A 55,873-nucleotide genomic window follows, 5' to 3' on the forward strand; every position below is an offset into this window, starting at 1 on the left:
TTTGAGAAAGTCGACGAAACGGAAAAAGCCGGCAAGGTCGCCGGCGTGTTCCATTCGGTGGCGAGCAAGTATGACGTCATGAACGACCTGATGTCGGGCGGCATGCACCGGCTGTGGAAGATGTTTACCATCGCCCAGGCCAATGTGCGGCCCGGCCACAAGGTGCTGGATATCGCCGGTGGCACCGGCGACCTGGCCAAGGCGTTCGCGAAGCAGGCCGGCCCGACCGGCCAGGTCTGGCTGACCGACATCAACGAGTCGATGCTGCGCGTCGGGCGCGACCGGCTGCTGAACAAGGGCATCATCACGCCGGTGGCGCTGTGCGACGCCGAGAAGATCCCGTTCCCCGACAACTACTTCGACCTGGTCACGGTGGCCTTCGGCCTGCGCAACATGACGCACAAGGAGGCCGCGCTGGCCGAGATGCGCCGCGTGGTCAAGCCGGGCGGCAAGGTCATGGTGCTGGAGTTCTCCAAGGTGTGGAAACCCCTGGAGAAGGCGTACGACGTCTATTCTTTCAAGGTACTGCCCTGGCTGGGCGAGCGCGTGGCAGGGGACGCTCCCAGCTATCGCTATCTCGCGGAATCGATCAGAATGCATCCAGACCAGGTTTCACTTGTACGCTTAATGGAACATGCGGGCCTGGAGAATGTCGAATACTTCAATCTGACGGCCGGAGTGGTGGCGCTCCACGTCGGGCGGAAGTATTAAGAATACTTGAAATTGCCATGCTCGCCCAAATATGGGTGAATCTGACAGGGGATAACAGCATATGTCGTCAATTCGTGGAAAATTCCTGGTGGGGTCGCTGGTCACGGCGCTGGCCGTCGGGATGGCGTTCGACGCCGAGGCCAAGCGCATGGGCGGCTCGCGCAGCGTTGGCAAGCAGTCTGAATCGGTGACGCAGCGCCAGCAGACCCAGCCCACCTCGCCCACGCAGCAAGCGCAGCAACCTGCACAGCAGGCGGCACCGGCCACGGCCGGGGCGGCCGGCGCGGCAGCGGCCGCGGCCGCGGCGCCCAAGCGTAACTGGGGCGGCATCCTGGGCGGCATCGCCGCCGGCCTGGGTATCGGCTGGCTGCTGTCGCACTTGGGCCTGGGCGGCGCGGCGCTGAGCTTCCTGTCCAACCTGATCCTGATCGCGATCGTCGCCTTCGCGGTGATCTGGCTGATCCGCAAGTTCCGCGGTGGCAGCCAGCGCAGCCAGCAGCCGGCGTATGCAGGCGCGGCAGGTGCCGGCAATGCCGGCGGCATGGGCCGCAGCGCCGAGCCGATGCTGCGCCAGCCGCTGAGCACGCCGGAGAGCACGCCGGCAGCCACCCCGATGATGCAGGGCGCCGCAGCCGCGCCGGTCGCGGCGGGTGCCGTGGCCCAGCAGCCCTGGGGCGTGCCGGCCGATTTCGATACCGAAAACTTCCTGCGCAACGCCAAGGTCCACTTTGTGCGCCTGCAGGCAGCCTGGGACGCCGGCAACCTCGACGACATCCGCGAATTCACCACGCCGGAAATGTTCGCCGAGATCAAGATGGACCTGTCCGAGCGCGGCGCCGAGGTCAACAAGACCGACGTGGTCACGCTGGAAGGCCAGTTGCTCGGCATCGAGTCGACGCCGGCCCAGCATATCGCCAGCGTTCGCTTCTCCGGCATGATCCGAGAGAAGGCCGGCGAGGCGGCGCAGCCGTTCGCCGAGGTCTGGAACCTGGCCAAGCCGGCGACCGGCACCGGCGGCTGGCTGCTCGCCGGCATCCAGCAGGAGTCGTGATGCCGCGCCTCCGTGGCGAGTGATGCGCCCGGGGGAGTAGCTTAGAATGGAGGCCCACGTGAAAACGTGGGCCTTTTTTGTTTTTGGGCGCCCGGCGTGCAACCTCGCCGGATGCCTCACCGCCAGCCAACCCGCGCTGCCATGAACACTCTGCCTTCCGCCCTGGCCACTCCCGCGATCTCGGCTCTGAACCACCTGCTCGAGCAGGAGCCATGGGCCCGTAACCAGCTCGCGCCATTTGCCGGGCGCGTGATCCGTTTCGATGCCGCCGCCTTCGTCCTGTCGCTGAAGGTGACCGAACACGGAGGCACCGAGCAGGCGCCGGAAGCGGAGGATCCCGCGGTGACGCTGCGCGTGCCGCTGCAGCAGTGGCCCCTGGTTGCCGCCGATGTCGCCGAAGGCGGCCAGGACGCGGCCATGCGCCATGTGCGCATCGAGGGCGATGCCGAGCTGGCCAACACCGTCTCGGCGCTGGCGCGCAACCTGCGCTGGGATGCCGAGGAAGACCTGTCCCTCGCGCTGCGCGGCATCCTGGGCGGGCCGCTCAGCGACAGCGTGGCGCAGCGCGTGGTCGGCGGCGCGCGCCAGGTCCACGAACAGGCTACGCGCATCGGCCGTGCGCTGGTCGACAACTTCACCGATTACCTGCTGGACGAGCAGCCGACGCTGGTGCGCCACGCGGCGCTGGACGCCTTCGGCGCCGACGTGGGCCAACTGCGCGACAGCCTCGCCCGGCTGGAGAAGCGGCTGGAAAAGCTCGAGCGCGTCAACGCGGCCGCCAGCGCCGCCGCGCCCGGCCAGCTGCCGTCGCCGCACCGCTGAGTCCGGGCCCCCGCGTCCACCCCATGCCAACCGCTACCCTGACTGCCTGCCCCGGCCACGAAAAGACTCCCGAATGACCCGCCTCCTGCGCCTTGGCAAGATCCTCTTCGTCATCCTTTACTACGGCCTGGACGAGCTGGTGCTGTCCGGCTTCAGCAACCGCAAGATCCGTTTCCTGGTGCGCGTCATCACCATCGGGCGCAAGCTCGACATGCCGCGCGGCGAGCGCCTGCGGCTGGCACTGACGGCGCTGGGACCGATCTTCGTCAAGTTCGGCCAGGTCCTGTCGACGCGGCGCGACCTGATGCCGCCCGACATCGCCGACGAGCTGGCGAAGCTGCAGGACCAGGTGCCGCCGTTCGACTCGGCGGTGGCGGTCAGGATCATCGAGCGCTCGCTGGGGCGGCCGATTGCCCAGCTGTTCGAGACCTTCGAGCACCAGCCGGTGGCCAGCGCCTCGATCGCGCAGGTCCACTTCGCCACGCTCAAGGGCGGCCCCAACCACGGCCGCGAGGTCGCGGTGAAGGTGCTGCGCCCGGGCATGCTGCCGGTGATCGACAGCGACCTGGCGCTGATGCGCGACATGGCCACCTGGATGGAGCGCTTCTGGGCCGACGGCAAGCGCCTGAAGCCGCGCGAGGTGGTGGCCGAGTTTGACAAATACCTGCACGACGAACTCGACCTGATGATCGAGGCGGCCAACGCCAGCCAGCTGCGCCGCAACTTTGCCGACACCAGCCTGCTGCTGGTGCCCGAGGTGTTCTGGGACTGGTGCAGCAGCTCGGTGTTCGTGATGGAGCGCATGCACGGCATCCCGATCTCGCGCACCGAATCGCTGAAGGCCGCGGGCGTGGACATGCACCAGCTGGCGGAGGAGGGCGTCGAGATCTTCTTCACCCAGGTGTTCCGCGATGGCTTCTTCCATGCCGACATGCACCCGGGCAACATCCTGGTGTCGGTGCAGCCGGGGTCCTTCGGCCGCTATATCGCGCTGGACTTCGGCATCGTCGGCGCGCTGTCGGAGTTCGACAAGAATTATCTGGCGCAGAACTTTATCGCCTTCTTCCGGCGCGACTACCACCGCGTGGCGCTGCTGCACGTGGAATCCGGCTGGGTGCCGCCCGAGACCCGCGTGGAAGAGCTGGAAAGTGCGGTGCGCGCGTGCTGCGAGCCGTACTTCGACAAGCCGCTGAAGGAAATCTCGCTGGGCATGGTGCTGATGCGCCTGTTCCAGACCTCGCGCCGCTTCAATGTCGAGATCCAGCCGCAGCTGGTGCTGCTGCAGAAGACGCTGCTCAATATCGAAGGGCTGGGCCGCCAGCTCGATCCGGACCTGGACCTCTGGAAGACCGCCAAGCCGTTCCTGGAGCGCTGGATGTACGAGCAGGTCGGCTGGAAGGGCGCCTGGGAGCGGGTCAAGGTCGAAGCGCCGCAGTGGGCCAAGATGCTGCCGGACTTCCCGCGGCTGGCGCACCAGTTCCTGGAGCGGCGCGCGCTGGCCGGCAACGGCGGGCAGGACAAGCTGCTGGCGCAGCTGGTGGCCGAGCAGCGCCGCACCAACCGGCTGCTGGGCACGGCGCTGCTGCTGGCCGGCGGCTTTATCGCCGGCATCGTGCTGACGCACGTGCTGGCGTGGGGCGGCTACTGACAAGCGACCCGCTATATAAGTAAGCAAGCAAGCGAGGAGACAGACCCCATGGCCGACGTGCCCAAGCCCACTCCGGCGTTCAGCACGCGCAACGCCGCCGACCCCTCGTTCTGGGACGAGCGCTTCGCGCAGGATTACACGCCCTGGGACGCGGGCGGCGTGCCGGACGAGTTCAGCCAGTTCATCGCCGGCCGCGCGCCTTGCCCGACGCTGGTGCCGGGCTGTGGCAACGGCTGGGAGGCAGCCTGGCTGTTCGAGCAGGGCTGGCCGGTGACGGCGATCGATTTTTCGGCCCAGGCGGTGGCGTCGGCCAAGCGCGCGCTGGGCCCGGCCGGGGTAGTGGTGCAGCAGGCCGATTTCTTTACCTTTACGCCCCAGCCGCAGTGCCAGCTGGTCTACGAGCGCGCCTTCCTGTGCGCGCTGCCGCCGGCGATGCGGGCGGCCTATGGCGCCCGCGTGGCCGAGCTGCTGCCGCCGGGCGGCCTGCTGGCCGGTTACTTCTACCTGGGCGAGAACCGCGGCGGACCGCCGTTCGCGATGCCAGACGCCGAGCTCGATGCCGTGCTTGGGCCAGCCTTCGAGCGCATCGAAGACCGCCCCTCGGCCGCGCCGCTACCGGTGTTCCAGGGGCAGGAGCGCTGGCAGGTGTGGCGACGGCTGGGCCGCTGAGCGCACGCTTCCAGCCGTTGCGGCGCCCCCGGATGCACCCGCGTGGCGCTTTTGCCCCACCCGGGAATTTTTTTCGCCCGCGCTGGTCTGCGTCGCTATAATCCGCGTTTTGATTCGGCTACGACCGCAGGCCCTGCCGCGCGCTCCCGACCTGGGAACTCGCCAAGAAGCTCCACACGCGGCCCCGACCGATGAATTGGACTCCGGGCAGGTGCGCACCTGACGTATCACGCAAGCCGCCCGGCATTCGGTTTTTCGCCACAAGGGCACTTTCTGCATAGGGCAGCGGCATGCTGATCTGGTTCGTCATCATCTACTGGGTAATCTCGGTCGGCATCGGCCTGTGGGCGGCGCTGCGCGTGCGCAACACCACTGATTTCGCCGTTGCCGGGCGCAGCCTGCCGTTCCATATCGTCACCGCCACCGTTTTTGCCACCTGGTTCGGTTCCGAGACCGTGCTCGGTATCCCGGCCGTGTTCCTCAAGGAAGGGCTGTCGGGAGTGGTGTCCGATCCGTTCGGCTCGTCGCTGTGCCTGATCCTGGTGGGCCTGTTCTTCGCCCGGCCGCTGTACCGGATGAACCTGCTGACCATCGGCGATTACTACCACAACCGCTATGGCCGGCTGGCCGAGGTGCTGACCACGCTGTGTATCGTGGTCTCGTACCTGGGCTGGGTCGCGGCGCAGATCAAGGCGCTGGGGCTGGTGTTCTATACCGTGTCGGACGGCGCGCTGTCGCAGGAGGCCGGGATGATGATCGGCGCTGCCAGCGTGCTGGTCTATACGCTGTTCGGCGGCATGTGGTCGGTGGCGATCACCGACTTCATCCAGATGATCATCATCGTGATCGGCATGATGTATATCGGCTATGAGGTCAGCGGCCAGGCCGGCGGCGTCACGGCGGTGGTGTCGCACGCGGCAGCGGCGGGCAAGTTCGAATTCCTGCCGTCGCTAGATTTCGTGCAGATCATCGGGTTTGCCGCGGCACTGTTTACCATGATGCTGGGCTCGATCCCGCAGCAGGACGTGTTCCAGCGGGTGACCTCGTCGCGCACCGAGCGGATCGCCGGGAGCGCTTCGGTGCTGGGCGGCGTGCTGTATTTCTGCTTCGCCTTCATCCCGATGTTCCTGGCTTATTCGGCCACACTGATCGATCCGGGCATGGTGGCCAAGTACATCGACACCGATTCGCAGCTGATCCTGCCGCACCTGATCCTGCAGCACGCCCCGATGTTCGCCCAGGTGATGTTCTTCGGTGCGCTGCTGTCGGCGATCAAGAGCTGCGCCTCGGCGACGCTGCTGGCGCCGTCGGTGACCTTTGCCGAAAACATCCTGCGCCCTTACTTCCACCATCTCGACGACAGACAGTTCCTGCGCGTGATGCAGACCGTGGTGCTGGTGTTCACCACGCTGGTGACGCTGTTCGCGCTGAACTCGCACCTGTCGATCTTCCATATGGTCGAAAATGCCTACAAGGTCACGCTGGTGTCGTCCTTCGTGCCGCTGGCCTTCGGCATGTTCTGGAAGCACGCCACCCGTCAGGGCGGCCTGGCCGCGATCCTGCTGGGCCTGAGCTCGTGGCTGACCTGCGAGGTGGCCTTCGCCGATGCGGTGGTGCCCCCGCAGATGATCGGCCTGCTGTTCTCGATCAGCGGCATGGTGGTCGGTTCGCTGCTGCCGCAGTGGATCGCGGATCACGCGCCGGTCAAGGAAGTGCATATCGCCTGACCCGGCGGGACCGCCACCCCAGGCAGGGCCCGATAGGCCTCCATTTCCGGCCATCAGCCAGCCACAGAACGGTTTATAATTCAAGGCTTTGCATCGCCAAGCGGGTCGGCCTGCGCGGGTTTCCGCGCTCCCCGGCACGGCGGCGATGCCCGCCTTGTACCGATTTCCGTAGTTTTCTCGCGAAAAGACACCATGCCGATCTATGCCTACCGTTGCGACGCCTGCGGCCACGGGCGCGATGTGCTGCAAAAAATGAGCGATGCCCCGCTGACGGACTGCCCGTCGTGCGGCACCGCCGGTTCGTTCAAGAAGCAGCTGACCGCGGCCGGCTTCCAGCTCAAGGGCTCGGGCTGGTACGTGACCGACTTCCGCGGCGGCAGCGGCGGCACCAGCGCGCCGGCTGCTGGCGGTGCGGCGGCCGGCGCGGCTGCGGCCAGCGCCCCGGCCGCCGCGGCCGAATCCGCTTCGGCCAGCGCCACCACCGCCGCGCCTGCCGCCGGCGGTTGCGGCAGCGCCTGCGCCTGCCACTGATCCGGATCGCCACGTGGTCGCCAAGAAGACTTCCGCCCTCAAGACCTGGTTCCTGACCGGTCTGCTGGTGCTGGTGCCGCTGGGCATCACGCTGTGGGTGCTCAGCCTGATCATCGGTACGATGGACCAGAGCCTGGCGCTGCTGCCCGAGGCCTGGCGCCCGGACCGGCTCATGTTCGGCAAGCGCGTCACCGGCCTCGGCGCCATCCTGACGCTGCTGTTCATCCTGCTGGTCGGCCTGCTGGCGCATAACTTTATCGGCCAGCGCCTGGTGCGCTGGTGGGAAGCGTTGCTGGGCCATATCCCCGTGGTCGGCCCGATCTACACCAGCGTCAAGCAGGTGTCGGACACGCTGCTGTCCTCGTCGGGCAATGCTTTCCGCAAGGCGCTGCTGGTGCAGTATCCGCGCGAGGGCTCGTGGACCATCGCCTTCCTGACCGGCCGCCCCGGTGGCGACGTGCAGAACCACCTGCAGGGCGAGTACGTCAGCGTCTACGTGCCGACCACGCCGAACCCGACTTCGGGCTTCTTCCTGATGATGCCCAAGGCCGACACCATCGAACTCGACATGACCGTCGACGCCGCGCTCAAGTACATCGTCTCGATGGGCGTGGTGGCGCCGGCCGAACTGCCCCGCAAGAGCGACAGCGGGCCAGTGCCGCAGCGGCCGCCGGCCAGCCGCGCCAGCAGCGGCGAAGCGGTCGAGACGACCGATCCTTAAGCCATTCAAACAGATACGAGCCGCCCGATCTGCTGCGGGCGGCAGCGATTTACCGGGAATCTCCTTATGTCCTCCATGCGTACTCACTACTGCGGTCTGGTGACCGAACAACTCTCGGGCCAGGAAGTGGCCCTGACCGGCTGGGTCCAGCGCCGCCGCGACCATGGCGGCGTGATCTTCATCGACCTGCGCGACCGCGAAGGCCTGGTGCAGGTGGTGTGCGACCCGGACCGCCCCGAGATGTTCAAGGCCGCGGAAGAGATCCGCAATGAGTTCTGCATCCGCGTCACCGGCAAGGTGCGTCCGCGCCCGGCCGGCACCGAGAACGCCAACCTGACCTCGGGCAAGATCGAAGTGCTGTGCCACGAGCTGACCGTGCTGAACCCGTCGGTCACGCCCCCGTTCCAGCTCGACGACGACAACCTGTCGGAAACCACGCGCCTGACGCACCGCGTGCTCGACCTGCGCCGCCCGCAGATGCAGTACAACCTGCGCCTGCGCTACAAGGTGGCGATGGAAGTGCGCAAGTACCTGGACGCCCAGGGCTTCATCGACATCGAGACCCCGATGCTGGGCAAGAGCACGCCCGAAGGCGCACGCGACTACCTGGTGCCGTCGCGCGTGAACCCCGGCCACTTCTTCGCGCTGCCGCAGTCGCCGCAGATCTTCAAGCAGATGCTGATGGTCTCGGGCTTCGACCGCTACTACCAGATCACCAAGTGCTTCCGCGACGAAGACCTGCGCGCCGACCGCCAGCCCGAGTTCACGCAGATCGACTGCGAGACCTCGTTCCTGACCGAGCAGGAGATTCGCGACCTGTTCGAGGGCATGATGCGCACGGTGTTCAAGAACGCGATCGATGTCGACCTGGACGCCAAGTTCACGGTGATGGAGTTCCGCGAAGCCATGGCCCGCTTCGGCTCTGACAAGCCTGACCTGCGCGTCAAGCTGGAATTCACCGAGCTGACGGAAGTGATGAAGGACGTCGACTTCAAGGTGTTCTCGGGTCCGGCCAACAGCGACAACGGCCGCGTGGTCGGCCTGCGCGTGCCGGGCGGCGGTGCCATCTCGCGTGGCGAGATCGACGCCTACACCCAGTTCGTCGGCATCTACGGCGCCAAGGGCCTGGCCTGGATCAAGGTCAACGAAGTGGCCAAGGGCCGCGACGGCCTGCAATCGCCGATCGTCAAGAACCTGCACGACGCTGCCATTGCCGAGATCCTGAAGCGCACCGGCGCCCAGGACGGCGACATCATTTTCTTCGGCGCCGACAAGGCCAAGGTGGTCAACGACTCGATCGGCGCGCTGCGCCTGAAGATCGGCCACTCTGACTTCGGCAAGGCCAACGGCCTGTTCGAGGACGCCTGGAAGCCGCTGTGGGTGGTGGACTTCCCGATGTTCGAGTACGACGAGGACGACGCCCGCTGGGTCGCCATGCACCACCCGTTCACCAGCCCCAAGGACGAGCACCTGGAATACCTGGAGACCGACCCGGGCAAGTGCCTGGCCAAGGCCTACGACATGGTGCTGAACGGCTGGGAAATGGGCGGCGGCTCGGTCCGTATCTTCCGCTCCGACATCCAGAGCAAGGTGTTCCGCGCACTCAACATCAACGACGATGAAGCCCGCGCCAAGTTCGGCTACCTGCTGGACGCGCTGCAGTACGGCGCGCCCCCGCACGGCGGCCTGGCCTTCGGCCTGGATCGTATCGTGACGATGATGGCCGGTGCCGACTCGATCCGCGACGTGATCGCCTTCCCCAAGACCCAGCGCGCCCAGGACCTGCTGACCCAGGCCCCGAGCTCGGTCGACGAGAAGCAGCTGCGCGAGCTGCATATCCGCCTGCGCGCTGCCGAGCCGAAGCCGAACGCCTGAGCTGCTCAAGCTTTTGGGTAAAAGAAAGCCGCGCCAATGCGCGGCTTTTTTGCATTCTGCGCAATACTGGTCCCGCGGTGCCGCCAGCAGCGCTTTGGTTTCGATTTGTTACTGGTAGGAACGAAGCCCGCGGCGGCCGTGTCTCCTTTCCTTGACACGTAATTTGCCGAGGGGCCTCCGCGATGAAGGCTTCCGGCGCTCGGGAGGAAATTCGTGAACCTGAACCTGGATACCGAACTGATCCGCCAGTTCCTGCTGGCCCACCAGGAAACCATCGTGACCTGGCTGGTGGCGGGGCTGGTCATGCTGCTGCTGGCCCGCTTCGAGTTGCGCCGCGCCCAGCGCCGCGCCGCGGCGACCATGTCCGAAGCGGTGGCGACCACCGTGGCCGCGTGCGTGCCCGATATCGCCCACGCCGTGCAGGCGGCGTCGCCGCAGCCGCTGGCCGAGCCGGTCGAGATGCAGCGTGCCGAAGCGCTGCGGCGGCTGGCGCTGGACACCGTCGGCGCGGTCATGACGCGCGGGCGCTGGCTCGATGAGCTGGGCAATCTGCGCCTGGCCGACGACGCGCTGCTGGACGGCCAGCGTGCCGGCGGCGCCGACCCGCTGCTGGTGGTCGCGCCGCAGCCGGCGGTGCAGGCCTACCTGGCGGCCCAGCGCGTGTTCGAGGACGAGGCCGCGCAGGTGCAGGCGCTGCGCCGCGATGCCCAGCGCCATCAGGAAGCGCTGCAGGCGCTGGACGCCGAGGCCGCGCATATCGAGCAGGAAACCGGCAGCATCGTGCTGCGCTTTGAGCAGGTCAATGCGCAGGCCGCCCAGGGCGTCGATGGCGGCGATTACCAGCGCTTCCTGATCCAGAAGTACAACGCTCTCGGCCAGCGTGAGAAGGAAATCGCGCAGGAGCGCGTACACCTGCAGGCCCAGGCGAGGCTGAGCGCCGACGTACTGGCCGAGCGCGCCCATACTGCCGCCCGGCGCTATCGCGAGTCACTGGCGCCGCTGATGGAACAGCTGCGTGCCGCCTGGGGCCATGGCGATTCGCCGCAGGTGTTCGATACCTGGCAGCATAAAGTCACCGGGCAGGGCACCGAGCCATACCTGGCGCCCCACGCCCCCGCGCGCAACGCGGCCTGAGGCAGGGCCATCGGTCCTGGGGAACTGCGCTTTCGCGTGGCAAGCGCGCGCGGCTGCGCTATCCTTGGGTTTGTCCTTTCGCCCAGTCCCATGCCCTACAAGATTCCGGAATCCGTGCTGGTCGTGATCTACACGCCAGATCTTCAAGTCTTGCTGCTGGAACGCGCCGATCGCCCAGGATTCTGGCAGTCCGTGACCGGCAGCCTCGATACCCTGGACGAACCCCTGGCACTGACCGCCGCGCGCGAGGTGGCGGAGGAAACCGGCATCATCGCCGGCGAGCATCTGCTGGCCGACTGGGGCCATTCGATCCAGTACGAGATCTACCCGCAATGGCGGCACCGCTATGCCGAAGGCGTCACGCGCAATACCGAGCACTGGTTCGGCCTGCGCGTGCATGAAGCGCTGCCGGTGACGCTGGCGCCACGCGAGCACCTGCAATACAAGTGGCTGCCGTGGGAACAGGCCGCCGCGCAGTGCTTTTCCAGCAGCAACGCCGAGGCCATCCGGCAACTGGCCTGGCGCGCCACCGCGGCGGCCGGGAAGCAGGCACTATGCGGAGCGCAGCCATGAAACTGCGCGTGGTCACTTACAACATCCACAAGGGGGTGACCGGCCTGTCGCGGCGCCCGCGCATCCAGAACGTGCGGGCCGGCCTGCATGCCATGGATGCGGACATCGTCTTCCTGCAGGAAGTGCAGGACCGCAACGACCGCCTGGTGGCGGCGGCCCTGTTCGATCCCGACCATACCCAGCTCAACTACCTGGCGACGGATGCGTACCCGCACTCGGTCTACGGGCGTAATGCGGTCTATGACTACGGCCATCACGGCAACGCGATCCTGTCGCGCCATCCGATCCTCATGTCCGAAAACCTCGACATTTCCGACCACCGTTTCGAGCAGCGTGGGCTGCTGCACGCGGTGGCGGACATCCACGGCATCGAGACCCACCTGATCTGCGTGCATTTCGGCCTGTTCGCCCGCAGCCGCGCCCGCCAGGCCGAGGCGCTGGTCGAACGCGTGCGCAATGTGGTGCCCGAGGGGGTGCCGCTGGTGATCGCCGGCGACTTCAACGACTGGAACCACCGGCTCGACGCGCAGATCTGCAATACGCTGCATGCGGTCGAGGCGTCGCACGCGCGCGGCGCGCGGCTGCATACGTTCCCAAGCCATATGCCGTGGTGGCAGCTTGACCGCATCTACGTGCGCGGCTTCGAGATCGAGCGCGCGCACGCGCTGACCGGGCGGGATTGGGCGCAGCGGTCGGACCATGTGCCGCTGGTGGCGGAGCTGGGGCGTCCGCTAGCGGAGGCGGTGGAAGCGGCGGAGCAGCGGGACAAGGCTGCCTGAAACCGCCCTGCATGGCACTCTGCTTTCTCCCGTCTCCCGCAAGGCGACGGGGGGAGCACATCCCCCGGTCAGCGGCTCGAATAGTCGCGGATAAAGGCAAAGACGGAGTCGGCGTCGTTCAGGTCCAGCACCGGCAACGACGTCATCGCCGCGGCGGCGGCCACGTCGTCGCTCGCTACCGCGATCACGCCGGGTACCTCGTCCCACAGCGGCGTACGCCCCAGTCCGGGCCGGAACACTTCCAGCTTGGGAAAATCGCTGCGCTTGTAGCCCTCCACCAGCACCAGGTCGGTGTCGGCCGGCAGCACCGCCAGCGCGTCGTCCAGTTCGGGTGATGCCACTGCCTCGGGGTAATGCCGCATCAGCGTCAGGTGGCGCGCGCCGACCAGTACGACGTTGGCGCAGCCGGCCTCGCGCATGCGCCAGGAGTCCTTGCCCGGCGTGTCGGGATCGAAGCCGTGGTGGGTGTGCTTGACGCCGGCCACGCGCAGGCCGGCGGCGACGAAACGGGGGATCAGCTGGTCGAGCAGCGTGGTCTTGCCGCTGCCGGACGAGCCGGTGATGCCGAATACCTTCACGATCGGTTCCGTGGGGGGGCGCGTCGATGATGGCGACGACGATAGCAGAGATCCGCGCGCATGTGCAGGCGGCGCCTTGCAGGCAGCATTCTGTCCGATAATCTCGGCATGTCACGGATATCCCACTCCGAGCGGCCGGATACGACCGCCGCTGGCACTGCCGAAAACACTGCCGAGGGGCAACGCCATCGCATGCTGCGCTGGAACTGGCGCCGAGGCAAGCCGACCGCCGGCAACACTGTGCGCCTGCTGCACGGCGGACAGGACTTCTTTCCCGCGCTGATCGCCGCGATCGACCAGGCCGTGTTCCAGGTGGTCCTGGAAACCTACATCTATGCCGACGACGATATCGGCCGCGCCGTCAGCGACGCGCTGATCCGCGCCGCCGCGCGAGGCGTCTCGGTGCGCGTCACCGTCGACGGCTTCGGCGCCGGCGACATGCCCGCCGCAATGGCCGAACGCCTGGGCGCGGGCGGCGTGCAGCTGCGCGTCTACCGCAAGCTGCGCGGCTTCCGGCTGGCCCGGCGCCACCTGCGCCGGCTGCACCGCAAGCTGGCGGTGATCGACGGCCAGGTGGCCTTCGTCGGCGGCATCAACATCATCGACGACCTCAACCACGGCCCGTTCGAAGGCGCCAGCCTGGGACCGCGCTACGACTTCGCGGTGCAGGTCAGCGGGCCGCTGGTGGACCGCATCGCGCTGACCGCCGAACGGCTCTGGTGGCGCCTGGCGCTGCGCGACACGCACGGCAGCGGCCGCGCCGCCGCGGTGGCGGACTACCCGCTGCTGACCGACCTGCCACCGCGTGCCGAGCCCACCGGCGGCGTGCGCGCCGCGCTGCTGCTGCGCGACAACCTGCGCAATCGCCGCACCATCGAGCGCGAGTACCTGCGCGCGCTCGGTGCCGCGCGCCAGGAGGTGATCCTGGCCAACGCCTATTTCCTGCCCGGCCACAAGATGCGGCGCGCGCTGCTGGCCTGCCGCCAGCGCGGCGTGCGCGTGCGGCTGCTGCTGCAGGGTATGGTCGAATACCGGCTGCAGCACTATGCCACGCACGCGCTCTATGCCTCTTTGCTGGAGGCGGGCGTCGAGATCTACGAGTACGCAGAGAGCTTCCTGCACGCCAAGGTCGGCGTGGTCGACGAAGCGTGGGCCACCGTGGGCTCGAGCAATATGGACCCGTTCAGCCTGCTGCTGGCGCGCGAAGCCAACGTGGCCGTTTATGATGCTGCCTTTGCCGCGGAACTGCGCACCGCGCTGGAACGCGCCATTGCGCACCGCAGCGTGCGCGTCATGCCTGAAGTCCATGCACGGCGCTCGCCGCTGCACCGGTTGGCGAACTGGACCGCTTACATGCTGCTGCGGCTCGGCGTGATCATCGCCGGCGTCACGGGGCGCTACTGAAACGGTTCCCCACTGTGCGTTTGCTGCCATGCGGCAACGCGCGGCTTGCACGCCTTTGCGCCGCCTGGCGTGACGGGCATGCTGCATTGCGGCCCGTTTAGAAACACGGGTCTAATTAAAAGCTTGAAGGTCGACTGCTGCACCAGAATAATCTGAACGACCGTTCTTTTTTGGCTTAGACTGCGTGCATTCGTGGTATGCAGCGGCAAATTCGCCGGCTGCCCGCAAACAAATGCAACGTCAGGGTCATACGCACAGGCCGCAGCAGGGCCTTTGCAGAACGGAGAAATAACATGCGACACCAGTCAGCCCGTCTCGAATCCGCCGCCGCTTCCCCCGCGCCCATGCGCAAGGGGGAGATGACGCGCGTGGCGATTCTGGATGCCGCACTGGAGCTGTCGTCCCGCGACGGGCTTGAAGGTCTGACCATCGGCCTGCTCGCGGAACGCATGCAGATGAGCAAGAGCGGTGTCTTTGCGCACTTCGGTTCGCGCGAGGACCTGCAGGTGGAGGTGGTGCGGGAGTATCACCGCCGGTTCGAGCAGGAGGTGTTCTACCCCTCCTTGCAGGAGCCGCGCGGTTTGCCCCGGCTGTGGTCGATGGTGCGGCGCTGGATGGAGAAGCGCATCCAGGAAGTGACGACTGGGTGCATCTACATCAGCGGCGCCGTGGAGTATGACGACCGCACCGGCAGCCTGGTGCGTGACGAGCTGGTCAAGAGCGTCACCATCTGGCGGGCAGCGCTGAATCGCGCCATCAACCAGGCCAAGGAGGAGGGGCACCTGCGTGCGGATTGCGATCCGCGCCTGATGCTGTTCGAGATGTACAGCCTTGAACTAGGCTTGCATCATGACGCCCGTTTCCTGCGCCTGCCTGACAGTGCCGAGCTTGCCATGGTCGCGCTCAACAAACTGATTCAGTCTTACCGCACCTGAGGCCGTCGGGTCGGACCGGATCGCGTGAAGCGAGGCGGGCGGCGTGGCGGCATCGTATAACTCCAAGGAGTCTCTGATGGGCCAGTACACCGCACCGTTGCGCGACATGCAGTTCGTGCTCCATGAACTGCTCGGCGCCGAAGCCGAACTCAAGGCGATGCCGCCGCACGCGGACATCGACGCGGACACCATCAACCAGGTCATCGAGGAAGCCGGCAAGTTCTGCTCGGACGTGGTGTTCCCGCTCAACCAGGTGGGCGACCGCGAGGGCTGCACCTATGTCGGCGACGGCGTGGTCAAGGCTCCCACCGGCTTCAAGGAAGCCTACCAGCAGTACGTCGAGGCCGGCTGGCCGGCGCTGGCGTGCGACCCGGCCTTCGGCGGCCAGGGCCTGCCGATCGTGGTCAACAACGTGGTCTACGAGATGCTCAACTCGGCGAACCAGGCGTGGACCATGTACCCGGGCCTGTCGCACGGAGCGTATGAGGCGCTGCATGCGCACGGCACGCCCGAGCTGCAGCAGGCCTACCTGCCCAAGCTGGTGTCCGGCGTCTGGACCGGCACCATGTGCCTGACCGAGCCGCACTGCGGCACCGACCTGGGCATCCTGCGCACCAAAGCCGAACCGCAGGCCGACGGCTCCTACCTGATCACCGGCACCAAGATCTTCATCTCCGCCGGCGAGCACGACCTCGCCGAGAACATCATCCACCTGGTGCTGGCGCGCCTGCCGGACGCGCCGCAAGGCACCAAGGGCATCTCGCTGTTCGTGGTGCCGAAGTTCATCCCCGATGCCAGCGGCAACCCGGGCGAGCGCAACGGCATCCAGTGCGGCTCGATCGAGCACAAGATGGGCATCCACGGCAACGCCACCTGCGTGATGAACCTGGACGGCGCGCGCGGCTGGCTGGTGGGCGAGGCCAACAAGGGCCTGAACGCCATGTTCGTGATGATGAACGCCGCGCGCCTGGGCGTGGGCGCGCAGGGCCTGGGCCTGACCGAGGTGGCGTACCAGAACTCGGTCGCCTACGCGAGGGACCGCCTGCAGATGCGCGCGCTGACCGGCCCGAAGGCGCCGGAAAAGGCCGCCGACCCGATCATCGTGCACCCCGACGTGCGCCGCATGCTGCTGACCCAGCGCGCCTACGCCGAAGGCGGCCGCGCCTTCAGCTACTGGACCGCGCTGCAGATCGACCGCGAGCTGTCGCACCCGGACGAAGCCGTGCGCAAGCAGGCCGGCGACCTGGTCGCGCTGCTGACGCCGGTGATCAAGGCCTTCCTGACCGACAACGCCTTCACCTCGACCAACGAAGGCATGCAGGTGTTCGGCGGCCACGGCTACATCTCCGAATGGGGCATGGAGCAATACGTGCGCGACGCCCGCATCAACATGATCTACGAAGGCACCAACACGATCCAGTCGCTGGACCTGCTGGGCCGCAAGATCCTGGGCGACATGGGCGCCAAGATGAAGGCCTTCGGCAAGATCGTGCAGGACTTCGTGGAAGAAGAGGGCACCAACGAGGCCATGCAGGAGTTCGTCAACCCGCTGGCCGACCTGGGCGACAAGGTGCAGAAGCTGACCATGGAAATCGGCATGAAGGCCATGGGCAACGCGGATGAGGTAGGCGCCGCCGCGGTGCCGTACCTGCGCGTGGTGGGCCATCTGGTGTTCTCGTACTTCTGGGCCCGCATGGCCAAGATCGCGCTGGAGAAGGAAGCCAGCGGCGATAAGTTCTACACCGCCAAGCTGGCCACGGCGCGCTTCTACTTTGCCAAGCTGCTGCCGGAAACCGCGGCGGAAATCCGCAAGGCGCGGGCTGGTTCGGCTTCGCTGATGGCGCTGGACGCGGATTTGTTCTGATTCGGCAAGGCGGCTTTCCATGCCGCCGGTTTGCTCCCCTCCCCCTCTCCCAGAGGGGGAGGGGAGCAAACCTACCGCCAACGGAAGCGCCTGCAAAAACTCTCACCTCAACGCTCACTGACCTAGGAGCGCGCATGTCCAATTTCATCGTCAAGAAAGTCGCCGTGCTGGGTGCCGGCGTCATGGGCGCGCAGATCGCCGCCCATCTGATCAACGCGCGCGTGCCCGTGGTGCTGTTCGACCTGCCTGCAAAAGAAGGCCCGAAGAACGGCATCGCGCTGCGCGCCATCGAGAACCTGAAGAAGCTGTCGCCCGCGCCGCTGGGCCTCAAGGACGAGGCCGGGCTAATCCAGGCCGCCAATTACGAAGACGATATCGCCCTGCTCAAGGAATGCGACCTGGTGATCGAGGCGATCGCTGAGCGCATGGACTGGAAGCACGACCTGTACAAGAAGGTTGCGCCGCACCTGGCCTCGCACGCGATCTTCGCCACCAACACCTCGGGCCTGTCGATCACCGCGCTGTCGGACGGGTTAGGTGGGGAAAATGCGGACAGCCTGAAGTCGCGCTTCTGCGGCGTCCACTTCTTCAACCCGCCGCGCTACATGCACCTGGTCGAACTGATCCCGACCGCGACCACGCAGCCGGACATCCTCGACAAGCTGGAAGCCTTCCTGACCACCACGCTCGGCAAGGGCGTGGTGCGCGCCAAGGATACGCCCAACTTCATCGCCAACCGCGTTGGCATCTTCTCGATCCTGGCGGTGTTCGCCGAGGCCGAGAAATTCGGCATCCCGTTCGACGTGGTCGACGACCTGACCGGCTCCAAGCTGGGCCGCGCCAAGTCCGCCACCTTCCGCACCGCGGACGTGGTCGGCCTGGACACCATGGCGCACGTGATCAAGACCATGCAGGACAACCTGCACGACGACCCCTTTGCGCCGGTGTACAAGACCCCGGCCGTGCTCAAGGGCCTGGTCGACGCGGGCGCGCTGGGCCAGAAGACCGGCGCCGGCTTCTACAAGAAGGAAGGCAAGGCCATCAAGGTGCTGGATGCCAAGGCCGGCCAGTACGTCGATGCAGGCAAGAAGGCCGACGAGATCGTGGTGCGCATGCTGAAGAAGGAACCGGCCGAGCGCATCAGGCTGCTGCGCGAGTCGACCAACCCGCAGGCCCAGTTCCTGTGGGCGGTGTTCCGCGACGTGTTCCACTACATCGCCGTGTACCTGGAGCAGATCGCAGGTTCCGCCGCCGATATCGACCTGGCGATCCGCTGGGGCTTCGGCTGGAACTCGGGCCCGTTCGAGGACTGGCAGTCGGCCGGCTGGAAGCAGGTGGCCGAGTGGGTGAAGGAAGACGTGGTCGCGGGCAAGGCACTGTCGGCCGCGCCGCTGCCGGCATGGGTCTTTGACGGCCCCGTCGCCGAGCGCCAGGGCGTGCATGCCCCCGAAGGTTCGTGGTCGCCGGCGACGCAGTCGTTCGTCGCGCGCAGCACGCTGCCGGTGTACCGGCGCCAGGTGTTCCGTGCCGCGCTCCAGGGCAGCGCAGCGGTCGACCCGCGCAAGGCCGGCCGCACCGTCGAGGAAAACGATGCCGTGCGCATCTGGGTGAGCGAAGGCCAGGACGACGTGCTGGTGGTTTCGTTCAAGAGCAAGATGAATACCATCGGGCCGGACGTGATCGACGGCTTGACCCGTGCCATCGACCTTGCCGAAGCGCAGTACAAGGGCCTGGTGGTGTGGCAGCCGACCTCCCTGCAACTCGGCGCGCCGGGCGGCCCGTTCTCCGCGGGCGCGAACCTGGAAGCGGCGATGCCGGCCTTCATGATGGGCGGGGCCAAGGGTATCGAGCCATTCGTGAAGAAGTTCCAGGACGGCATGATGCGCGTGAAGTATGCGTCGGTGCCGGTGGTGTCGGCGGCGTCCGGCATCGCGCTGGGCGGGGGCTGCGAACTGATGCTGCATTCGGCTGCACGCGTGGCTGCGCTCGAAACGTATGTCGGCCTGGTGGAAGTCGGCGTGGGCCTGGTCCCGGCCGGCGGCGGGTTGAAGGAAGCCGCGTTGGCCGCCGCACGCGCCGCGCAGGCGGCAGGCAGCACCAACTACCTGCAATTCCTGACCAGCCGCTTCCAGAGCGCGGCGATGGCCAAGGTATCCGCATCGGCGCTGGAAGCGCGCCAGATGGGCTACCTGCAGCCGTCCGACAAGATCGTCTTCAACGTGCATGAGCTGCTGCACGTGGCGCAGAACGAAGTGCGCGCGCTGGCCGATGCCGGCTACCGTGCGCCGCTGCCGGCGCTGATCCCGGTGGCTGGCCGCTCGGGCATCGCCACCATCAAGGCATCGCTGGTCAATATGCGCGACGGTGGCTTTATCTCCGCGCATGACTTCCTGATCGCCGCCCGCATCGCCGAGGTGGTGTGCGGCGGCGACGTCGAGGCCGGCTCGCTGGTCAGCGAAGACTGGCTGCTGACGCTGGAGCGCAAGGCCTTCGTCGACCTGCTGGGAACCGGCAAGACGCAGGAGCGCATCATGGGCATGCTGCAGACCGGCAAGCCGGTGCGTAACTAACAGGGCAAGCGAGGAACCGACATCATGAAACAACTGCAAGACGCATACATCGTTGCGGCCACCCGCTCGCCGATCGGCAAGGCCCCCAAGGGCGCGTTCAGGAACACGCGCCCGGACGACCTGTTGGCAACCATCCTGAAGGCCGCGGTGGCGCAGGTGCCGGACCTGGACCCGAAGCTGATCGAGGACGCCATCGTCGGCTGCGCCATTCCTGAAGCGCAGCAGGGCCTGAACGTGGCCCGAATCGGCGCGCTGCTGTCGGGCCTGCCCAATACCGTGGGCGGCATCACTGTCAATCGCTTCTGCGCCTCGGGCGTCAGCGCGGTGGCAATGGCGGCCGACCGTATCCGCGTGGGCGAGTCCGACGTGATGATCGCCGCCGGCATCGAGTCGATGAGCATGGTGCCGATGATGGGCAACTCGCCGTCGATGTCGCCGTCGATCTTCGAGCGCGACGAGAACGTGGGCATTGCCTACGGCATGGGCCTGACCGCCGAGAAGGTGGCGCAGCAATGGAAGGTCAGCCGCGAGGACCAGGACGCGTTCTCGCTGGCCTCGCACCAGAAGGCCATTGCTGCGCAACAGGCCGGCGAGTTCAAGGACGAGATCACGCCGATCGGGATCGTCGAGCGCTTCCCCGACCTCGCCAGCGGCCAGGTCAGCGTGAAGACCCGCACCATCTCGCTGGACGAAGGCCCGCGTCCTGAAACCTCGCTGGAAGGCCTCGGCAAGCTGCGCCCGGTGTTCGCCAACAAGGGCAGCGTCACCGCCGGCAACAGCTCGCAGACCTCGGACGGCGCCGGCGCGCTGATCCTGGTTTCGGAAAAGATCCTCAAGCAGTTCAACCTGGTGCCGCTGGCGCGCTTCGTCTCGTTCGCGGTGCGCGGCGTGCCGCCGGAGATCATGGGCATCGGCCCGAAGGAAGCGATCCCGGCCGCGCTGAAGGCAGCGGGCCTGACCCAGGACCAGATCGACTGGATCGAGCTGAACGAAGCATTCGCCGCGCAGTCGCTGGCCGTGATGCGCGACCTGGATCTCGATCCCGCCAGGGTCAACCGCATGGGCGGCGCGATCGCGCTGGGCCACCCGCTCGGCGCTACCGGTGCGATCCGGTCGGCCACGGTGGTGCATGCGCTGCGCCGCCACAACCTGAAGTACGGCATGGTGACCATGTGCGTCGGCACGGGCATGGGCGCTGCAGGGATCTTCGAGCGCGTCTGATCGCCCAGCCACCAAAGAGGAGGAGATCATGAGCATCCTTACCCGCATCGAGCAAGGCATCCTGACGCTCGAGTTCGACCGCATCGACAAGAAGAACGCCATCACCGCGGCGATGTACCAGGCACTGGCCGACGCACTGCGCGCGGCCGAGACCGATCGCAACGTGCGCGCAATCCTGCTGCGCGGCAAGCCTGAGATCTTCACCGCCGGCAACGACCTGGAAGACTTCATGCAGCGCCCGCCGACTGCAGGCGAAGGCGCCGGGCAGGCGCCGGTGTTCCAGTTCCTGTACCAGATCAGCCATGCCAGCAAGCCGGTCGTCGCGGCGGTCAGTGGCGCGGCGGTCGGCGTGGGCACCACCATGCTGCTGCATTGCGACCTGGTCTACGCGTCGGACACGGCCAGGCTGTCGCTGCCGTTCGTGCAGCTGGGGCTGTGCCCCGAGGCGGCGTCGAGCCTGTTGCTGCCGCGCCTGGTCGGCTACCAGCGCGCCGCCGAGAAGCTGATGCTGGGCGAGGCGTTCAGCGCGCAGGAAGCGCTGGAGATCGGCCTGGTGACGCGTGTGTTGCCCGTGGCGGAACTGCACGACTTCGCGCTGCAGCAGGCGCGCAAGCTGGCGGCGCTGCCGGCTTCGTCGCTGCGCGAGACCAAGCGGCTGATGAAATCGGGTGGGGTGGCCGAAGTGGAAAAGCAGATGGCCGACGAGGGTGCGGTGTTCCGGCGCATGCTGGTGGCGCCGGAGGCGAAGGAGGCGTTCAGCGCGTTCTTTGAGAAGCGGAAGCCGGATTTTTCGAAGTTCGAGTGAGGGGCCGGGAGACTTCGCTCTACCACTTGTTTGCTCCCCTCTCCCGCTTGCGGGAGAGGGGTTGGGGGAGAGGGCCGGCGCTCGGCAAGCACGCTTACGCCTCACTACGTAGAGACTCCCGCCCTCACCCCAACCCTCTCCCGCACGCGGGAGAGGGAGCACACCGATCGATGAGCGATAGCCTCTGGGCCCTCAGGCCGTCGGCAACTCCCGCGGCTGCCGCGACTCATCCGTCGCCACGTACGTCAAGGTCGCCTCGGTCACCTTGACGATCTCATTGCTGTGCCGCATCCGCTGCGCATAAACCTCCACCTCGACCGTGATCGAGGTGCGCCCGGTCTTGACGATCTCGGCATAGAAGCTCACCAGGTCGCCGACAAATACCGGATGCTTGAACAGGAAGGAATTGACTGCCACGGTCGCGACGCGGCCCTGCGCGCGCTCGACCGCGGGGATCGAGCCGGCAATATCCACCTGCGCCATGATCCAGCCGCCGAACACGTCGCCGTGCACGTTGGCGTCGGCAGGCATCGGCACCACGCGCAGCGCGGGATTCTTGCCGGCGGGCAGGGCGGGGACGGTATGGGGAGTGTTCATGACAATATGCGGGTGGACTTCCGAAGGGGGCGCAGGCCGCGACGAAAAACCCTTCGCCTGCCGCGCAATGCGATTCCTGCGACAATCTCGCATTGGCCCGGATTCTAACGTATGCGCCGCTATTCCACGACCGCCGAGCAGGCCCCCGACCCCGCCTCGGTCAAGCTCTTCCCCGGCCAGCGCGCCCCCCGCAGCGACTGGCAGACCGTCCGCAACCTGCTGCCCTATGTCTGGCACTACAAGTGGCGCGTGATGCTGGCACTGGCGTGCCTGGTCGCGGCCAAGGTGGCCAACCTGGGCGTGCCGGTGCTGATGAAGCGCCTGATCGACAGCATGAACCTCGCCGCCGGCGATCCGCGCGCATTGCTGGTGGTGCCGGTGGGGCTGATTGTCGCCTACGGCATGTTGCGGCTGTCGGCGACGCTATTCACCGAGTTGCGGGAAATCCTCTTTTCCAAGGTCACGCAGAGCGCCGTGCGCGAGATCGCGCTGCAGGTGTTCCGCCACCTGCATGCGCTGTCGCTGCGTTTCCACCTGGACCGGCAGACCGGCGGCATGAGCCGCGACATCGAGCGCGGCACGCGCGGCATCCAGTCGCTGATCTCGTATTCGCTGTACAGCATCCTGCCCACGCTGGTGGAGATGGGGCTGGTGATCGGCTTCTTCATCCTGCACTACGACGTCTGGTTCGCCGCGATCACCGGCTGCGCGCTGGTGAGCTATATCGTCTTCACCATCGTCGTGACGGAATGGCGCACGCACTTCCGCCGCAAGATGAACGAGCTGGATTCGCGCGCCAACCAGAAGGCGATCGATTCGCTGCTGAACTTCGAAACGGTCAAGTACTTCGGCAATGAGGAATACGAAGCCCGGCGCTACGACGAGAACCTGCTCAATTACCGCGCCGCGGCGATCCGCTCGCAGAGTTCGCTGTCGTTCCTGAACTTCGGCCAGCAGGTCATCATCGCCGTGGGGCTAATCCTGATCCTGTGGCGCGCCACCGTGGGCGTGGTGGACGGCAAGCTGACGCTGGGCGACCTGGTGCTGGTCAACACGCTGATGATCCAGCTCTATATCCCGCTGAACTTCCTCGGCGTGATCTACCGCGAGATCAAGCAGGCGACCACCGACATGGACCGGATGTTCGTGCTGCTGGGCACGCACCAGGAAGTGGCCGACACGCCCGGCGCGCAGCCGCTCAGGGTCAACGGCGCGCAGGTGCGGTTCCGCGACGTGCGCTTCGGCTACGAGCCGGACCGCACGATCCTGGATGGCGTCGATTTCAATATCGCGGCCGGCACCACGACCGCCGTGGTCGGCCACAGCGGCTCGGGCAAGTCCACGCTGGCGCGGCTGCTGTTCCGCTTCTACGACGTCAACAGCGGCGCGATCGAGATCGACGGGCAGGATATCCGCGCGATCACGCAGGACAGCCTGCGCCGCGCCATCGGCATCGTGCCGCAGGACACGGTGCTGTTCAACGACAGCATCTACTACAACATCGCCTACGGCCGCCCCGACGCCACGCGCGAGGAAGTCATCGCCGCGGCGCGGGCGGCGCAGATCGACGCCTTTATCCGCGAGCTGCCGCAGGGCTACGACACGCCGGTGGGCGAGCGCGGCCTGAAGCTGTCCGGCGGCGAGAAGCAGCGCGTGGCGATCGCGCGCACGCTGCTGAAGAACCCGCCGGTGCTCGTCTTTGACGAAGCCACCTCCGCGCTCGACTCGCGCACCGAGCAGGCGATCCAGGCCGAACTGATGCGGCTGGCGCAAAACCGCACCACGCTGCTGATCGCGCATCGACTGTCCACCGTGGTGCATGCCGACCAGATCCTGGTGATGGACCATGGCCGCGTGGTCGAGCGGGGCACGCATGCCGAACTGATGCGCGCGCGCGGCCGCTATGCGGAGATGTGGGACATCCAGGCCCGCGCCGCCGCGCAGGGCGGCGAGGCCGAACGCAGCGCCGACGCGCTCGCCGTCGACGTGGGGGACGCCACGCAGGACGCGTAACAGCGCGCGCGCACCAAAGCGCGGCAGCCATTGGGCAGGTGACGCGCCCCGGCGCGCGGTGGATAATCCGGCGTCATGGAAATCAAATGGCTTGAAGACTTTGTCAGCCTGGCCGAGACGCACAGCTTCTCGCGCTCGGCCGAGCTGCGCCACGTGACGCAGCCCGCTTTCTCCCGGCGCATCCAGTCGCTGGAGGCGTGGGTCGGCACCGAGCTGATCGACCGCTCCAGCTACCCCACCAGCCTGACGGCGGCCGGCAAGGTGTTCTACGAGCAGGCACTGGCGATGCTGGCGCAGGTCAGCGAGACCCGCGCGCTGATGCGCGGGCAGCGCTCGGCCAACGCGCAGGTGCTGGAGTTCGCGGTGCCGCATACGCTGTCGCTGACGTTCTTCCCGGAATGGCTCAAGGCGCTGGAACGCAAGATCGGCACGCTGCCGTGCCGGCTGCGCGCGCTCAACGTCCACGATGCGGTGCTGATGCTGGTTGAGGGCGGCTGCGACTTGGTGATGGTCTACCACCACGCGCGCCAGGCCATCCAGCTCGATCCGGCGCGGTACGACATGCTGGTGCTCGGTACCGAGCGGCTGTCGCCGTACAGCGTGCCGGACGCCGCCGGCAAGCCGCAGTTCCGGCTGCCCGGCACCGACAAGAAGCCGGTGCCGTTCCTGAGCTACACCCCCAATGCCTTCCTCGGCCGCATGGTCGACCTGCTGCTGTCGGATACCGCCGAAGCGCTCAAGCTCGACAAATGCTACGAGACGGACATGGCCGAGGCGCTCAAGGTGATGGCGTTGTCCGGCCATGGCATGGCGTTCCTGCCCGAGAGCGCGGTGCGGGAGGAGGTGGCCCAGGGCAAGCTGGTGCGGGCGGAGTCGGCGCGCGGGCTGCCGTTGTCGATCGACATGGAGATCCGGCTGTATCGGGAGAAGCCGGGGGAGAACGGCGGGGAGCGGCGCGGTGCGGGCGCGCGGCGCAAGCGGCAGCTGGTGGACCAGGTATGGTCGACCTTGTCGGAAACCTGACGCGCACCAAACACATCGTTGACAAGTCACCCTCAAACGTTATGCGCATCTTGCATAACCGGATGAGCAAACGGCATTGGATTCCGGCAGGCCGCCAAGCCTAAGCTTGCGGCCATCCTCCACCCCGGAACCAACCGATGTCCTCCGCAGCACCGACCAACATTGCTGGCCAAAAGCACGCACTCCCGTCCTACCTCAACGCCGACAACCTCGGCCCCTGGGGCATCTACCTGCAGCAAGTCGATCGTGTCACGCCCTACCTGGGCTCGCTGGCACGCTGGGTTGAAACCCTGAAGCGCCCCAAGCGCGCGCTGGTCGTCGACGTTCCCATCGAGCTGGACAACGGCACCATCGCCCACTTCGAGGGCTACCGCGTGCAGCACAACCTGTCGCGCGGCCCGGGCAAGGGCGGCGTGCGTTTCCACCAGGACGTGACGCTGTCGGAAGTGATGGCGCTGTCGGCATGGATGTCGGTGAAGAACGCCGCGGTGAACGTGCCCTACGGCGGTGCCAAGGGCGGCATCCGCGTCGACCCGCGCACGCTGTCGCACGCCGAGCTGGAGCGCCTGACGCGCCGCTACACCAGCGAAATCAACATCATCATCGGACCGAGCAAGGACATCCCGGCGCCGGACGTCAACACCAACGCCCAGGTGATGGCATGGATGATGGACACCTACTCGATGAATTCGGGCAGCACCTCCACCGGCGTGGTGACCGGCAAGCCGATCTCGCTGGGCGGCTCGCTGGGGCGCCACGAGGCGACCGGCCGCGGCGTGTTCGTGGTGGGTTCGGAGGCTGCGCGCAATATCGGCCTGGAAATCAAGGGCGCGAGCGTCGCCGTGCAGGGCTTCGGCAACGTGGGCGCCGTGGCCGCCAAGCTGTTCCATGAGGCCGGCGCCAAGGTGGTGGCGGTGCAGGACCACCGCACCACCCTGTTCGACCCGGCCGGCCTGGACGTGCCGGCGATGATGGAATACGCCGCGCACAACGGCACCATCGAAGGCTACCGCGGCGAAGTCCTGCGCACCGAGCAGTTCTGGGAAGTCGACTGCGACATCCTGATTCCGGCCGCGCTGGAAGGCCAGATCACCGCCAAGAACGCGCCGCTGATCAAGGCCCGCCTGGTAATCGAGGGCGCCAATGGCCCGACCACCCCGGAAGCCGACGATATCCTGCGCGAGCGCAATATCCTGGTGGCGCCGGACGTGATCGCCAACGCTGGCGGCGTAACCGTTTCCTACTTCGAATGGGTGCAGGATTTCTCCTCGTTCTTCTGGACCGAAGAGGAAATCAACCAGCGTCTGGTACGGATCATGCAAGAGGCGTTCCGCGCAATCTGGCAGGTGGCGCAGGACAACAAGGTGACGCTGCGCACCGCGGCGTTTATCGTGGCCTGCTCGCGGATCCTGCAGGCGCGCGAAATGCGCGGCCTGTATCCCTGATCGCAGGGTGCGGGTGAACCGGAACGAGGCGCGAAGCACTGGCATGGTGCGATGCAGCAGCCGATCCGGTTCCCAGCTTCATGACCGCCAGACGCGGTCTCCGGCTAGCGCCGGAGACCGCGTTGTCGTATCCGGACGACGTGCGCACCGATTGCCCTGAATAAGGGTTCTAGGAGAAAACCCAGTTGTATTGCGGCGGATGCTGCGCAATACTGTTTCACCAGAGGGGGTTTTATCTCAAGAATCCCGCTTTCTCTTCTATGGTCAAGGAGATGTTATGAATTTTGCCAAGTTGGCTTCCCTGATGATTGCCGCCGGGGTGATGTGCGGAACGGCTCAGGCAGCTGAACAACTGACGGGCACGCTGAAGAAGATCAAGGACACCGGCGTGATTACGCTGGGCGTGCGCGAGTCGTCGATTCCGTTCAATTACAACCTGGGCGGCGTGCGCCAGGTCGGCTATTCCTACGATATCAACATGAAGATCGTGGAAGCCATCAAGGACCAGCTGAAGCTGCCGAACCTGCAGGTCAAGGAAATCCCGATCACCTCGCAGAACCGCATCCCCCTGCTGCAGAACGGCACCATCGACATGGAGTGCGGTTCGACCACCAATAACCTGGAACGCCAGAAGCAGGTCGCCTTCACCAACTCCATCTTCATCATCGGCACGCGCATCATGGTGAAGAAGGATGCCGCCATCAAGGACTGGGCCGACCTGAAGGGCAAGAACGTCGTCACCACCGCCGGCACCACGTCGGAGCGCCTGCTGCGCAAGATGAACGACGAGCAGAAGCTGGGCCTGAACATCATCAGCACCAAGGATCACGGCCAGTCGTTCCTGACGCTGGAATCGGGCCGCGCGGTGGCCTTCATGATGGACGATGCGCTGCTGTACGGCGAGCGCGCCAAGGCCAAGAACCCGGCCGACTGGATCGTGGTGGGCAAGGCCCAGTCGCGCGAGTCGTATGGCTGCATGATCCGCAAGGACGACCCGCAGTTCAAGAAGCTGTCCGACACCGTGATCTCCGGCATGATGAAGGACGGTTCGGTCAACACGCTGTACACCAAGTGGTTCATGCAACCGGTTCCGCCCAAGGGCCTGAACCTGGACTTCCCGCTGTCCGAAGACATGAAGGCCCTGATCAAGGCGCCGAACGACAAGGCGCTGGACTGATCTGACCGGGACAGCAGTGCGAAACGGAAGGCATGTCCTTCCGTTTCTTTTTGAGGACGCAACATGAACTACAACTGGCATTGGGGAGTCTTCCTCGAACAGGCCGCCCAGAACGAGACCTACCTGGACTGGATGATCTCCGGCCTGAAGGTCACGATCGCGCTGGGGCTTTCGTCCTGGGTCATTGCCCTGGTCATCGGCTCGGTGCTCGGCGTGCTGCGCACCGCGCCCAACAAGTGGCTGGCCGGTTTCGCCGCCACCTACGTCGAGATCTTCCGCAACATCCCGCTGCTGGTGCAGCTGTTCATCTGGTATTTCGTCATGCCCGAGCTGCTGCCCGGCGGCGAGGCGATCAAGCAGATGAACCCGTTCGCGCAGCAGTTCCTGGCCGCCATGCTGTGCCTGGGCACCTTCACGGCCGCGCGCGTCTGCGAGCAGGTGCGCTCGGGCATCAACTCGCTGGCGCGCGGGCAGAAGAACGCGGGCCTGGCGATGGGCTTCACGCTGCCGCAGACGTACCGCCACGTACTGCTGCCGATGGCGTTCCGCGTGATCGTGCCGCCGCTGACTTCCGAATTCCTGAACATCTTCAAGAACTCGGCAGTGGCGTCGACCATCGGCCTGCTGGAGCTGGCCGCGCAGGGCCGCCAGCTGGTGGACTACACCGCGCGCCCATATGAATCGTTCATCGCGGTCACGCTGATGTACGCGCTGATCAACATCACGGTGATGCTGCTGATGCGCTGGGTCGAGGCCCGCACGCGCGTGCCGGGCTTCATCGGCGGCAAGTAAGGGGGCGCCATGGCTTATTCCTTCGATTTCACCTCGATCAACCCGAGCACGTTGCACGTGCTGGGCGAGGGCATGATGGTCTCGCTCAAGATTACCGTCACCGCGGTGGTGGTCGGCATCATCTGGGGCACCATCCTGGCGATGATGCGGCTGTCGTCGTTCAAGCTGCTGAACTGGTTCGCGCAGGGGTACGTGACTATCTTCCGCTCCATCCCGCTGGTGATGGTGCTGTTGTGGTTCTTCCTGATCATTCCGCAGGTGCTGCAGGGGATCTTCAACCTGTCGCCCGCGACCGATCTGCGCATGACCTCGGCGCTGGTGGCGTTCGCGTTGTTCGAGGCGGCGTACTATTCCGAGATCATCCGCGCGGGGATCCAGAGCGTGTCGCGCGGGCAGATGTTCGCGGCGCAGGCGCTGGGCATGACCTACGGGCAGTCGATGCGGCTGGTAATCCTGCCGCAGGCGTTCCGCAACATGGTGCCGCTGTTGCTGACCCAGGGCATCATCCTGTTCCAGGATACGTCGCTGGTGTACGTGAGCGCGCTGGCTGACTTCTTCGGCCAGGCCTACGGCATCGGCGAGCGCGACGGGCGTATCGTCGAGTTGCTGCTGTTCGCCGGCCTGGTGTACTTCATCATTTGTTTCTCCGCTTCGCTGCTGGTCAAGCGTTACCAGAAAAAGGTGGCTGTATGATCGAAATCAACAATGTTTCCAAGTGGTACGGCTCCTTCCAGGTGCTGACCGACTGCACCACCAAGGTTGCCAAGGGTGAAGTGGTGGTGGTGTGCGGCCCGTCGGGTTCGGGCAAGTCCACGCTGATCAAGACTGTCAACGCACTGGAGCCGTTCCAGAAGGGCGACATCCTGGTCGACGGCACCTCGGTGGGCAATCCCAAGACCAACCTGCCCAAGCTGCGTTCGCGCGTGGGCATGGTGTTCCAGAACTTCGAGCTGTTCCCGCACCTCTCGATCACCGAGAACCTGACCATCGCGCAGATGAAGGTGCTTGGCCGTTCGAAGGACGAGGCAATGGCCAAGGGCCTGAAGTACCTCGAACGCGTGGGCCTGAAGAGCCAGGCCGAGAAGTACCCCGGCCAGCTGTCGGGCGGCCAGCAGCAGCGCGTGGCAATCGCGCGCGCGCTGTCGATGGACCCGATCTGCATGCTGTTCGACGAGCCGACCTCCGCGCTGGACCCGGAAATGGTCAACGAAGTGCTGGACGTGATGGTGCAGCTGGCGCAGGAAGGCATGACCATGATGTGCGTGACGCACGAAATGGGCTTTGCGCGCAAGGTGGCCAACCGCGTGATCTTCATGGACCAGGGCAAGATCGTCGAAGACGCCGACAAGGAAGAGTTCTTCGGCAATATCGAAGCCCGTTCGGAGCGCGCGCGGCAGTTCCTGTCGAAGATCCTGCACCACTGAACGGACTGCCAGCCATATGAAAAAGGGACGCCGCGGCGTCCCTTTTTCATATGGCCGGGCGGCTCAGGTACAAGCCGTATTGGCGGCGTTCTTGGCCTGGACTTCGGGCGGGATCGGCACGGTCAGCGTCATCACCGGACGCCCGTGCTCGAACATGATCAGCTCGCCCGGGGCGAACTGGGTCCAGGTCTCGTTGTCGGTCAGCGGGGCGGTGGCGATCACCGCAACGCGGTCGTCCGGCGTGGTCACCTGGGCGAAGTCGATCGACAAGTCCGCATCAATCAGGTGCGCGGTCGAGAATGGCCACTCCCGCACGATGTAGTACAGGCGGGTAGAGCAGTGGGCAAACAATGCCTGGCCATTGCTCAGCAGGTAATTGAACACGCCATGCAGCGTGATATCGCGAGTGATATCGGCCAGCGCATGGCCGAGTTCATTCAGCGGCGGTTGCGAGCCCGGGAAGCGCTTGCGCAGGCCTTGCATCAGCGTGCAGAAGGCCAGTTCGCTGTCGGTATCGCCCACCGGCTGGTACACGCCCGACAGGAACGGCGAAAAATTCAGCAGGTCGCCGTTGTGGGCAAAGATCCAGTGCCGGCCCCACAGCTCGCGCATGAACGGGTGGCAGTTCTCCAGCAGCACCGTTCCCTGCGTCGCCTTGCGGATATGCGAGATGACGTTCTTCGACTTGATCGGGTAGCGCTTGATCAGGTCAGCCACCGGCGACGTGCCGGCGGACTGGTTGTCGATAAACAGGCGGCAGGCCTTGTCTTCAAAGAAGGCGACACCGAAGCCGTCGGCGTGGTGATCGGTCACGCCGCCGCGGGCGGCGAAGCCGGTAAAGGAGAACGTCACGTCGGTCGGCGTGGCGCAGTTCATGCCTAGCAACTGGCACATATCGGGGCACCGGTCGGCAGCGGGCTGCCGCTTTGCAATAGAATGCAGACATTATCCCGCGCGCCCGGGCCGCTGCCAAGCAACCCGCGGGCGCTCCAGTGCGGTGCCAACGGCGCCACCATACCTGCTAGCAATCCCGAGAACGATGAGCCAATACAAGATTGCCGTGATTCCCGGAGACGGAATCGGCACGGAAGTCATGCCCGAAGGCATACGCGTGATGGACGCCGCGGCGCGCCGCTTCGGCATCGGCTTCCAGTGGGATCACTTCGATTTTTCCAGCTGCGACTATTACGCCCGTCACGGCAAGATGCTGCCCGACGACTGGTTCGACACGCTGGTCAGGTACGACGCCATCTACTTCGGCGCGGTCGGCTGGCCGGATACGGTGCCCGACCACGTCTCCCTGTGGGGCTCGCTGCTGCAGTTCCGCCGTTCCTTCGACCAGTACGTCAACCTGCGCCCGGTGCGGCTGATGCCCGGTATCCGGAGCCCGCTGGCGGGCCGCGAGCCTGGCGACATCGATTTCTACGTGGTGCGCGAGAACACCGAGGGCGAATACTCCAGCATCGGCGGCCGCATGTTCCCCGGCACCGACCGCGAGATCGTGGTGCAGGAAACGGTGATGAGCCGCACCGGCGTCGACCGCATCCTGAAGTTTGCCTTCGAGCTGGCGCATAAGCGCCCGAAGAAGCACCTGACGTCGGCCACCAAGTCAAACGGCATCTCGATCACAATGCCGTACTGGGACGAACGGGTCGAGGCAATGGCCGCGAATTATCTCGGCCTGAAGGTTGACAAGTACCACATCGACATCCTGACCGCCCATTTCGTCCAGCACCCGGACTGGTTCGACGTGGTGGTTGCCAGCAACCTGTTCGGCGACATCCTGTCCGACCTGGGGCCGGCCTGCACCGGCACCATCGGCATTGCCCCGTCGGGCAATATCAACCCGGACCGGACCTTCCCCAGCCTGTTCGAGCCGGTGCACGGCTCGGCCCCGGACATCGCCGGGCGCGGCGTGGCCAACCCGATCGGCCAGATCTGGTGCGGCGCCATGATGCTGGAACACCTGGGCCATGACGAGGCCGGCGCCGCCGTGCTGGGCGCGATCGAAAAGGTGCTGGCCGCCGGGCCGGAGCATGCGCCGCTGACGCGCGATATCGGCGGCAAGGCCGGTACCGCAGACCTGGGCCGCGCCATCGCGGAGGCGCTGTGAGCGCCGCGTTCGCGGGGAACGCCCGCGCACTGCTGCTCGAGACTTTCCACGCCGCCGTGGCGGCGGCCGATCCGCTGCAGATCGTCGCGCAGCACCTGCCACCGCCGCACGCCGGTGGCCGCACGCTGGTGGTGGGCGCGGGCAAGGCCGCCGCGTCGATGGCCGCCGCGGTCGAGCGTGCCTATGCCGGCAAGGCTACGCTCGAAGGGCTGGTGGTCACGCGCTACGCGCACGGCATGCCGACCGACCATATCCGAGTGATCGAGGCCGGCCACCCGGTGCCGGACGAATCGGGCGAGCAGGCCGCGGCGGAGATCCTTGCGGCTGTGCAATCGCTGACGCCGCAGGACCGGCTGCTGGTGCTGGTTTCGGGCGGCGGTTCGAGCCTGCTGTCGCTGCCGGCCGAGGGCATTCCGATGGCCGACCTGAAGGCGACCACCAGGGAATTGCTGCGCTGTGGCGCGCCGATCACCGACATGAACATCGTGCGGAAGCACATCTCGCGCATCCAGGGCGGCCGGCTGGCGCAGGCGAGCCAGGCGCCGGTGACCACGCTGATTGTCTCGGACGTGGCCGGCGACGATCCCAGCGCGATCGCCTCGGGCCCGACCGTGGCCGACCCCAGCACCTTCGTCGACGCGCTGGAGATCCTGCGCCGCTACGGCGCGCAGGTGCCGGCCAGCGTGCAGTCGCACCTGGAACGCGGCGCGCGCGGCGAGGTGGCCGAGACGCCCAAGCCTGGCGATCCCTTGTTCGATCGGGTCGACAACATCATGATCGCGACCGCCCACGGCAGCCTGGAAGCCGCCGCGGCGCTGTTCCGCGCACGCGGCATCACGCCAGTGGTACTGGGTGACACGGTGACGGGCGAGGCACGCGAAGTGGCGCGGGTCTATGCCGCGCTGGTGCGCGAGATTCGCGCGTACAATGCGCCGTTCGCCACGCCCGTGGCGCTGATTTCCGGAGGTGAGTGCACGGTCACTTTGCCAGCCGGCGGCGGCGCGGGCAAGGCGCGCGGCGGGCGCTGCTCGGAGTTTCTGCTGTCGCTGGCGGTCGAACTGGCAGGCATGCCCGGGGTGCACGCGATCGCGGCCGACACCGACGGCATCGATGGCTCGGAAGACAACGCCGGCGCGCTGGCCGACCCGACCACGCTGGCGCGTGCCGAAGCCGCCGGCCGGCCGGGGCAGCGCCAGCTCGACGCGCACGACGCCTGGGGCCTGTTCGATGCCATCGGCGACCTGGTTGTCACCGGACCCACGCGCACCAACGTGAACGATTACCGCGCCATCCTGATTCTCTGATTCTGAAAAAAGCGCCCGCCGCCGTTCCCCGCGGCGGGCCCAAGCAAGCCATGACCCAGAAGCTCACCATCACCCGCCCGGACGACTGGCACCTGCACCTGCGCGACGGCGCGGCCCTGGCGGCTGTACTGCCCGACACCGCCCGCCAGTTCGCCCGCGCGATCATCATGCCGAACCTGAAGCCTCCCGTGACCACGGTGGAGCAGGCGCAGGCCTACCGTGCCCGCATCCTGGCGGCGCTGCCGGCCGGCATGCAGTTCGAGCCGCTGATGACGCTGTACCTGACGGACAACACCAGCCCCGAGGAAATCGTCGCGGCCAAGGCCAGCGGCTTCGTGCACGGTGTCAAGCTGTACCCGGCGGGCGCCACCACCAACAGCGACGCCGGCGTGACCGACATCCGCCGCTGCTACGCCGCGCTGGAAGCGATGCAGCGTGAAGGCCTGCCACTGCAGGTGCACGGCGAAGTCACCGATCCGGCCATCGATATCTTCGACCGCGAGGCCGTGTTCATCGATCAGGTGATGACCCCGCTGCGCCGCGACATGCCCGAGCTGAAAGTGGTGTTCGAGCACATCACCACCAAGGATGCCGCCCAGTACGTGCTCGAAGCCAGCGGCCCGGTCGGCGCCACCATTACCGCCCACCATCTGCTGTACAACCGCAATGCGATCTTTACCGGCGGCATCCGCCCGCACTACTACTGCCTGCCGGTGCTCAAGCGCGAAACCCACCGCGAGGCGCTGGTCGCGGCCGCTACCTCGGGCAACCCGCGCTTCTTCCTGGGCACCGACAGCGCGCCGCACGCGCGCGGCCTGAAGGAACACGCCTGCGGCTGCGCCGGCTGCTACACCGCGCTGCATGCGATGGAGTTGTACGCCGAGGCCTTCGATGCCGCCGGCGCGCTGGACAAGCTGGAAGCCTTCGCCAGCTTCAACGGCCCGGCCTTCTATGGCCTGCCGCGCAACACCGGCACGCTGACGCTGGAGCGTGAAGACTGGCAGCTGCCGGCCGAACTGCCGTATGGCGACACCACGCTGGTGCCGCTGCGCGGCGGCGAAACGCTGCGCTGGAAGGCGCGCTGATCGCTGCGGCGTTGCAAGCCGGAGCAATTGCGGCGGGCGAATCCTTCACCGCCGCGCTGGCCGGGATCGACTGGTCCCGGCCATGGTTCCAACCCTTTACCCCGCGCGGTGCAGCGCTCGCCGCGGCAGTGCAGGGCGGCGCCGACCTGCGCGCGCTGCTCGATGCCCAGGCTGACGCACTGGGCTTGCAAAATGCGCGCGGGCTGCCGCTGCGCTTTATCCCCCAGCAGGACTTGCCCGAGGGCAGCGCCTATGAAGCGCATATCCTCGCCACAGGCGAAGTCCCGACGCGCGACAACCTCCACGATTTCTTCAATGCGCTGGTCTGGCTGCATTTCCCCCAAGCCAAGCGCGTACTCAACCAGATCCAGGCCACGGTGATCGCGCGCGAAGGCGTGCGGACCACGCGCGGCGGCGTACGCGACGCGGCCACGCTCTTCGACGAGAACGCAGTGCTGTTCCTGAGCGAGGGCGACGAATACGCCGAAGCGCTGCGCGGGTTTGCCTGGCGGCAACTCTTTGTCGCGCAGCGCGACGCGTGGGGTACCGCGTGCAGGGTGGTGCCGTTCGGCCATGCACTGCTGGAAAAGCTGGTGCAGCCGTACAAGGCCGTGACCGCCCATGCCTGGACGCTGCCGCTGATGCCGGGTGGAGCGCTGGACAAGGCGGTGGCATTGTCGCTGGAACAGGCGGCTGAAACTGGCACGCTGCGCGGCGGCCGCTGCTTTGCGCCATTGCCGGTAATGGGCATTCCGGCGTGGTGTGACGATAACGCCTCGCCTGATTTCTATGCCGACACCACGGTATTCCGGCCCGGGCGCATGCGGGATTTACCCCGGCAACCCGATTGAATCGGTGTTAGACTGCGGCCCGCAAAGCAGGCCAGGCAACCGCTGCCTGCACCGCAAGGTGCAGGGGGAGGAAAGTCCGGACTCCACAGGGCAGGGTGTTGGCTAACAGCCATCCACGGCAACGTGCGGAATAGGGCCACAGAGACGAGTCTTGCCGCCGGGTCCGCCCGGCGGGAAGGGTGAAACGCGGTAACCTCCACCTGGAGCAATCCCAAATAGGCAGGCGATGAAGCGGCCCGCTGAGTCTGCGGGTAGGGAGCTGGAGCCGGCTGGTAACAGCCGGCCTAGAGGAATGGTTGTCACGCGCCGCTGGCCGCAAGGCGGGCGGTGCGCACAGAATCCGGCTTATCGGCCTGCTTTGCTTCAGTCTTCGGCATGACCCGGCGCCCGCGCGGCACACCGGGCCGGCCACCTTTCATCAGCCTTCGACGATTTCCAGCGTGTGCGTGATCTCGGCCGTCTTGGCCAGCATGATCGACGCCGAGCAGTATTTCTCGTGCGACAGCTTGATCGCGCGCTCGACCGTAGCGGGGTTGAGATTCTTGCCGGTCACCACAAAATGGAAGTTGATGCGGGTGAAGACCTTGGGGTCTTCGCTGGCGCGCTCGGCCTGCAGCTGCACGCTGCAGCCGCGCACGTCCTGGCGGCCGCGCTTGAGGATCAGCACCACGTCATAGGCAGTGCAGCCGCCCGTGCCGACCAGCACCATTTCCATCGGCCGCGGCGCCAGGTTATGGCCACCACCCTCGGGCGCGCCGTCCATCGCAACGATATGGCCGCTGCCGGTCTGGGCCACGAAGCTCATGCCGTCGGCGCCCATCCATGTTACTTTGCATTCCATTCTGTTCGTTCCTGTCGCTTATGTTGTGGGATTGCGATCACTATCGCGTGATCTCGCATCTTGCAATTCCCAGTATATGGCATCGTCAAGTTCGGGCGCGGGCTGCCGATAACCCTATAAAATCCGAGGGTTTCCTCTAATGTGACGGCTCTGTGACAACGGTCTTTCGCGCATAACCAATTGTTTTAAAAGGAAATTATGATGTTGGTGGGGTGGGGATGGTCATCCCGCCATGCGAAACTCCATTTCGCACTACAAATTTCCCTTGCATCAGGGAAAACCCCATGTATAATTCCAATCATTGAACGACGGCGCTGACAGCGCGCCAGAGTGCGAAAGCGAAGCCTCCCGGATACGCCAGCCGCACCGCCCGCAGGTCCCCCGTCGATCTCCAAGTGTCTCCTCCACCCTCCTCCTTTGGTGGATTCAAACCCAAGCTAAACCAGCTTGGGTTTTTTTTTCGCCCTGCGCGGATGCGATGCGGTTCCTGCGGCCAGAGTGGTGCTCGCTGCCCAGGCAAGCGATCTGTTGCAACGATCTTGACGAAAACCACAGTCTTTGCTTGTGCCAGCCCGACCGCCGCCATTATAATCGTGGGCTTTTCCGTCATGCCCGCGGGAAAGATGAGCAGCATCCGGCCAGTCCCCAGGACGGGCCACAAGACTTGCAGGGGCGAGCACAAGCCTTCGCGAGTCGGATTCGGGCACGAACTAATAGTCAGGAAAAATCATGAAGACCTTTTCCGCCAAGCCTCATGAGGTAAAGCGCGACTGGTACGTGATTGACGCGACGGACAAAGTCCTCGGCCGTGTCGCCAGCGAAGTGGCACGCCGTCTGCGCGGCAAGCACAAGCCGGAATTCACTCCGCACGTCGACACGGGTGATTACATCATCATCGTCAATGCAGCCAAGCTGCGTGTCACGGGTACCAAGGAAACGGACAAGAAGTACTATCGCCATTCGGGTTACCCGGGCGGTATCTACGAAACGACGTTCGGCAAGATGCAACAGCGTTTCCCGGGCCGTGCCCTGGAAAAAGCTGTGAAGGGCATGCTGCCGAAGGGTCCGCTGGGCTACGCGATGATCAAGAAGCTGAAGGTTTACGCCGAAGCCGAGCATCCGCACGAAGCGCAGCAGCCCAAGGCGCTGGAAATCTAAGGAGGCCAATCCATGATCGGTAACTGGAATTACGGTACTGGCCGCCGCAAGAGCGCTGTGGCTCGTGTCTTCATCAAGTCGGGCAAGGGCGACATCGTCGTCAACGGCAAGCCCATCAAAGAGTATTTCGCTCGCGAAACCTCGCTGATGATCGTGCGCCAGCCCCTGGAACTGACCGCCCACGGCGAAACGTTCGACATCAAGGTCAACGTGACCGGCGGTGGCGAAACCGGCCAGGCCGGCGCAGTGCGCCACGGCATCACCCGCGCCCTGATCGACTACGATGCGACCCTGAAGCCGGCCCTGTCGAAGGCTGGCTACGTCACGCGCGATGCACGTGAAGTCGAACGTAAGAAGGTCGGCTTCCACAAGGCGCGTCGTCGCAAGCAGTTCTCGAAGCGCTGATGCGTTTTCGCGGTTCCGGTCCTGCCGGATGCCGCGAAATCCAAAGAAACCGCACGCTGGCCGTGCGGTTTTTTTTCGACTGCGTCCTGCGGATTCGCATCCGGCCGTTGAAAATAGCGGTGGGCCCCCAGACTTTTGTGGGGTATGCGCCGCACGCGGCTACAATCACGCCCTGTCGCCATCGGCAAGCCGTCTGCCATGGCGATGCGCCCCGGGCCGTCGGGCCTGGTACGAACGAGAGAGGAGTGAGCGATGCTGTTTTCTAAGAAGAAGGGCCTTTCGATCGATACGCTGATCGGCGCAGACACCGCCATCGACGGCGACCTGGTGTTTGCCGGTGGCCTGCGGCTGGACGGGCGTGTGCGCGGCAACGTCACCGCCGCGCCGGGCAAGGCAAGCATGCTGGTAATCAGCGAGAAGGGCATGGTCGAGGGCGAGATCAGCGTCGGCCACCTGGTGCTGAACGGCACGGTGAAGGGGCCGGTGCATGCGACCGACCTGCTGGAACTGCAGCCACAAGCCCGCGTGCTGGGCGACGTGCGTTATGCGGCGCTGGAGATGCACCAGGGTGCGCTGGTCGAAGGAAGGCTGGTACCGCTGGCACAGGGCACAGCCGGTGAAATCAAGGCGTTGCCAAACGTGGTCGATGCCGGACCGGTCACGGAAGTGACGGGAGAGGCGGCTGATGCCGATGCCGCGGATGAGGAAACTCCGCCAGTCGTAGCCAGTCCCACGGAAAAGGCCGCGTGAGCAGCCTGCTGCACGTCCGGAAACCCTTGAAAACAAAGGGGTTCGGCACGATCTTTCAGTAGCGCTTAGAATACAGGCGTATCTAAACAGGAGAACCCCCCATGAACGCAGTCGCAGAGGCACCCGTTACCGAGGACGTGCCGGCACCGTTCGTCTTTACCGACAGCGCCGCCGACAAGGTCAAGCAGTTGATCGAGGAAGAGGGCAATGCCGAGCTGAAACTGCGCGTGTTCGTGCAGGGCGGCGGCTGCTCGGGCTTCCAGTACGGCTTCACCTTCGACGAGGAAGTCAACGAAGACGACACCACCATGGTCAAGAATGGCGTCACCCTGCTGATCGACTCGATGAGCTACCAGTACCTGGTGGGCGCCGAGATCGACTACAAGGAAGACATCAACGGCGCCCAGTTCGTGATCAAGAACCCGAATGCCTCGACCACCTGTGGTTGCGGCTCGTCGTTCTCGGTCTGAGCGGTTCCGGCCCCCAAAAAACGCACCTTCGGGTGCGTTTTTGTTTTGTGGGCATGGTTACTTGCAGGCGCGCCAGACCACCGGAAACCAGTCCTCGCGCAAGCGCTCTCCGGTCTGCTGGCCGATGCCGGGAAACGGCGGCGAGGTACGTCCCGGCCGCTGCATGAAGCGCACGTCGTCGCCCAGGAAACGCGCGGAGAATGCGCGCCGGCGGCCGGCGCCACTATTGCCCGCGGCACCGTGCACGGTGCGGAAGTCGAACACCACCGCATCGCCAGGCTCGAGTTCCGGCGCGAGCAGCGTGTGGCTGCCGTCCTCGACATCCGGCATGTCCATGAATGCACTGTCATCGTCGTCCTGGCTGCCATAGAAGCTTTCGTTGCTGGCCCAGCGCTTGGGCCGCACCAGCTTCGGCCAGCGATGCGAGCCGGCCACCACGCGCAGCGTATTGGCCTGCGTGACGGGATCCAGCGGGATCCAGTAGCTCGCGGTCTGGGCGCCGTCGACGCAGTAATAGGGCAGGTCCTGGTGCCAAGGCGTGGGCTTGGCCGTGCCGGGCTCCTTGACCAGGATGTGTTCGTGGAACACCTGCACGGCCTGCGATTGCATGATGCGGCCGGCGATGGACGCCGCCGGGGACCGCCGGATAAATGCATCGAACGGCGCGATTCGCTGCCAGTTGCAGTAGTCCTCGAAAAAGCGCCCGCCTTCGCCGGGCCGTACATTCTCGATGGCGAACGGCCCGGGTTCGGCCAGGTTCTGCGCGAAACCTTCGCGCAGCGGCTCGACCCAGTCAGCGAACGCGCCGCGCAGCACCAGCACGCCGTCACGCTGGTAGGTATCGATCTGTTCCTGGGTGATTTCCATGGCGGGGGCTCCGTTTGGCGATGCTCGCAGTATCGGCATTTGCCATGGATAGGAAAAGCATATATTTCCTATGGTGTGATATAGGAAAACATGATCCCTTTCTCTTTCCGCCAGCTCGAGTACTTTGTCGCCGCCGCCGAGCACGGCAGCATCAGCGCGGCGGCACGCGCACGCCACGTGTCGCAGCCGTCTGTGTCGACCGCGATCGCACAGTTGGAAGACACGCTGGGAGAGCCGCTGTTCCGGCGCCAGGTCAGTCGTGGCCTGGCGCTGACGCCGGCCGGCCAGCGCCTGCTTGGCCGTGCGCGCGACATACTGGCGCTGGCGGCGGGCCTGACTGCCGACGAAGCGGGCGAGCGCGGCCTGAGCGGCCAGTTGTCGCTGACGTGTTTCCAGGACCTGGGGCCGTATTTCGTGCCGCGCCTGCTGGCCGGCTTCCGCGAGCGGCACCCCCGCGTCTCGGTGACCCTGTTCGAGGCTGACCTCTTCACCGTGCACCGCGCGCTGCAGGCCGGCAAGGCGGAACTGGCGCTGACCTACGACCTGGGCCTGGATGCCCGCACCGAGCGCTGCACGCTTGCGCAACTGCCGCCATACGCGCTGCTGCCTGCGGGGCACGCGCTGGCGCGCAGCGCGGACGTGAGCCTGGCCGACCTTGCCGGCGAACGTCTGATCCTCGAGGACATCCCGCAGACACGGGAATACTTCCTGTCGCTGTTCTGGGCGCATGGCCTGCATCCGGCGCCGCACCAGTACACCCAGACCTTCGAGATGCAGCGCGGGCTGGTCGCTCACGGCTATGGCGTGGCGCTGTCGTGCACGCGGCCAGCCGGCGACCACAGCTACGACGGCATGCCGATCGCCTGCCTGCCGCTACGCGAGCCGGTGACGCCGCAGCGCGTGGTGCTGGCGCGCTCGCCGGCCATGCGCGCGTCGCCGCTGGCACAGGCATTCATGTTGTATGTGGAGGAGGGCGCCGCCCAGGCGAAAGCCGTTCAGCGCGGATAGATCGCGCCCAGCACGCGCTGCCCGGCAGCGCCGGTTACGGCAGGCACGTTGCCAGGCAGTCGCAGCGTGCACTGGCGAGCCAGCCAGGCAAAGGCGATGGCCTCCACCTGCGAGACCGGCACCCCGTACTGTTCCGAGGTTTCGATGGCCACGGCAGGCAGCGCCTGCGCCAGCCGCGCCATCACGAAGGCATTACGGGCGCCGCCACCGCAAACCACAAGGCGCCTTGCGTCGCGCGCGTGGGTACGCACGTCGCGCGCGATGGCTTCGGCGGTCAGCGCCGCCAGCGTCGCCTGCACGTCGTCAGGCGCGAGGTGCCCGAAGGCCTGCAGTTGGCTATCCAGCCAGCCGGGATGGAACAGGTCGCGGCCGGTGCTCTTAGGCGGCGGCGCGCTGAAATAGGGATCCGCCAGACACCGCGCCAGCAGTGCATCGTCGACGCGCCCGCTGGCCGCCCAGTCGCCATTGCTGTCGAACGGCAGCCCGCGGTGGCGGTGGATCCAATAGTCGAGCAGCGCATTGCCCGGGCCGCAATCGAAACCGCTGACGGCGCCGGTGGCAGGCAGGATGCTGATATTGGAAATGCCGCCGATATTGCAGGCGACGCGGGTCTCGGCGTCGCTGCCAAACAGCGCGTGATGCAGGGCTGGCACCAGCGGTGCGCCCTGGCCGCCGGCGGCGACGTCGCGGCTGCGGAAGTCCGCAACCACGTCGATGCCGGCCAGTTCTGCCAGCCGGGCCGGATGCTGGCTTTGCCGCGTGTAGCCGATACCGTCGTACAGGCCCGGCCGGTGACGGATGGTCTGGCCATGCGCGCCGATGGCGGCGACCGAGGCGGCAGGCACGCCGGCCTCGCGCAGCAGCGCGGCCACGCAAGCGGCGTAGACCTCGGCCAGCGCATTGGCCGCCAGTGCCTCGCGGTGGATCTCGTCCTCGCCCGGCTGCTGCAGGGCGCCATATGCCGCGCGCAGCGACTCGGGGAAGGGTTCGCTGGCGGCGGCCAGTACCTCCGGCCGCGCGCCGCTGAAATCGACCAGCACCGCATCGGCACCATCCATGCTGGTGCCGGACATGATGCCGATATAGCGTTCGCTGCCTGGCACGGGCTGGGTCACGGTCCGCGTCAGTTGGAAGCGGTCAGCACGTTGTAGGCGCGCAGCGCATTGATGCGGCTCAGCAGCCCGCTGGTGTAGGTCTGGAATTCCTGGCGCGACTTGCCGCTCAGTGGCGGGGATTCCATCAGCGTGATGGTCAGCGGGTTCTGCGGCACGTCATTGAAGCGGAACTCATAGTGCAGGTGCGGGCCGGTGGCCCAGCCGGTCGAGCCGACATAGCCGATCAGCTGGCCCTGCCGCACCGGCTGGCCCTGGCGCATGCCGGCAAAGCCGGACAGGTGCGCGTAGTAGGTCGAGTAGCCGTTGGCATGGCTCAGGATGACGATGTTGCCGTAGCCGTTCTGCTGGCCGACGAATTCGACCACGCCGTCGCCGGTGGCCAGCACCTTGGTGCCGGTCGGGGCGGCGAAGTCCACGCCCTTGTGCTGGGCCCAGTCGTGGTGCAGCGGATGCTCGCGGCCGCCGAAGCCCGACGACACGCGCGAGAACTCCACCGGCGAGCGCAGGAACGGCCGCTTCATGCTGCGTCCGTCGAACGTGTAATAGGCGCCGGCGCCATCCTTGCTGTCTTCCGGCGAGAACCACAGCGCCTGGTGCAGCTGGTTGCGGTTGATCAGCTCGATCGCGATCACGCGGCCGTTGCGCACGAAAGTGCCGTCGCGGAAGCCCGCTTCATAGATGATGCGGAAGCGGTCGCCACTGGCGATATCGTGGTGGAAGTCGATCACGCCGGAGAAGATCGACAGCATCTGCTGCACGACCTCGTCGGGCACGTTGGCCGCATCCATGGCCTTGAAGAAGCCGGCGCCGGAAATTGCGCCCGATGCCATCTCGTAGTGCACGTCGTTGTCAACGCGCTGGACCTTGGCCTTGTAGGTGGCGCTGCCATTGCCGGCTGCCGCGCGCACACGCTCGATCACCAGCTCGCGCGAGGCCGCGGCGTCGCCGCCGAGGTTGGCCTGCAGCGACACCAGCATGTTGCTTTCATCGATTTCCGCCTGCACCGCCTGGCCGGGGTTCAGGCCGAACAGGCCGCGCGCGGTGGGGTTCTTGACGATAAAGGCTTGCGCATCGGGATCGTCCACGCCGAGACGGCGCAGCAGGCTGCCGATGGTGTCGCCACGCTGCATGCGCTCTTCGCGCACGTACACGGCCTGGCTGTCGGTCAGCAGGTCTAGCTGCTCGCGCACGTCGGGCATGCGCAGGGACTGCTCGGTGCGCGGCGCGAGCGGATCATCGAAGGCGCTGCGCGGTGCAACGCCCATCGCCGCGGCCATGCCGAGCGTGAAGATCGCGCCCACCGAGGCAGTGAGTTGCTTGCGCCGGCGCGCATGCTGGGGGTTGGTTGGGTCAACGAGAACCACCAGCTCGCGCGCGAAAACATCGCGGAGTCTTGACCACATCACGTAAAATTCAACCTTGGTCTGAGCACCGCTGCCGGAACGATGTGTCTCGTCTGCCTTCCTCCCCCGAGGTGCGGCGCGTGCTGTTCACTTTATCGGGCCACCTGCATCGGATCGCGGCCTCGATTCGGATCGAGGGCTGCGGCAAGTGACGGGTGGCGCACAGGAAAGGGTCCTGATGGCGCCCGGAAAGGCGGATTATACCAAAATCCGCTGCTCGCGGCTGTCGGAATCTTTCCTAAAATTTCATGTATTTCAAAGACTTACGTCATGACTGAAGTTTCCACGGGCCCCGCGGCCAAATACCCCCTGACGCCGTCGGTGATGCACGCCCTGGAGGTCTCCAAGCGTGGCTGCGACGAACTGCTGATCGAATCCGAGTGGACGCAGAAGCTGGCGCGCAGCGAGGCCACCGGCGTGCCGCTGCGCATCAAGCTGGGCCTGGATCCGACCGCGCCCGACATCCATATCGGCCACACCGTGGTGCTGAACAAGCTGCGCCAGCTGCAGGACCTCGGCCACCAGGTGATCTTCCTGATCGGCGATTTCACCTCGACCATCGGCGATCCGTCGGGCCGCAACAGCACGCGCCCGCCGCTGACGCGCGAGCAGATCGAGGCCAACGCCCAGACCTACTACCGCCAGGCCAGCCTGGTGCTGGACCCGGCGCGTACCGAGATCCGCTACAACAGCGAGTGGTGCGACCCGCTGGGCGCGCGCGGCATGATCCAGCTGGCCGCCAAGTACACCGTGGCCCGGATGATGGAGCGCGACGACTTCACCAAGCGGTTCCGGTCTGGGATTCCGATCTCGGTGCATGAGTTCCTCTACCCGCTGATGCAGGGCTATGACTCGGTCGCGCTCAAGTCCGACCTGGAGCTCGGCGGCACCGACCAGAAGTTCAACCTGCTGGTCGGCCGCGAGCTGCAGAAGGAATACGGCCAGGAGCCGCAGTGCATCCTGACCATGCCGCTGCTGGTCGGCCTGGACGGGGTCGAGAAGATGTCCAAGTCCAAGGGCAACTACGTCGGCGTGACCGAGGCGCCCAACGACATGTTCGGCAAGCTGATGAGCATCTCGGACGACCTGATGTGGCAGTACTTCACGCTGCTCTCGTTCCGCCCGATGGCCGAGATCGACCTGATGAAGCAGGAAATCGCCGCGGGCCGCAACCCGCGCGACTGCAAGGTGCTGCTGGCGCAGGAGATCGTGGCGCGCTTCCACAGCCAGGCCGATGCCGAGAAGGCGCTGGATGACTTCAACCACCGCGCGCGCGGCGGCGTGCCCGACGACATCCCCGCGGTCAGCCTGGAAGGTGCTCCGCTGGGCATCGCGCAGCTGCTCAAGCAGGCCAACCTGGTGCCGTCGACTTCGGAAGCCAACCGCAATATCGAGCAGGGCGGCGTCAAGATCGACGGGGCCACGGTCAGCGACAAGGCGACCAGGGTTGCCGCCGGCACCTACGTCGTGCAGGTCGGCAAGCGCCGCTTCGCGCGCGTGACGCTGTCCTGAGGCGGCGGGCATGATCGCATTGATCCAGCGAGTCGCGCGGGCCTGCGTGACCGTCGAAGGCCGCACCACCGGCGAGATCGGCGCCGGCCTGCTGGCACTGGTCTGCGCCGAGCGCGGCGACACCGAGGCGCAGGCCGAGCGGCTGCTGGCCAAGATGCTGTCATACCGGGTGTTCTCCGATGCCGCCGGCAAGATGAACCTGCCCGTGCAGAACATGGACGGCAACGGCAATGCCGGCGGCCTGCTGGTGGTGTCGCAGTTCACGCTGGCGGCCGACACCAACAGCGGTACGCGGCCCAGCTTCACGCCGGCGGCGTCGCCGGAGGATGGCAAGCGGCTGTACGAGCATTTCGTGGCAAAGGCGCGCGCGGCGCATCCGCAGGTGCAGACTGGCGAGTTCGGCGCGATGATGCAGGTCAGCCTGGTCAATGACGGGCCGGTCACGTTCTGGCTGCGGGTGCCGCCTGCCTGAAGCAGATCGCCAGATTGCAGATCGCAAGACAGATTCCAAGCTGCCACGCCCCGGCGCGGCACCAAGACAGGAGAGACAAATGAAACTCTGGAGCAAGTCCTTCAACGACAACGCGCCGATCCCTGGCGAGTTTGCTTTCTGCGTGCCAGACGCCGCCAGCCACGTGGCCTTGTCGACCAACCGCAATCCCGACCTGCACTGGGAAGACGCGCCGGCCGAGACGCGCTCGTTCGTGCTGATCTGCCACGACCGCGACGTGCCCAGCAAGGGCGACGACGTCAACCAGGAAGGCCGCGAAGTGCCGGCCTCGCTGCCGCGCGTGGACTTCTTCCACTGGGTGCTGGTCGACATTCCGCCGGGCCTGAGCGCGATCGCCGCCGCCTCGCACAGCGACGGCGTGATCGCGCGCGGCAAGCCGGGCCCCGAGGCCACCGGCGGCACCGCCACCGCGGGTGGCCTGCGCCACGGCATCAACGACTATACCGGCTGGTTCGCCGGCGATGCCGACATGAAGGGCGACTACTTCGGCTATGACGGCCCGTGCCCGCCGTGGAATGACACGCTGCTGCACCACTACGTGTTCACGCTGTATGCGCTGGACATCGACCGCCTGCCGCTGGATGGCACCTTCACCGGCGCGCAGGTGCGCGACGCGATCCAGGGCCATGTGCTGGCGCAGGCCAGCCTGACCGGCACCTACACGCTCAATCCCAAGCTGGCGCAGTAAGCGGCTTCAAAGGAAACCGAAGGAATCGGCATGTCGCTAAGCTCCGGGCTGCAATCGCTGGCCTTTACCCACCTGATCGTAATCCGCCATGGCGAAACGGCCTGGAACCGGGAGCGCCGGCTGCAAGGCCAGCTTGATATTCCGCTGAACGAGACCGGCCGCGCCCAGGCGCGCGCGCTGGCTGCCGCGCTGGCCGGCGAGCCGATCGACGCGGTGTATTCCAGTGACCTGTCGCGGGCCATGGAAACCGCGGCGCCGCTGGCCGAGGCGCTGGGGCTGCAGATACGCCCCGACGCGCGCCTGCGCGAGCGCAGCTACGGCACGCTGCAGGGCAAGACCTACGCCGAAGTGGCCGAGGACCTGCCCGAAGACTTCGCCCGCTGGCAGGCGCGCGTGCCGGACTACGCTCCGCCGGAGGGCGAATCGCTGCTCGGTTTCCATGAGCGCACCGTCGACGCCGTGCTGGCGCTGTCGCGCCGGCACCCCGGCGAGCGTATCGCGCTGGTCGCGCACGGCGGCGTGCTCGACTGCCTGTACCGCGAGGCCACCGGCATGACGCTGGAAGCGCCGCGCCAGCATGAGCTGCTCAATGCCAGTGTCAATCGGCTGCGCAGTGACAGCTCGCACCTGACGCTGGCGGCGTGGGGGGATGTGAGCCACCTGGAGAACCTGGCGCTGGACGAGGTGGACCGGCGGGTGCCCTGAGTCTTTGGATATCCCGCTCCGGCCCGGCGGGAGAGGGCTTCAGACCCTCACGCGGAATGGCGTGAAATTGGTATGCCGGTCGAAGTAGTCCTCGTTCTCGGCCCGCTTCAAAAATCCCACCACCTTGTACGTCACCGGCGTCATCACGACTTCCCAGCCGGTCTTCAGCACGTACTGCGCCACGGCGACCTGGGCTACCTTTTCCGGCGGCCAGATGCCATAGAAGGCAATCACGTAAAACAGCGACGAATCGACCAGCTCGCCCGCCAGGGTCGAGCCGATCGTGCGCGTCCACAGCCACCGCCCTCCCGTCCACAGCTTCATTTTCGCCAGCACATAGCTGTTGGTGAAACTGCCGCAGCAGAACGCGATCAGCGACCCGAGCGCGATGCGCCAGGTGTTGCCGAACACATCCTGCAGGCTCTTCTGGTAGTCCGCCATGAACGGCGCGACCGGCATGTTCAGCACCACCAGGCTCATGAAAGTGGCGAACGCCAGCGCGGCGAAGCCGGCCCAGACCACGCGCCGGTCGCGGCCGTAGCCGTAGACCTCGGTCAGCACGTCGCCGAAGATGTACGAAATCGGGAAGAAGAGCACGCCGGCGCCGAAGGTCACCGTGCCGATCATGGGCAGCGTCACCTGCGCCGCCTTGGCCGCGCCGATCAGGTTCGAACACAGCAGCACGGTGACGAATGCCACCATGACGAAGTCATAGTAGCGGTAGACACGGCCCGGTTGGATCGTGCTGGCGGGGACGGCGGACATGGGGGCTCCCGGTCGGGCGCGCTGGCGCGCGGCATTTTGGGCGCGATTATGCCAGCGGGCCCCGGACTCTGCCGCGCCTGTTGTGGCTTGCCCAGGCGTTGCTGCCGGCCGCCCGAAATGAAAATTCCCGGCCGAAGCCGGGAATTGCAGCATAGGGCGGGATGGCCCGGCGCAGCCGGGTGGTCGCGTCAGATATCCAGCTTGCTGATCTTGGCGCCGTTCACCGAGACGTCGAACATCAGGCCGGCATTGGTCTGCACGAAGGCAATCACCGGCTGCTGGCTGGTCAGGGTATCGAGCCTGCCGTCCGCGCCGACCTTGGCCACCGCCACGTTGGCATCGGCGCCGGCGGTCCAGCCCTTGCTGGAAACAAACTTGTTGTAGGCCTCCGGGGTCATGAACATGATGATGACGGCCTTGGACTGCCCGCCGGCGGTCAGCCCGACCGAGGCCTGCGTCGTGCTGTAGTAGCCGACCGTCGCGCCCTTGGATCGCAGCGCACCTTCGCCGTATTCGCCGCCCACCACCAGGCCGGCCGAGATGACACGCGGGAACACCAGGACCCCTTGCGCACGCTGCGCCAGATCGCGTGCGCCGGCGTTGGCGGAATACAGCCGGTTCAGCGCTCCGTCCACCCCGGCATCGATTTCCTGCTTCTTGGCGACCGGGTCCTTCGAGGCGCTGGTGCCGGTGGTGGTGCAGCCTGCCGCCATTGCGGTGGCAACGAGCAGGCCCGAGCCGGCAACCCGGGTAACAAAGTGGCGACGATTCATAGGTAACCTCCTGGTGGGGAAAAGTACCGCGCCCGGCACGGTGTTTAGTTGGCTGCGGCCGCCGCCGGTGCCTTGACCGTAATGGCCACGACTTCGCGGTAGACAAGCTTGGCCATCTGTCCGCGCTTGATCTGGTTCAGGTCGATCGCGGGATCCTCGACCTTGACGGTGCGCAGCGTCTCGCGCGGCCCGCGGAACGTAACCAGGCGCTTGGCCGGATCGATCTTGGTGATTTCCGCGGTCACCGTGGTGGTGATCTCACGCATGATGCCCGGCTTGCCGCCCTCGGCGGCGCGCGAGGTGCGGTCGACCTGTTCGGCCATGGCGGTGGCCTTGCTGTCGAGCGGTTCCAGCGACGCCACCAGGGCCGCGCCGCGCGTCACGGTGACGATGTCGCCCTTGCGCACCTGGCCGAAATTCTTCGCTTCGTCGCCCGCGACCAGCTCGACCACATTGCCGCGCGGGCCTTGTACCAGCACGGCCTTGGAGGTGGGGTCGATATCAATGATCTTGCCGCTGATCACGGCTTCCTCGGCGACGCCGACAGGACCCTGCGCACGCTGAGCATTGGCGTTTCCGGCAGCCAGCAGCGCGAACGCGGCACTGGCCAGGGTGGCGGCGAGCAGGGACGAGGTGGAACGGCGCAGGCGACGGCTCATGGCATTCCTTGCAGGGTCGGAAACCGGTTCACAATTGCGCCGCAACCGTGGGGCAGCCCTTGGGCTACCTCCTGGCGGTCATCGGCGGGCACCAGCCAGGTGCCGATGAAGCCATTGTGGACAATGGGCCATGGGCCAGCAATCCACTTCGAAAAAATTTGGGGGGCGAGATTAAAACATTTAATTGGCTGATGCCGACGCCCCGGCCCCGCGCCTTATTGCCCGTCGAACAACTCGCCGCCGCCGCCAGACTGCGGCGACGCCAGCCCGAAATGCCGGTAGGCTGCCGCCGTGGCCACACGCCCGCGCGGCGTGCGCTGCAGGTAGCCCTGCTGGATCAGGTAGGGTTCGAGCACGTCTTCGATGGTGTCGCGCTCCTCGCCGATGGCCGCGGCCAGGTTGTCCACGCCCACCGGGCCGCCGCCGAACTTGTGCAGCACCGCTTCCAGCAGCTTGCGGTCCATCAGGTCAAAGCCGACGCGGTCGACGTCCAGCATGGCCAGCGCGGCATCGGCCATCTCGCGCGTGATGGTGCCGTCGCCCTTGACCTCGGCATAGTCGCGCACACGGCGCAGCAGCCGGTTGGCGATACGAGGGGTGCCGCGCGCCCGCCGCGCGATCTCCAGCGCGCCCTGCGGATCGATGCTGGCGTGCAGCAACTGCGCCGAACGCGTGACGATGCGTGCCAGTTCCTCGGCGTTGTAGAACTCCAGCCGCGCCACGATGCCGAAGCGGTCGCGCAGCGGATTGGTCAGCATGCCGGCGCGCGTGGTGGCGCCAACCAGCGTGAACGGCTGCAGGTCGAGCTTGACCGAGCGGGCCGCCGGGCCTTCTCCGATCATGATGTCGATCTGGTAATCCTCCAGCGCCGGGTACAGGATCTCCTCGACGACCGGCGACAGCCGGTGGATCTCGTCGATGAAGAGCACGTCGTTGGCTTCCAGGTTGGTCAGCAGCGCCGCCAGGTCGCCCGGGCGCTCCAGCACCGGCCCGGAAGTCTGGCGCAGGCCCACGCCCATCTCGCGCGCGATGATATGGGCCAGCGTGGTCTTGCCCAGGCCCGGCGGGCCGAACAGCAGCACGTGGTCGAGCGCCTCGCGCCGCTTGCGCGCGGCGTGCATGAAGATATCGAGCTGCCCGCGCACCTTTTCCTGGCCGACGTACTCGTCCAGCAGCTTGGGCCGCAATGCCCGCTCGTACGCCTCCTCCTGCGACGAGGCGGGGGTGGCGGAAATCACGCGGGCGGGGGCGGAAAGCTTGTCGGTCTCGATCATGGCGCTAATGGGGGTACCCCGGAAAAGACCCCGCCATTCTACGCCTCAGCCCTTGGACAAGGCCTTGAGCGCGAGCTTGATGCCCTCGGACACGCCGGTGCCGGCCGGCACCTGCTTGATCGCCGCGCCGGCCTCCTTCTCCGAGTAGCCCAGCGCGAGCAGCGCGTTGAGCACATCGACAGCGCTGTCGGGCACGGCCGCGGCGCCGGGCGCATGCCCCAGTTCCGCGCCCAGCTTGCCCTTGAGCTCGAGCAGCAGCCGCTCGGCGGTCTTCTTGCCGATGCCCGGCACGCGCGTCAGCCGGCCTGCTTCCTGCAGCGTGATCGCCTGTGCCAGCTCGGACACCGACATGCCCGACAGCACCGCCAGCGCCATGCGCGCGCCGATGCCGCTGATCTTGATCAACTCGCGGAAGGTATTGCGCTCGGCAGCCGTGCCGAAGCCGTACAGCAGGTGCGCGTCCTCGCGCACGATCAGCTGGGTCAGCAGCGTGACCGGCTGGCCCACGGCCGGCAGGTTATAGAAGGTGCTCATCGGTACGTCGACCTCATAGCCGACGCCATGGCAGTCGACCAGCAGGTGTGGGGGATTCTTCTCGATGAGGTTGCCGGCAATGCGTCCGATCATGTCTGGGTTTGTTGGGTGGGGAATAAGGCGGCCGCAAGTGTACCGTTCTGTCAGACCTACTCATTCTTGTTCACGCTTGAACAAAGCTGACTTCCTGCTTCATCAAGGTCGGTTTCACCGCTGTCTTGCGACCGCGGCCAGCGCCTTCCTCTCCACAGGCTGATACCGTGGAACTCACGGCCATGAACTTCAAATTTATCGCGGCATTCACATCCCGATCGTGCGTTGTGCCGCAAGTGGGGCACGACCACTGACGTATCGACAGCGCCAACTCGTCGAGCTTGTGCCCGCACGCCGAGCAGGTCTTGCTGCTGGCAAAGAAGCGGTCGGCCACCACGACCTGGCTCCCTCGCATCGCCGCCTTGTATTCCAATTGCCGGCGGAACTCGAAGAAGCTCATGTCGGCAATTGATCTGGCCAGATGGCGATTGCCCAGCATTCCGCGAACGTTCAGGTCTTCGATGCCAATGGTGTGAAACCGGCGCGTGAGATCTGTCGTGAGCTGGTGCAAGGCGTCCGAACGAATGGCGGCGATGCGCGCATGTAGCTTCGCCAGCCTGCCTTTGGCTTTGCGGCGATTGGCCGATCCTTTCTGCTTGCGTGACAGGCTGCGCGAGAGCCCGCGCAGCCGCTGCAGCAGTGCCTTGTGAGCCTTAGGGCCTGTGACCTTTTCTCCCGTGGAGAGGGTCGCCAATGCCGTCACACCCAGATCCACACCCACCGCGCCTTGGTTTTCGGCTTTGGGCAGGTGAGAACTGTTGGGTGAATCCACGGCGATGCTGACAAACCAGCGGTCGGCCACACGGGAGACCGTGGCCGACAGGATCTTGCCAGCGAAGCGCAACGACTCGCGCATGCGCACCCAACCGAGATTCGGGATGCGGATGCGCGAACCGTCGAGGCTGAACTGGTCATTGGTAAGCGTAAAGCGGTCGTGCACGCCTTTCTTGCGGAACCGGGGATAGCGGGCGCGGCCGGCGAAAAAATTCTGGAATGCCTGGCCGAGCTGGATGATGGCCATCTGCGGCGCGTTCTTCGTGACCTCCAGCATCCACGGGAACTGCTCGCGCTTGATGGCGTTGAGTTGCCGGCGCAGCAAGTGCTGGGACGGCCTGGGATGGCTCGCATCAGCCTTCCACGCTTCGTACTGGCGCTTCCACCCGGCCAGCGCCCAGTTGTAAGCAAAGCGCGCTGTGCCCGCTGCGCGGGCCAGGTAGGTGGCCTGTGCATTGTTCGGATCGAGCGCGATGCGGTGGGCGATCAGCACTGCGACGCCTTCACGGCCTGGCGCACGCCGTCGAGCAACTTCTGGTTCTTGCGCGAGCGGCTGCCGTATAACCGGGCACTGAACACGGTGATGATCTCCAGCACGTCCTTGGCCAGATCCTCCTCGAACGTCGTATCCTCGCCTTGGTTCAGGATCACCACTTCGACATTCCTGACCTCGCAGATCGCGAACACCAACTCTGCGCCGAAGCGCAGCAGCCGGTCCCTGTGCGTGATGACCAAGCGTCCGACTTCGCCGTCAATGAGAGATCCGAGCAAGCGCTTGAGGCCCTTCTTGTGGTAGTTCATGCCGGAGCCAAGATCGGCGATGACTTCGAACGTCCAGCCCTGGCGGGCACAATAGAGTTCGAGCACCTGCTTCTGCCGCTCCAGGTCATCCTTCTGGTCCTGGCTTGACACTCGCGCGTAAGCGACGGTGCGCCGCGCGCTTTCCGAAGCGTGGAACTGCTCTGGCCGCAGCCGCGACAGGTCATAGCGTCGCCGCCCACCAGGCGTGCGCTCGTCTGGAATAAGCTTGCCTTCGCGTTCCCAGCGCCGCAGCGTTTGCGCCGCAACGCCTAGAAACTCAGCAGCCTCTTGAATGCTGACCATCTTGCGTGACATGCGCAAAATGTACATGAGCACGCAAGAATGTTCAACTTATGCCCGAAATGTTCGGGCCCTGCGGCCGCATTGCCTCCTTAGCGATTTGCATCGACCGCACGGCGCCCCAGCGCCGGGTCGTCGGTGAAGAAGCCATCAACGCCGGCGGCGATAAACGCCTCCAGCTCGCGCACCATGCCCGACGGGCTGCGCGTGGCCTCGTCGCCGCCGGTCTGCAGCGCCTTGGGCAGGAAGCTGTTCTCCGGGCGGAAGGTGTAGGGATGGACGAACAGGCTGGCGGCATGGGCCTGGCGGACCAACGCGGTCGGCGCGGCGAGCGCGCCCTGGGCGTCGCGCGGCACTACGCTGCTTTTCTCCGGGCCGATGCCGTCGGCGTAGGCCGCCACTTCGCGCAGGCCGGTCGTATTCAGCATGTCGCCGAAGGTGCGGGGGTCGCCGGCGAGCTTCCAGTCGGCGGGGCTCTTGCTCGGGTTGCCGACCAGTTGCACCAGCTTGACGTTGGGCCGCGCTTGGCCGAACGTGCGCCGCAGCGCGCGCAGGCTGCCGCCTTCGAAGCATTGGATGAACAGGGGGGCCTGGCGGAGGTAAGGCTGGGCGCGCACCGCGGAGGCGAGCTTGTCTTCCATAGGCAGGCCAATGCCGCGGAAATAGCTCGGATGCTTCAGCTCGGCGTAAATGCCGATGGGTTTGCCGGTGCGAAGCGATGCCTGCTCGGCAAGGCGAACAATCTCGTCGAAGGTGGGAACCTCGAACTGGTCGTTCAGCCGCGCATTGGCCGGGCGCAGGCGCGGGATGCGCTCGCGCGCGCGCAACGTCTTGAGCTCGGCCAGCGTGAAGTCTTCGGTGAACCAGCCGCTCAGGCGCTCGCCATCGATGACCTTGGTGCGCTTGCGGTCGGCGAATTGCGCCAAGTCGGCGACGTTGGTCGTGCCGGTGATGTCGTTCTCGTGGCGGGCTACCAGTACGCCGTCGCGGGTCATGACGAGATCGGGCTCGATCGCATCGGCGCCGTCCTCGATCGCCTTGGTGTAGGCGGCCAGCGTGTGTTCGGGCCGTAGTGCGCTGGCGCCGCGGTGGGCGATGACCAGGGCCTTGGGTTTCTCTGCGGCGGGGGGCTGCGGCGTGCCTGGTGCCGGGGCCGGCACCGGCGCGCGTGGTGCATGGGGTTTCGGCCGGGGCGCGGTGGTACAGCCGGCGACCAGCATGGCGCTGGCGGTGGCCGCGGCGAGCGGGATCCGCCAGCGCCGCAAGGCAAGCATTACGGAGCGGGCAAGGACATCAATCTGGCTTGGCATTCAGTATTCCTGCGGGAAGACGAGTGCCTGATTGTAAGAGACTCGGGGAGGCTGGCTCAGCCGACCAGCCGGCCGCGTCGCACGCGCATGCCCTTGCGCGCCAGTTCCGGGGCCATGCCGGCCAGTGTGCCCAGCGTATCGCCGCCGTTGGCATGGCAGATGGCCACGCCCAGCGCATCGGCGGCGTCGCTGCCGGGCTGGCCTGGCAGCATCAGCAGGCGGGTCACCATTTCCTGGACCTGGGCCTTATTGGCGCGGCCGTAGCCGACCACTGCGACCTTCAGCTGCAGCGCGGTGTATTCGAATACCGGCAGGCCGTAGCCGACCAGCCCGCAGATCGCTGCGCCGCGGGCCTGGCCCAGCAGTAGCGTGGATTGCGGGTTAACGTTGACGAAGACCTTTTCGATCGCGGCGCAGTCGGGCGCATAGGTGCGGGACACTTCGCTGATGCCGTCGTAGAGCGTCTTCAGCCGTTCCGGCAGGCTGGCATTGCCGTCGCTCTTGATCGTGCCCGAGGCGATGTAGGCAAGCTTGTTGCCTTTTTTCTCGATCACGCCAAAGCCGGTGGTGCGCAGGCCGGGGTCGATGCCTAGGATTCGCATGGGCGGGGTAGGGTGGATGGCGTCGCTAGTGTATTGCTTTTTGCGCCCGCGTTGGCGCAAGGTGTTCGCCGCGGGCCGCAAGGAAAAAAGCGGCTCCGCCGCGAGGCGAAAGCCGCTTTGGGAGCGTACGGGCGCTTGCGCAACGGGCAAGCCCGCCCGGGTTTCAGTGGCGGAAGTGCCGCGTCCCAGTCAACACCATCGCAATCCCACGTTCATCCGCCGCAGCAATCACCTCATCATCCCGCATCGACCCACCCGGCTGAATCACGCACGTAGCACCCGCATCCACAACCACATCCAACCCATCACGGAACGGGAAGAACGCATCCGACGCCACGGCGGAGCCAGCCAGCGTCAGCCCGGCATTCTGCGCCTTGATGCTGGCGATGCGAGCCGAATCCACACGGCTCATCTGCCCGGCACCGACACCCAGCGTCATGCCACCGCCACAGAACACGATGGCATTGGACTTGACGAACTTCGCCACACGCCAGGCAAACATCAGATCATCCATTTCCTTCGGCGTCGGATGACGGCGTGTCACCACCCGCAGCTCGGACGGTTGCACGTTCTTGGCATCCGGGCTCTGCACCAGCAGGCCGCCACCGACGCGCTTGAAGTCATACTGGTTGATCCCCTTGCCCAGCGGAATCTCCAGCAGGCGCACGTTCTGCTTGGCCGCGAATACGGCGCGCGCGGCGGCGCTGAACGACGGCGCAATCAGCACTTCAACGAACTGCTTGGCCACGGCCTGCGCAGCGGCTTCATCCAGTTCCACGTTGAAAGCGATGATGCCGCCGAAGGCCGAGGTGGAGTCGGTCTTGAACGCCTTCTCATACGCTTCCAGCGCGTTGGCGCCCAGCGCCACGCCGCAAGGGTTGGCGTGCTTGATGATCACGCAGGCCGCGCCATTGGCCGCGTCGAACGACTTGACGCATTCCCAAGCCGCGTCGGCATCGGCGATGTTGTTGTACGACAGCTCCTTGCCTTGCAGCTGCACGTAGTTGGCCAGCGCGCCATCCACCGCCTTCAGGTCACGGTAGAACGCCGCCGACTGGTGCGGGTTCTCGCCGTAGCGCATTTCCTGAACCTTGTCGAACGCCAGGTTCAGCG

At 66.1% G+C, this 55,873-nt stretch carries 56 protein-coding genes and 1 other RNA gene (2 of these 57 running past the window's edge); 39 read left to right on the forward strand and 18 right to left on the reverse strand.

Translation table 11 applies throughout. The annotated features are described in order from the left end of the window. From ubiE to J8I34_RS06730, 12 genes are all read left to right on the forward strand, one after another. On the forward strand, positions 1–711 hold the 3' portion of the coding sequence (ubiE, locus tag J8I34_RS06675; protein ID WP_029048518.1) for a bifunctional demethylmenaquinone methyltransferase/2-methoxy-6-polyprenyl-1,4-benzoquinol methylase UbiE. The gene continues 21 nt to the left of window position 1, outside the view; the window shows 711 of its 732 coding nt (coding positions 22–732); its start codon lies off the left edge, out of view; the stop codon is at positions 709–711. Between the two features lie 61 nt (positions 712–772). Continuing rightward, positions 773–1,762 (forward strand): Tim44 domain-containing protein, encoded by a 990-nt coding sequence (locus J8I34_RS06680; RefSeq protein ID WP_209805673.1) that lies wholly within the window; start codon positions 773–775, stop codon positions 1,760–1,762. A gap of 141 nt (positions 1,763–1,903) precedes the next feature. Next, a complete protein-coding gene (locus J8I34_RS06685) occupies positions 1,904–2,584 on the forward strand; it encodes a ubiquinone biosynthesis accessory factor UbiJ (protein WP_209805674.1) in 681 nt (226 codons plus the stop codon). Between the two features lie 73 nt (positions 2,585–2,657). Then, positions 2,658–4,232 (forward strand): ubiquinone biosynthesis regulatory protein kinase UbiB, encoded by a 1,575-nt coding sequence (gene ubiB, locus J8I34_RS06690; protein WP_209805675.1) that lies wholly within the window; start codon positions 2,658–2,660, stop codon positions 4,230–4,232. Positions 4,233–4,280: 48 nt separating this feature from the next. Then, positions 4,281–4,901: a methyltransferase domain-containing protein gene (locus J8I34_RS06695; RefSeq protein WP_209768020.1), complete on the forward strand. Its 621-nt coding sequence runs from the start codon at positions 4,281–4,283 to the stop codon at positions 4,899–4,901. 290 nt (positions 4,902–5,191) lie between these two features. Further along, positions 5,192–6,628: a high affinity choline transporter 1 gene (locus J8I34_RS06700; RefSeq protein WP_029048523.1), complete on the forward strand. Its 1,437-nt coding sequence runs from the start codon at positions 5,192–5,194 to the stop codon at positions 6,626–6,628. A gap of 192 nt (positions 6,629–6,820) precedes the next feature. Then, positions 6,821–7,159, forward strand: coding sequence for an FmdB family zinc ribbon protein (locus tag J8I34_RS06705; protein ID WP_209768022.1), 339 nt, complete (start codon positions 6,821–6,823; stop codon positions 7,157–7,159). Between the two features lie 13 nt (positions 7,160–7,172). Then, positions 7,173–7,880: a DUF502 domain-containing protein gene (locus J8I34_RS06710; protein WP_029048525.1), complete on the forward strand. Its 708-nt coding sequence runs from the start codon at positions 7,173–7,175 to the stop codon at positions 7,878–7,880. 66 nt (positions 7,881–7,946) lie between these two features. Next, positions 7,947–9,755: an aspartate--tRNA ligase gene (aspS, locus tag J8I34_RS06715; protein ID WP_209805676.1), complete on the forward strand. Its 1,809-nt coding sequence runs from the start codon at positions 7,947–7,949 to the stop codon at positions 9,753–9,755. A gap of 219 nt (positions 9,756–9,974) precedes the next feature. Then, entirely contained in the window at positions 9,975–10,889 is a 915-nt protein-coding gene (locus J8I34_RS06720) for a hypothetical protein (protein WP_209805716.1), read from the forward strand. A gap of 90 nt (positions 10,890–10,979) precedes the next feature. Continuing rightward, positions 10,980–11,462 carry a dihydroneopterin triphosphate diphosphatase gene (gene nudB, locus J8I34_RS06725; RefSeq protein ID WP_029048528.1) on the forward strand — a complete coding sequence of 161 codons (483 nt, stop codon included), beginning with the start codon at positions 10,980–10,982 and terminating at the stop codon, positions 11,460–11,462. Further along, entirely contained in the window at positions 11,459–12,241 is a 783-nt protein-coding gene (locus tag J8I34_RS06730; protein WP_029048529.1) for an endonuclease/exonuclease/phosphatase family protein, read from the forward strand. The genes nudB and J8I34_RS06730 overlap by 4 nt, the downstream gene beginning before the upstream one ends. A 68-nt stretch (positions 12,242–12,309) precedes the next feature. Here the strand turns inward: J8I34_RS06730 and mobB are convergent, their stop codons facing one another. Next, complete coding sequence (gene mobB / locus J8I34_RS06735; RefSeq protein ID WP_209805677.1) at positions 12,310–12,819, reverse strand: molybdopterin-guanine dinucleotide biosynthesis protein B; 510 nt, start codon at positions 12,817–12,819, stop codon at positions 12,310–12,312. Between the two features lie 60 nt (positions 12,820–12,879). On the opposite strand from mobB, the gene clsB reads away from it, so the two are divergent. From clsB to J8I34_RS06765, 6 genes are all read left to right on the forward strand, one after another. Continuing rightward, positions 12,880–14,223: a cardiolipin synthase ClsB gene (clsB, locus tag J8I34_RS06740; protein WP_209768042.1), complete on the forward strand. Its 1,344-nt coding sequence runs from the start codon at positions 12,880–12,882 to the stop codon at positions 14,221–14,223. A 344-nt stretch (positions 14,224–14,567) separates the two neighbouring features. Beyond that, positions 14,568–15,158: a TetR/AcrR family transcriptional regulator gene (locus J8I34_RS06745; protein WP_209768496.1), complete on the forward strand. Its 591-nt coding sequence runs from the start codon at positions 14,568–14,570 to the stop codon at positions 15,156–15,158. Between the two features lie 76 nt (positions 15,159–15,234). Continuing rightward, positions 15,235–17,022 carry an acyl-CoA dehydrogenase C-terminal domain-containing protein gene (locus tag J8I34_RS06750; protein WP_029048533.1) on the forward strand — a complete coding sequence of 596 codons (1,788 nt, stop codon included), beginning with the start codon at positions 15,235–15,237 and terminating at the stop codon, positions 17,020–17,022. A gap of 134 nt (positions 17,023–17,156) precedes the next feature. Continuing rightward, entirely contained in the window at positions 17,157–19,592 is a 2,436-nt protein-coding gene (locus J8I34_RS06755) for a 3-hydroxyacyl-CoA dehydrogenase/enoyl-CoA hydratase family protein (protein WP_209805678.1), read from the forward strand. Positions 19,593–19,613: 21 nt separating this feature from the next. Continuing rightward, on the forward strand, positions 19,614–20,813 hold the full coding sequence (locus J8I34_RS06760) for an acetyl-CoA C-acyltransferase (protein WP_209805717.1): 1,200 nt from the start codon (positions 19,614–19,616) through the stop codon (positions 20,811–20,813). Between the two features lie 28 nt (positions 20,814–20,841). After that, positions 20,842–21,618: an enoyl-CoA hydratase gene (locus tag J8I34_RS06765; RefSeq protein ID WP_209805679.1), complete on the forward strand. Its 777-nt coding sequence runs from the start codon at positions 20,842–20,844 to the stop codon at positions 21,616–21,618. Positions 21,619–21,810: 192 nt separating this feature from the next. On the opposite strand, the gene J8I34_RS06770 is transcribed toward J8I34_RS06765, so the two are convergent. Continuing rightward, a complete protein-coding gene (locus J8I34_RS06770) occupies positions 21,811–22,215 on the reverse strand; it encodes an acyl-CoA thioesterase (protein ID WP_209805680.1) in 405 nt (134 codons plus the stop codon). Between the two features lie 111 nt (positions 22,216–22,326). Here J8I34_RS06770 and J8I34_RS06775 point away from each other — a divergent pair, with 111 nt between their 5' ends. The 7 genes from J8I34_RS06775 to J8I34_RS06805 all read left to right on the forward strand — a co-directional run bounded on the left by J8I34_RS06775 (position 22,327) and on the right by J8I34_RS06805 (position 30,089). Further along, positions 22,327–24,228, forward strand: a complete 1,902-nt coding sequence (locus J8I34_RS06775; RefSeq protein WP_209768046.1) for an ABCB family ABC transporter ATP-binding protein/permease — start codon at positions 22,327–22,329, stop codon at positions 24,226–24,228. Positions 24,229–24,303: 75 nt separating this feature from the next. Then, positions 24,304–25,251: a LysR family transcriptional regulator gene (locus J8I34_RS06780; protein ID WP_029048539.1), complete on the forward strand. Its 948-nt coding sequence runs from the start codon at positions 24,304–24,306 to the stop codon at positions 25,249–25,251. A gap of 137 nt (positions 25,252–25,388) precedes the next feature. Next, a complete protein-coding gene (locus tag J8I34_RS06785) occupies positions 25,389–26,696 on the forward strand; it encodes a Glu/Leu/Phe/Val family dehydrogenase (protein ID WP_029048540.1) in 1,308 nt (435 codons plus the stop codon). 277 nt (positions 26,697–26,973) lie between these two features. Beyond that, entirely contained in the window at positions 26,974–27,873 is a 900-nt protein-coding gene (locus J8I34_RS06790; RefSeq protein WP_209768055.1) for a glutamate/aspartate ABC transporter substrate-binding protein, read from the forward strand. A 63-nt stretch (positions 27,874–27,936) separates the two neighbouring features. Further along, positions 27,937–28,665 carry an amino acid ABC transporter permease gene (locus J8I34_RS06795; protein WP_029048542.1) on the forward strand — a complete coding sequence of 243 codons (729 nt, stop codon included), beginning with the start codon at positions 27,937–27,939 and terminating at the stop codon, positions 28,663–28,665. Between the two features lie 9 nt (positions 28,666–28,674). Then, complete coding sequence (gltK, locus tag J8I34_RS06800; protein ID WP_029048543.1) at positions 28,675–29,358, forward strand: glutamate/aspartate ABC transporter permease GltK; 684 nt, start codon at positions 28,675–28,677, stop codon at positions 29,356–29,358. Beyond that, complete coding sequence (locus tag J8I34_RS06805) at positions 29,355–30,089, forward strand: amino acid ABC transporter ATP-binding protein (protein WP_029048544.1); 735 nt, start codon at positions 29,355–29,357, stop codon at positions 30,087–30,089. The genes gltK and J8I34_RS06805 overlap by 4 nt, the downstream gene beginning before the upstream one ends. Positions 30,090–30,152: 63 nt before the next feature. Here the strand turns inward: J8I34_RS06805 and J8I34_RS06810 are convergent, their stop codons facing one another. Continuing rightward, positions 30,153–30,983: a class II glutamine amidotransferase gene (locus J8I34_RS06810; RefSeq protein WP_209805681.1), complete on the reverse strand. Its 831-nt coding sequence runs from the start codon at positions 30,981–30,983 to the stop codon at positions 30,153–30,155. Between the two features lie 145 nt (positions 30,984–31,128). Here J8I34_RS06810 and J8I34_RS06815 point away from each other — a divergent pair, with 145 nt between their 5' ends. The 5 genes from J8I34_RS06815 (at position 31,129) to rnpB (ending at position 35,806) form a co-directional block, all read left to right on the forward strand. After that, complete coding sequence (locus J8I34_RS06815) at positions 31,129–32,202, forward strand: tartrate dehydrogenase (protein WP_209805682.1); 1,074 nt, start codon at positions 31,129–31,131, stop codon at positions 32,200–32,202. Next, positions 32,199–33,506, forward strand: coding sequence for a glycerate kinase type-2 family protein (locus tag J8I34_RS06820; RefSeq protein ID WP_209805683.1), 1,308 nt, complete (start codon positions 32,199–32,201; stop codon positions 33,504–33,506). The genes J8I34_RS06815 and J8I34_RS06820 overlap by 4 nt, the downstream gene beginning before the upstream one ends. A 50-nt stretch (positions 33,507–33,556) precedes the next feature. Further along, positions 33,557–34,591 (forward strand): dihydroorotase, encoded by a 1,035-nt coding sequence (gene pyrC / locus J8I34_RS06825; protein ID WP_029048548.1) that lies wholly within the window; start codon positions 33,557–33,559, stop codon positions 34,589–34,591. Positions 34,592–34,602: 11 nt separating this feature from the next. After that, on the forward strand, positions 34,603–35,442 hold the full coding sequence (locus J8I34_RS06830; protein WP_245175805.1) for a DUF3025 domain-containing protein: 840 nt from the start codon (positions 34,603–34,605) through the stop codon (positions 35,440–35,442). A gap of 23 nt (positions 35,443–35,465) precedes the next feature. Continuing rightward, positions 35,466–35,806, forward strand: an RNA gene (gene rnpB, locus J8I34_RS06835) — RNase P RNA component class A. 54 nt (positions 35,807–35,860) lie between these two features. Here rnpB and J8I34_RS06840 read toward each other — a convergent pair. Both J8I34_RS06840 and J8I34_RS06845 read right to left on the reverse strand, forming a co-directional pair. After that, positions 35,861–36,283 (reverse strand): OsmC family protein, encoded by a 423-nt coding sequence (locus J8I34_RS06840; protein WP_209756598.1) that lies wholly within the window; start codon positions 36,281–36,283, stop codon positions 35,861–35,863. A 298-nt stretch (positions 36,284–36,581) separates the two neighbouring features. Further along, positions 36,582–36,917 (reverse strand): hypothetical protein, encoded by a 336-nt coding sequence (locus J8I34_RS06845; protein ID WP_156914420.1) that lies wholly within the window; start codon positions 36,915–36,917, stop codon positions 36,582–36,584. A 95-nt stretch (positions 36,918–37,012) separates the two neighbouring features. Between J8I34_RS06845 and rplM the strand changes: the two genes are divergently transcribed. From rplM to erpA, 4 genes are all read left to right on the forward strand, one after another. Beyond that, complete coding sequence (gene rplM / locus J8I34_RS06850) at positions 37,013–37,441, forward strand: 50S ribosomal protein L13 (RefSeq protein ID WP_010813907.1); 429 nt, start codon at positions 37,013–37,015, stop codon at positions 37,439–37,441. Positions 37,442–37,453: 12 nt separating this feature from the next. After that, a complete protein-coding gene (gene rpsI, locus J8I34_RS06855) occupies positions 37,454–37,846 on the forward strand; it encodes a 30S ribosomal protein S9 (protein ID WP_029048551.1) in 393 nt (130 codons plus the stop codon). A 252-nt stretch (positions 37,847–38,098) separates the two neighbouring features. Next, positions 38,099–38,596 carry a bactofilin family protein gene (locus J8I34_RS06860; protein WP_209805684.1) on the forward strand — a complete coding sequence of 166 codons (498 nt, stop codon included), beginning with the start codon at positions 38,099–38,101 and terminating at the stop codon, positions 38,594–38,596. A gap of 101 nt (positions 38,597–38,697) precedes the next feature. Further along, the gene (erpA, locus tag J8I34_RS06865; protein ID WP_010813904.1) at positions 38,698–39,066 is read left to right on the forward strand and encodes an iron-sulfur cluster insertion protein ErpA; all 369 of its coding nucleotides are present in this window, start codon (positions 38,698–38,700) and stop codon (positions 39,064–39,066) included. Between the two features lie 57 nt (positions 39,067–39,123). Here the strand turns inward: erpA and J8I34_RS06870 are convergent, their stop codons facing one another. Then, positions 39,124–39,933: a phytanoyl-CoA dioxygenase family protein gene (locus tag J8I34_RS06870; protein ID WP_029048553.1), complete on the reverse strand. Its 810-nt coding sequence runs from the start codon at positions 39,931–39,933 to the stop codon at positions 39,124–39,126. 90 nt (positions 39,934–40,023) lie between these two features. Here J8I34_RS06870 and J8I34_RS06875 point away from each other — a divergent pair, with 90 nt between their 5' ends. Beyond that, positions 40,024–40,941, forward strand: a complete 918-nt coding sequence (locus J8I34_RS06875) for a LysR family transcriptional regulator (RefSeq protein ID WP_209805685.1) — start codon at positions 40,024–40,026, stop codon at positions 40,939–40,941. Here the strand turns inward: J8I34_RS06875 and J8I34_RS06880 are convergent. Then, positions 40,929–42,014 carry an anhydro-N-acetylmuramic acid kinase gene (locus tag J8I34_RS06880; protein ID WP_245175816.1) on the reverse strand — a complete coding sequence of 362 codons (1,086 nt, stop codon included), beginning with the start codon at positions 42,012–42,014 and terminating at the stop codon, positions 40,929–40,931. The two genes, J8I34_RS06875 and J8I34_RS06880, sit on opposite strands and share 13 nt — an antisense overlap. 50 nt (positions 42,015–42,064) lie before the next feature. Beyond that, a complete protein-coding gene (locus J8I34_RS06885; protein ID WP_209805687.1) occupies positions 42,065–43,459 on the reverse strand; it encodes a M23 family metallopeptidase in 1,395 nt (464 codons plus the stop codon). Positions 43,460–43,729: 270 nt separating this feature from the next. On the opposite strand from J8I34_RS06885, the gene tyrS reads away from it, so the two are divergent. The 4 genes from tyrS to J8I34_RS06905 all read left to right on the forward strand — a co-directional run bounded on the left by tyrS (position 43,730) and on the right by J8I34_RS06905 (position 46,875). Next, a complete protein-coding gene (gene tyrS, locus J8I34_RS06890; RefSeq protein WP_209768082.1) occupies positions 43,730–44,971 on the forward strand; it encodes a tyrosine--tRNA ligase in 1,242 nt (413 codons plus the stop codon). Between the two features lie 10 nt (positions 44,972–44,981). Then, a complete protein-coding gene (gene dtd / locus J8I34_RS06895; RefSeq protein ID WP_029048558.1) occupies positions 44,982–45,443 on the forward strand; it encodes a D-aminoacyl-tRNA deacylase in 462 nt (153 codons plus the stop codon). 79 nt (positions 45,444–45,522) lie between these two features. Further along, the gene (locus J8I34_RS06900; protein ID WP_209768084.1) at positions 45,523–46,170 is read left to right on the forward strand and encodes a YbhB/YbcL family Raf kinase inhibitor-like protein; all 648 of its coding nucleotides are present in this window, start codon (positions 45,523–45,525) and stop codon (positions 46,168–46,170) included. A 30-nt stretch (positions 46,171–46,200) separates the two neighbouring features. After that, positions 46,201–46,875, forward strand: coding sequence for a histidine phosphatase family protein (locus J8I34_RS06905; protein ID WP_035878153.1), 675 nt, complete (start codon positions 46,201–46,203; stop codon positions 46,873–46,875). Positions 46,876–46,914: 39 nt separating this feature from the next. Here J8I34_RS06905 and J8I34_RS06910 read toward each other — a convergent pair whose 3' ends face one another. The 10 genes from J8I34_RS06910 to purH all read right to left on the reverse strand — a co-directional run. Next, positions 46,915–47,640, reverse strand: a complete 726-nt coding sequence (locus J8I34_RS06910; protein ID WP_029048561.1) for a queuosine precursor transporter — start codon at positions 47,638–47,640, stop codon at positions 46,915–46,917. A 188-nt stretch (positions 47,641–47,828) separates the two neighbouring features. After that, complete coding sequence (locus J8I34_RS06915; RefSeq protein ID WP_029048562.1) at positions 47,829–48,413, reverse strand: BPSL1445 family SYLF domain-containing lipoprotein; 585 nt, start codon at positions 48,411–48,413, stop codon at positions 47,829–47,831. A gap of 44 nt (positions 48,414–48,457) precedes the next feature. Next, positions 48,458–49,072: a hypothetical protein gene (locus J8I34_RS06920; protein WP_232232455.1), complete on the reverse strand. Its 615-nt coding sequence runs from the start codon at positions 49,070–49,072 to the stop codon at positions 48,458–48,460. Positions 49,073–49,287: 215 nt separating this feature from the next. Continuing rightward, the gene (gene ruvB, locus J8I34_RS06925; RefSeq protein ID WP_209805688.1) at positions 49,288–50,346 is read right to left on the reverse strand and encodes a Holliday junction branch migration DNA helicase RuvB; all 1,059 of its coding nucleotides are present in this window, start codon (positions 50,344–50,346) and stop codon (positions 49,288–49,290) included. 45 nt (positions 50,347–50,391) lie between these two features. After that, on the reverse strand, positions 50,392–50,973 hold the full coding sequence (gene ruvA, locus J8I34_RS06930; RefSeq protein ID WP_029048565.1) for a Holliday junction branch migration protein RuvA: 582 nt from the start codon (positions 50,971–50,973) through the stop codon (positions 50,392–50,394). Between the two features lie 70 nt (positions 50,974–51,043). Then, positions 51,044–52,240 (reverse strand): RNA-guided endonuclease InsQ/TnpB family protein, encoded by a 1,197-nt coding sequence (locus J8I34_RS06935; protein WP_209768091.1) that lies wholly within the window; start codon positions 52,238–52,240, stop codon positions 51,044–51,046. Continuing rightward, positions 52,234–52,863, reverse strand: a complete 630-nt coding sequence (locus J8I34_RS06940) for an IS607 family transposase (RefSeq protein ID WP_209768093.1) — start codon at positions 52,861–52,863, stop codon at positions 52,234–52,236. Before J8I34_RS06940 ends, J8I34_RS06935 begins: the two co-directional genes overlap by 7 nt. A gap of 77 nt (positions 52,864–52,940) precedes the next feature. After that, on the reverse strand, positions 52,941–54,158 hold the full coding sequence (locus J8I34_RS06945; protein WP_209768095.1) for a glycerophosphodiester phosphodiesterase: 1,218 nt from the start codon (positions 54,156–54,158) through the stop codon (positions 52,941–52,943). 56 nt (positions 54,159–54,214) lie between these two features. Next, positions 54,215–54,760, reverse strand: coding sequence for a crossover junction endodeoxyribonuclease RuvC (ruvC, locus tag J8I34_RS06950; protein ID WP_209768103.1), 546 nt, complete (start codon positions 54,758–54,760; stop codon positions 54,215–54,217). 163 nt (positions 54,761–54,923) lie between these two features. Continuing rightward, positions 54,924–55,873 carry the 3' portion of a bifunctional phosphoribosylaminoimidazolecarboxamide formyltransferase/IMP cyclohydrolase gene (gene purH, locus J8I34_RS06955; RefSeq protein WP_209805689.1) on the reverse strand. The gene runs 625 nt beyond the window's last position, so 950 of the gene's 1,575 nt are visible here — the last part of the coding sequence; its start codon lies off the right edge, out of view; it ends in the stop codon at positions 54,924–54,926.

Origin of the sequence: Cupriavidus phytohabitans (genome assembly GCF_017815025.1) — a bacterium.
Taxonomy (GTDB): Bacteria; Pseudomonadota; Gammaproteobacteria; order Burkholderiales; family Burkholderiaceae; genus Cupriavidus.

Coding starts and splice junctions, on each gene's coding strand:
- clsB (WP_209768042.1), top strand. CDS start 12,880: ATGTGCAGGCGGCGCCTTGCAGGCAGCATTCTGTCCGATAATCTCGGC.
- J8I34_RS06875 (WP_209805685.1), top strand. CDS start 40,024: ATGATCCCTTTCTCTTTCCGCCAGCTCGAGTACTTTGTCGCCGCCGCC.
- gltK (WP_029048543.1), top strand. CDS start 28,675: ATGGCTTATTCCTTCGATTTCACCTCGATCAACCCGAGCACGTTGCAC.
- J8I34_RS06770 (WP_209805680.1), bottom strand. CDS start 22,215: ATGAACACTCCCCATACCGTCCCCGCCCTGCCCGCCGGCAAGAATCCC.
- J8I34_RS06840 (WP_209756598.1), bottom strand. CDS start 36,283: ATGGAATGCAAAGTAACATGGATGGGCGCCGACGGCATGAGCTTCGTG.
- rplM (WP_010813907.1), top strand. CDS start 37,013: ATGAAGACCTTTTCCGCCAAGCCTCATGAGGTAAAGCGCGACTGGTAC.
- aspS (WP_209805676.1), top strand. CDS start 7,947: ATGTCCTCCATGCGTACTCACTACTGCGGTCTGGTGACCGAACAACTC.
- tyrS (WP_209768082.1), top strand. CDS start 43,730: ATGACTGAAGTTTCCACGGGCCCCGCGGCCAAATACCCCCTGACGCCG.
- J8I34_RS06915 (WP_029048562.1), bottom strand. CDS start 48,413: ATGAATCGTCGCCACTTTGTTACCCGGGTTGCCGGCTCGGGCCTGCTC.
- J8I34_RS06885 (WP_209805687.1), bottom strand. CDS start 43,459: ATGTGGTCAAGACTCCGCGATGTTTTCGCGCGCGAGCTGGTGGTTCTC.
- pyrC (WP_029048548.1), top strand. CDS start 33,557: ATGACCCAGAAGCTCACCATCACCCGCCCGGACGACTGGCACCTGCAC.
- J8I34_RS06905 (WP_035878153.1), top strand. CDS start 46,201: ATGTCGCTAAGCTCCGGGCTGCAATCGCTGGCCTTTACCCACCTGATC.
- dtd (WP_029048558.1), top strand. CDS start 44,982: ATGATCGCATTGATCCAGCGAGTCGCGCGGGCCTGCGTGACCGTCGAA.
- J8I34_RS06730 (WP_029048529.1), top strand. CDS start 11,459: ATGAAACTGCGCGTGGTCACTTACAACATCCACAAGGGGGTGACCGGC.
- ruvB (WP_209805688.1), bottom strand. CDS start 50,346: ATGATCGAGACCGACAAGCTTTCCGCCCCCGCCCGCGTGATTTCCGCC.
- erpA (WP_010813904.1), top strand. CDS start 38,698: ATGAACGCAGTCGCAGAGGCACCCGTTACCGAGGACGTGCCGGCACCG.
- J8I34_RS06775 (WP_209768046.1), top strand. CDS start 22,327: ATGCGCCGCTATTCCACGACCGCCGAGCAGGCCCCCGACCCCGCCTCG.
- J8I34_RS06705 (WP_209768022.1), top strand. CDS start 6,821: ATGCCGATCTATGCCTACCGTTGCGACGCCTGCGGCCACGGGCGCGAT.
- ruvA (WP_029048565.1), bottom strand. CDS start 50,973: ATGATCGGACGCATTGCCGGCAACCTCATCGAGAAGAATCCCCCACAC.
- J8I34_RS06805 (WP_029048544.1), top strand. CDS start 29,355: ATGATCGAAATCAACAATGTTTCCAAGTGGTACGGCTCCTTCCAGGTG.
- J8I34_RS06755 (WP_209805678.1), top strand. CDS start 17,157: ATGTCCAATTTCATCGTCAAGAAAGTCGCCGTGCTGGGTGCCGGCGTC.
- J8I34_RS06685 (WP_209805674.1), top strand. CDS start 1,904: ATGAACACTCTGCCTTCCGCCCTGGCCACTCCCGCGATCTCGGCTCTG.
- J8I34_RS06910 (WP_029048561.1), bottom strand. CDS start 47,640: ATGTCCGCCGTCCCCGCCAGCACGATCCAACCGGGCCGTGTCTACCGC.
- J8I34_RS06860 (WP_209805684.1), top strand. CDS start 38,099: ATGCTGTTTTCTAAGAAGAAGGGCCTTTCGATCGATACGCTGATCGGC.
- J8I34_RS06920 (WP_232232455.1), bottom strand. CDS start 49,072: ATGAGCCGTCGCCTGCGCCGTTCCACCTCGTCCCTGCTCGCCGCCACC.
- rpsI (WP_029048551.1), top strand. CDS start 37,454: ATGATCGGTAACTGGAATTACGGTACTGGCCGCCGCAAGAGCGCTGTG.
- J8I34_RS06680 (WP_209805673.1), top strand. CDS start 773: ATGTCGTCAATTCGTGGAAAATTCCTGGTGGGGTCGCTGGTCACGGCG.
- ruvC (WP_209768103.1), bottom strand. CDS start 54,760: ATGCGAATCCTAGGCATCGACCCCGGCCTGCGCACCACCGGCTTTGGC.
- J8I34_RS06900 (WP_209768084.1), top strand. CDS start 45,523: ATGAAACTCTGGAGCAAGTCCTTCAACGACAACGCGCCGATCCCTGGC.
- ubiB (WP_209805675.1), top strand. CDS start 2,658: ATGACCCGCCTCCTGCGCCTTGGCAAGATCCTCTTCGTCATCCTTTAC.
- J8I34_RS06945 (WP_209768095.1), bottom strand. CDS start 54,158: ATGCCAAGCCAGATTGATGTCCTTGCCCGCTCCGTAATGCTTGCCTTG.
- J8I34_RS06765 (WP_209805679.1), top strand. CDS start 20,842: ATGAGCATCCTTACCCGCATCGAGCAAGGCATCCTGACGCTCGAGTTC.
- J8I34_RS06845 (WP_156914420.1), bottom strand. CDS start 36,917: ATGCTGCTCATCTTTCCCGCGGGCATGACGGAAAAGCCCACGATTATA.
- J8I34_RS06785 (WP_029048540.1), top strand. CDS start 25,389: ATGTCCTCCGCAGCACCGACCAACATTGCTGGCCAAAAGCACGCACTC.
- J8I34_RS06795 (WP_029048542.1), top strand. CDS start 27,937: ATGAACTACAACTGGCATTGGGGAGTCTTCCTCGAACAGGCCGCCCAG.
- J8I34_RS06880 (WP_245175816.1), bottom strand. CDS start 42,014: ATGTCCGGCACCAGCATGGATGGTGCCGATGCGGTGCTGGTCGATTTC.
- J8I34_RS06810 (WP_209805681.1), bottom strand. CDS start 30,983: ATGTGCCAGTTGCTAGGCATGAACTGCGCCACGCCGACCGACGTGACG.
- J8I34_RS06780 (WP_029048539.1), top strand. CDS start 24,304: ATGGAAATCAAATGGCTTGAAGACTTTGTCAGCCTGGCCGAGACGCAC.
- J8I34_RS06790 (WP_209768055.1), top strand. CDS start 26,974: ATGAATTTTGCCAAGTTGGCTTCCCTGATGATTGCCGCCGGGGTGATG.
- J8I34_RS06815 (WP_209805682.1), top strand. CDS start 31,129: ATGAGCCAATACAAGATTGCCGTGATTCCCGGAGACGGAATCGGCACG.
- nudB (WP_029048528.1), top strand. CDS start 10,980: ATGCCCTACAAGATTCCGGAATCCGTGCTGGTCGTGATCTACACGCCA.
- J8I34_RS06745 (WP_209768496.1), top strand. CDS start 14,568: ATGCGCAAGGGGGAGATGACGCGCGTGGCGATTCTGGATGCCGCACTG.
- J8I34_RS06695 (WP_209768020.1), top strand. CDS start 4,281: ATGGCCGACGTGCCCAAGCCCACTCCGGCGTTCAGCACGCGCAACGCC.
- J8I34_RS06870 (WP_029048553.1), bottom strand. CDS start 39,933: ATGGAAATCACCCAGGAACAGATCGATACCTACCAGCGTGACGGCGTG.
- J8I34_RS06750 (WP_029048533.1), top strand. CDS start 15,235: ATGGGCCAGTACACCGCACCGTTGCGCGACATGCAGTTCGTGCTCCAT.
- J8I34_RS06940 (WP_209768093.1), bottom strand. CDS start 52,863: ATGTCACGCAAGATGGTCAGCATTCAAGAGGCTGCTGAGTTTCTAGGC.
- J8I34_RS06700 (WP_029048523.1), top strand. CDS start 5,192: ATGCTGATCTGGTTCGTCATCATCTACTGGGTAATCTCGGTCGGCATC.